The sequence below is a fragment of the Plantibacter sp. H53 genome (assembly GCF_001650455.1).
Classification (GTDB): Bacteria; Actinomycetota; Actinomycetes; order Actinomycetales; family Microbacteriaceae; genus Plantibacter; species Plantibacter flavus_A.
The window spans coordinates 1-55,410 of sequence record NZ_LWCT01000011.1; the positions used below are offsets into that span (position 1 = coordinate 1).

Sequence of the window (55,410 nt, forward strand, 5' to 3'; positions counted from 1 at the left end):
GGTTCTGAGGTGCGAATGTCAGCGAGACAAGTAGACGGAATCCTGACCGACGTAGCGAGGTCCGACGAACGTGAGCAACTACGCGACGACGTCAGGCAATTGCCTCGCTTGCAGAATGCAGATCGTCTGCAGCCAGTACCAGCCGCCCAAAACCGCCGGCACAGAACCAATCGCTCGCGCTCCACGCCCGAAGTGCGGCTACGTTCCAGGGCTCAGACCCTTCAGTTAGCCACGAGCGTTCCAGGTCTACGAGAGACTTCCTCACTGCCACTGCACCACCGACGTCGAACCGTCTTGTCAGCGAGAGACGCAAACCGCCGAGAAATCGAGAGGCTTGTTTGGAGTAGAGCGGCCCAAGATCGTGGCGGCCAAAATGCGCGCACACCCGGGCAGCGAGAGTTGGGCTCCAACGAGCTGGAGGTGCAACCTCGTACGTCAGCGCACCACTCGTTTCGCTCAGAACGGCCACGAGCCAATCAAACCCGCCAAGGTCGTCGAAGTACGGATGGAGCGGTTGCTCATCGGCCGTGCTTGCAACGAACGCCTTCTTCTTCTTGTTACATTTACTACAAATCGGCACAAGGTTCAGCGGCACCACTGCCAAGTACTTAAACTTCGACTTAGGCAAATAGTGATCGAGCTCATCGACCTCGCGCCGAAGGCAATATGGGCAATCGAAGTCGTCGACCAACTCCCTCAACACCTCGTAGTACATACGAGCATTCTTAGTCTTGGGAACAAATCGATTGGAGTAGGTCCACTTGATAGCATCATGCTCTGCGGCACCAATGCTGCTGAGATCGCGCGGGGAGAGGTAAAGTTCTTCTGCATGGCCCCGTGCCTTGTAGGCAGCTTCTGCGATACCTAGTGCAGCAGCATTAGCGACGACAAGCAGCACCTCTGGCGACTCCTCCATAACCGCTACTACCGACTGCACCCCAAACAGTGGTGGGTTCAGGAACCTCATTCAGTGCGCCGCTCATCATACCAATTGAGCAGAATACTTCGAGCCTCAAAACCCAATTCTCCCCCGAAATAGTTCACGACTGCTTCGTAGGATTCATGTCTCTTCGCTGCGTCAATAATCATCTTATGGAACCCGGAATCGGAAACCTCCAATCCAAAGACACTACTGGTGAGAGTGCTCACGTTCTCTCCAAACGTCTCCAAGACCGGACGGCGCCCCTGCACATAATTGCCTGTGCGGCGTATCCTCCACGCGCACTTGCGGGGCACCTCCTGAAGAACTACGGGCGAGTGCGTTGCAACCACGGCAATTCCGCTCTTACTGCGCATCAAATCCGAAAGCGTCCGCGTGAATGCCGCAAGCAGAGGCGGGTGCAAATGACCCTCTGGTTCATCCATTAGAACTAGCGTCTGCTCGGTGACCGTTTCGACGAGTCGTGTCACAGTGAGGAGCACAATCTTATGACCCGAGCTTAATTTTTCGTAGACCGCCATGGCCGAATCGCGGAATTGTTTCTCCGTGGACAACTCACTATAGCTAACCGCGAGATCCCGGACCTCCGCAGCAGAGAATATCGGATCCGATTCTAGATTGACTAGCGCTCTCACCCAAGTTTCGTGCGACTTGGAACTGGCGACGAGCCAGGCACTATCTGCAAAGCTGACTGCCAAGTCCTTCGGGGTCTGCGTTACTATATCGCCGTTCTCGCCCCGGCGCTGAAGACCCAGATAGGCGTAAGGAATATCGTAACTTTCCCGATCATCTGCGACCGGCAATGAGGGATTATCGAATGCACTGAAACCTACGTAGACAAGGTTAGCTGCTTCAAGCGGGGGGCCTTCCTTCGGGACATGGCCATCATTATCCTCGGGCCTCGACGTTCCCAGAACGTATCGCCCAAGCGAGAGTAGCGTACTTGTCTTACCTGCGCCGTTTCGACCGATGAGGACATGGACGTTGGTTGGGGGCCCAGAGTCCCCGATCACCTCGAACTCGAGCTTCAGTGGTGGAGCAATTTGATTGACAGATTCGCGGACGAACGAGAAGTCGAACGACGCTTTTACGTCTCCGAGCTGGAGGAGCCGCGGGTACTGACGGCGAACCGCATAAGCCGTCACGCTTCTCATTAGCGACTTGACGATACGGGGATCTTGACGGACCTGTTCGAACTCATCCTGGTGGACGACCATGTCTCGCAGGCGCGACAGGATTTCAGTAGCCCGCTCCAGCCCAAACTGGTCGTGCAAATTGACATACAAGTCGGTATCTTGACCTACCGAGAACAAGTTTTTCGACAGCGATTCAAAGACTTCGGGAAGGGGCGTTTGCCAGGTCTCGGTGTTATCTGCAACGTAAGCGTGCTCACTGTCAAGAATTTTAAGCGAGCCAAGCCTAAACGGTAGATGCGAAGAATCGAAGTAATACAACGAATACAGTGTACGGAACCGCCACCAGTCATTCCATTCAGCCGGCTGCAACCAGAACGTGCCCTCATCAGGCGCCACTGGCAGCCCATCGCCGACATAAAATTTCAAGTAGCACTCCATATAGTTCTCGAACGCCTGTTATTCGTTACAGTGTGGCATCGAGGGCAGTCGCTTGTCGACCAGAATTTGGCCAGCGCCGTTTTGCCAAACGCTGTCTAGGCGGATCCTCGCACGGCGTGCGACAGCGTGCTGGTCGCTGCGACAGTTGCATTCAATGCCTCATAAACCTGATGCGGCCCAACTTGAACGTTGATCTGTAGGCGTTGAGCAATCTCAAGGAACCGCTGCCGAGACGAACGAGAGTGCTTCCCCAGGGGCCCCGCGCAACGAACGGATCATCACCGCGACTCTCAGCAGAGATGCCCTTTCGATCGAAAGTGCACGCTGGAGGCGTAGTTCGCCTCTCACAAACCAAGCGTCCATCGGGTCATTGGGTGGAGGCTAGTTTGCTGCGAGAGCTGGAGCGTCTTGCGGGGAGGTCTGGCGTGCGCACCACACCCCGTAGGGAGGTCGTGAGGATCCACGCGGAAGGCGTATGGAAACCGTGAGGACCGCCGTCGGAAGTCGCTGACGGGTGTTGGCTCTGAGCTGTCCCGAACGGGACGCAGCACCACGCACCCGCACCACGCACCCACTGGAGTCCTCTTGCTCGACCTCGTCTACGTGCTCGGCGTCATCGCCGTGTTCGCTCTGGTCGGCCTCGTCGCCCGGGGAGTGGAGAGACTGTGATCGTCTTCGAACTCCTCGCCGCCGTCCTGGCCGTCGCCGCCGTCGTGTACCTCGTGTACGCGCTCGTGAAACCCGAGAGGTTCTGATGCAGACCCTCTTCGCGATCCTGCAGGTCTCGACCCTCGTCCTGGTCCTCGTGCTCCTCTACCGTCCACTCGGTGAGTACCTCGCCCGGGTGTACACCTCCGGCAAGGACTTCTCCGTCGAGCGCGGCTTCTACCGCGTGATCGGCGTCGACGCCCGCTCCGAGCAGACCTGGCAGGCCTACCTCCGCGGGGTGCTCGCCTTCTCGCTCGTCGGCGTCCTCCTCATCTACGCCCTCCAGCGCGCCCAGGCCGTCCTGCCCTTCGCGCTCGGCCTCCCGGCCGTCCCCGAGGGCCTGTCGTTCAACACGGCCGTGTCCTTCGTCACGAACACCAACTGGCAGTCGTACTCCCCCGAAGTCACGATGGGCTACACCGTGCAGCTCACGGGCCTCGCGGTGCAGAACTTCGTCTCCGCCGCCGTCGGCATCGCCGTCGCGATCGCCCTCGTCCGCGGGTTCGCGAGTCGCCGCAGCGGCACCATCGGCAACTTCTGGGTCGACCTCACCCGTGGCACCCTCCGCGTGCTGCTGCCGCTCTCCGTCGTCATGGCGGTCGTGCTGATCGCGGGCGGGACCATCCAGAACCTCAACGGCTTCACCGACGTCACGACCATCACGGGCGCGACGCAGACCATCCCCGGCGGACCGGTCGCCTCCCAGGAGGCCATCAAGCTCCTCGGCACGAACGGCGGCGGGTTCTTCAACGCGAACTCCGCGCACCCCTTCGAGAACCCGACCGCGTGGACGAGCCTCGTCCAGAACATCCTCATGCTCGCGATCCCGTTCTCCCTGCCGCGCACCTTCGGCCGCATGGTGGGCGACCACAAGCAGGGCTACACGATCCTCGCGGTCATGGGCGTCATCTTCCTCGCCTCGTTCTCGATCCTCACGGCGCTCGAAGCCCGCGGCCTCGGAGCGGCACCGATGGCCGCCGGCGGCGCGATGGAGGGCAAGGAGCAGCGTTTCGGCGTCTTCGCCTCGACGCTGTTCGGCTCGACCTCGACGCTCACCTCGACGGGTGCCGTCAACTCGATGCACGACTCCTACACGGCCCTCGGCGGCATGATGCCGATGATCAACATGATGCTCGGCGAGATCGCCCCCGGCGGCGTCGGCTCAGGCCTGTACGGCATGCTCGTGCTCGCCGTCATCGCCGTGTTCATCGGTGGGCTGCTCGTCGGCCGGACCCCGGAGTACCTCGGCAAGAAGATCGGCCCACGGGAGATCAAGCTCGCGAGCCTGTACATCCTCGTGACGCCGACCCTCGTGCTCGCCGGCACCGCACTGAGCTTCGCGATCCCCGGCGTCCGTTCGGATGTGGAGACGACGTCGATCTGGAACCCGGGCCTCCACGGCCTGTCCGAGGTCCTCTACGCCTTCACCTCCGCGTCGAACAACAACGGTTCCGCGTTCGCCGGTCTCACGGCGAACACCCCGTGGTTCAACACGGCGCTCGGCGTCGCGATGCTCCTCGGCCGCTTCGTCCCGATCGTGCTCGTCCTCGCGCTCGCCGGTTCGCTGGCCGCGCAGGACAGGGTGCCGTCGACCGCCGGAACGCTCCCGACCAACCGGCCGCAGTTCGTCGGCCTCCTCACCGGTGTCGCCGTGATCATCACCGCACTCACGTACTTCCCCGTACTCGCGCTGGGTCCCCTGGCGGAAGGGCTGTCATGAGCCACGTCCACGACGCACACGCCGTGATCATCACCGCACCCACCTCCTTCCCCGTACTCGCGCCAGGCCCCCTGGCGGAAGGGCTGTCATAACCATGTCCACCACGCACACGCTTCCCGCCCCGGCGGAACCCGAGCAGGAGCAGGACCACCACCACGAGCCCGCGAAGGCCGCCTTCGGTCCGGCACAGCTGCTCGCCGCGACCCCGGGCGCCTTCCGCAAACTCGACCCGCGGCTCATGGTGAAGAACCCGGTCATGTTCATCGTCGAGGTCGGCGCGGCACTGACGACCGTCCTCGCGATCGCCGAACCGTTCCTCGGTGGGGCGCAGGAATCCGGCGGCTCGGCCGTGCCGGCGTCGTTCACCTGGGGCATCGCGATCTGGCTGTGGCTCACGGTCGTCTTCGCGAACCTCGCGGAGTCCGTGGCCGAGGGTCGCGGCAAGGCGCAGGCCGACAGCCTCCGCAAGACGCGCACCTCGACCATGGCGAACCAGGTCACGGCCTACGACGCCTCGGCTGATCCGTCCGCGGAGCACGCCGCCATCGGCCAGGTCTCCTCGGCGGACCTCACCCTCGGCGACGTCGTCGTGGTGACCGCCGGCGAGCTCGTCCCGGGCGACGGCGACATCGTCTGGGGCATCGCCTCGGTCGACGAATCGGCGATCACGGGCGAGTCGGCCCCGGTCGTCCGCGAGTCCGGCGGCGACCGCAGTGCCGTCACGGGCGGAACCCGCGTGCTGTCCGACCGCATCGTCGTCCGCATCACCTCGAAGCCCGGCGAGACCTTCGTCGACCGCATGATCGGCCTCGTCGAGGGCGCGGCGCGGCAGAAGACGCCGAACGAGATCGCGCTCAACATCCTGCTCGCGAGCCTGTCGATCGTGTTCGTGGTCGTCGCGCTCACGCTCAACCCGATCGCCTCCTATGCGGCGGCTCCCGTCAGCGTCCCGGTCCTCATCGCCCTGCTCGTCTGCCTCATCCCGACGACCATCGGCGCCCTGCTCTCGGCCATCGGCATCGCCGGTATGGACCGACTCGTGCAGCGCAACGTGCTCGCGATGTCCGGCCGTGCGGTCGAGGCCGCCGGCGACGTCACGACCCTGCTGCTCGACAAGACCGGCACCATCACCTACGGCAACCGGCAGGCGGTCGAGTTCATCGCCCTCCGCGGCGTCACGCCGGAGGAGCTCGCGCAGGCCGCCGCCCGGTCCTCGCTCAGCGACCCGACGCCCGAGGGCAAGTCGATCGTCGACCTTGCGGCCGAGCGCGGCATCCACCTGGACGGGTCCGGGGCTGGCGAGATCGTCCCGTTCACCGCGCAGACCCGCATGAGCGGCCTCGACCAACCGGACGGCGTGCAGATCCGCAAGGGTGCCGGCTCAGCCGTACTGGCCTGGGTGGAGTCGTTCGGATCCCTCGCCGAGGCGACCCGCGCCGAGCTCCAGGAGCACGTCGAGGCGGTGTCCGCCGGCGGCGGCACCCCGCTCGTCGTCGCACAGACCGACACCACCGGCACCGCGCGGGTGCTCGGCGTCGTCCGCCTGAAGGACGTCGTGAAGGCCGGCATCGCGGAGCGGTTCGCCGAACTGCGCGCCATGGGCATCCGCACGGTCATGATCACGGGTGACAACCCCCTCACCGCCAAGGCGATCGCCGCCGAGGCCGGAATCGACGACTTCCTGGCCGAGGCGACGCCCGAGCAGAAGCTCGAGCTGATCCGCAAGGAACAGGAGGGCGGCAACCTCGTCGCGATGACCGGTGACGGCACGAACGACGCTCCGGCGCTCGCGCAGGCCGACGTCGGTGTCGCGATGAACACGGGCACCTCCGCTGCGAAGGAGGCCGGCAACATGGTCGACCTCGACTCCGACCCGACGAAGCTCATCGACATCGTCCGGATCGGCAAGCAGCTGCTCATCACCCGAGGCGCTCTCACGACGTTCTCGATCGCGAACGACGTCGCCAAGTACTTCGCCATCATCCCCGCCATGTTCGCCGGAGTGTTCCCGGGGCTCGCACTGCTCAACATCATGCAGCTGCACTCCCCCGCGTCGGCGATCCTCTCGGCGATCATCTTCAACGCGATCATCATCGTGATCCTGATCCCGCTGGCCCTCCGCGGCGTGAAGTACCGACCGCTCAGCGCCTCGAAGGTCCTCAGCCGGAACCTCTTGATCTACGGGCTCGGTGGCGTGATCGCGCCGTTCATCGGCATCAAGCTCATCGACCTCGTCGTCACCCTGATCCCCGGCTTCTAGCCCCACCCAGCACACGAAAGCAGACAGATCATCATGAGTGCCTCCCGCAGCGGCATCGCCCAGTACTGGGTCGCCATCAGGGCCATGCTCGCCCTCACCGTCGTCCTCGGCGTCGGCTACCCCCTCATCGTCACCGGCATCGGGCAGGCGACGATGTCCTGGCAGGCGAACGGATCCGCCGTCACCGAGGGTGGCGAGACGGTCGGCTCGGCGCTCATCGGGCAGTCGTTCACCGACCCCGACGGCAAGCCGCTGCCGCAATGGTTCCAGTCGCGTCCGTCGGCGGCCGGCGACGGCTACGACGGTGGCGCGTCGAGCGGCAGCAACCTCGGGCCGGAGAACACCGACCTCGTCGCATCGATCGAGGAGCGCCGCGCGGCCATCGCCGCCTTCGAGGACGTCGATCCGTCGAGCATCCCCGCCGACGCGCTGACGGCCTCCGCGTCCGGCCTCGACCCGCACATCAGCCCGGCCTACGCACTGCTGCAGGTGCCCCGCGTCGCCGCCGAGCGCGGCCTCGACGAGGGTGAGGTCCGTGCCCTCGTCGAGCGCCTGACGCAGGGCCCCGACCTCGGCTACCTTGGGGAGTCCACGGTCAACGTCCTGCAGCTCAACCTCGCCGTGGCCCGACTGAACGGATAACCCATGCAGCGCGGACGACTCCGGGTGCTCCTCGGCGCGGCCCCCGGCGTCGGCAAGACGTACGCGATGCTCGAGGAGGGTCACCGTCTCGCCGCGGAGGGCGTCGACGTGGTCGTCGCGGTCGTCGAGACCCACGGCCGGGCCGCGACCGCCGCCCTGACGGAGGGGCTCGAGACCTTGCCGCGTCGGGGCGTCGAGCACCGGGGCGTGACGCTCGACGAGATGGACCTCGAGGCCGTCCTCGCGCGCCGCCCCGGACTCGCGCTCGTCGACGAACTGGCCCACACGAACGCCCCCGGCTCCACGAACGACAAGCGCTGGCAGGACGTCGAGGCCCTGCTCGCCGCCGGTGTCTCCGTGCTCTCGACGGTGAACATCCAGCACATCGAGTCGCTCAACGACGTCGTCCGGCAGATCACCGGGGTGCCGCAGCGGGAGACGATCCCCGACGCCGTGCTCCGGGCGGCCGACCAGATCGAACTCATCGACCTCGCTCCACAGGCCCTCCGCGACCGCCTCGCCGGCGGCCGGGTCTACCCGGCCGAGCGGATCGACGCCGCCCTGTCCAACTACTTCCGTCTCGGCAACCTCACGGCACTGCGCGAGCTGGCGCTGCTGTGGCTGGCCGACGAGGTCGATTCCGCCCTCCGCGACTACCGCGCCGAACACGGCATCGACAGCACCTGGGAGGCGCGTGAGCGGGTCGTCGTGGCCCTCACCGGCGGACCGGAGGGCGAGACCCTGCTCCGGCGCGGCGCCCGGATCGCAGCCCGCTCCTCCGGTGGTGAGCTCATCGCGGTGCATGTGACGACGCAGGACGGCCTCCGCACCGCGAACCCCGGCGCACTCGCGCAGCAGCGAGCGCTCGTCGACACCCTCGGCGGCACCTTCCACCAGGTCGTCGGCGACGACGTGCCTCGTGCGCTCGTGGACTTCGCGAAGGCGGCGAACGCGACGCAGCTCGTCATCGGCGTCAGCCGGCGCAGTCGCCTGTCCGCCGCCGTGACGGGGCCCGGCATCGGCAACACGGTCATCCGCGAGTCGGGCAACATCGACGTCCACATCGTCAACCACGAGGCGGCGGGCGGCCGGTTCCGGCTGCCGAAGCTCGGCGGCGCTCTGAGCGCACGGCGCCACATCGCGGGCTTCGCGCTCGCGCTCATCGGCGGGCCGCTCGTCACCTGGCTCCTCCACCTCGCCCGCACCGAGGAGTCGATCACGAGCGAGGTGCTGTCCTACCAGCTGCTCGTCGTGCTCGTCGCGCTCGTCGGCGGGTTCTGGCCGGCGGTGTTCGCGGCCGTCCTGTCCGGGGTCACGCTCGACTTCGTCTTCGTCCAACCGCTCTACACCGTGACCATCGACGACCCGGCGCACCTCGTGGCGCTCGTGCTCTACGTCGTCATCGCGGTGATCGTGAGCGGGGTCGTCGACCTCTCGGCCCGGCGGGCTCGCACGGCCAGGCGCGCGGCCGCGGAGTCCGAGCTGCTCGCGACGGTCGCGGGCAGCGTGCTCCGCGGCGAGGGTGCCCTGCAGGCACTCGTCAGCCGGACCCGTGAGTCCTTCTCGCTCGCCGGGGTGCGCCTCGTCGCGGGTGAGCAGGTCCTCGCGGTCGACGGCGAACCGACCCGCGGAGGCGACTTCACGAGCGTCCCGATCGGCACCCGCGCGGTGCTCGAACTGCACGGTGGGGTGCTCGCCGCCTCCGACCGCCGCCTACTCGCCGTCATCGCGGCGCAGCTCGACGCCTCGCTCGAGCACACCGATCTGCGCGCCACCGCCCAGGAGGTCGGCCCGCTGGCCGCGACCGACCGGGTGCGGAGCGCGCTGCTCTCGGCGGTCAGTCACGACCTCCGGCGCCCCCTCGCCGCCGCGACCGCCGCCGTCACCGGACTGCGCGCGACCGACGTCGAACTCACCACGGCGGACCGCCGCGACCTCCTCGAAACCGCGGACGACAGCCTGCGCACGCTCGCGGCCCTCGTCACCAACCTGCTCGACGTCAGTCGCCTCCAGGCCGGTGTCCTCGCCGTGACCGTCGCACCGATCGACGTCGAGGACGCGATCCTGCCGGCCTTCGACGAGCTCGGCATCGGCCCGCACGACGCCGAGCTCGATCTCGCACCCGAGCTGCCACCCGTCCTCGCGGACGCCGGCCTCCTCCAGCGGGTCATCGTGAACCTCCTGACGAACGCGCAGCGTTTCAGTCCCGACGACACCCCCGTCCGGATCGCGACGAGCGGGTTCCGCGACGCCGTCGAGATCCGCATCGTGGATCACGGCCCGGGTATCGCACCCGACCGGCGGGAGGACGTGTTCGTCCCGTTCCAGCGGCTCGGCGACACCGACAACCTCACCGGTCTCGGCCTGGGACTCGCGCTGTCGAAGGGCTTCGTCGAGGGGATGGGTGGCACACTCGAACCGGAGGACACGCCGGGTGGGGGTCTCACCATGGTGGTGTCGCTGCCGGCGGCACGTGACCAGGAGGGGAGCGCTCGATGAAGATCCTCATCGCCGACGACGACCCGCAGATCCTCCGGGCCCTGCGCATCACGCTCACCGCCCGCGGCTACGAGATCATCACGGCCGAGGACGGCACCGCTGCGCTCAACGCGGCGACGACGCACCGCCCCGACCTGTACCTGCTCGACCTCGGCATGCCCGGGCTCGACGGGCGGCAGGTGATCGAGGGCCTCCGCGGCTGGACCGACGCGCCGATCCTCGTGGTGTCCGGTCGTGCCGGCTCGACGGACAAGGTCGAGGCGCTCGACGCCGGAGCCGACGACTATGTGACGAAGCCGTTCGCGATCGACGAACTGCTCGCCAGGGTCCGCGCGCTCACCCGACGGGTCCCCGGTGCCGAGGCGGAACCCACCGTGCGGTTCGGCGACATCGTGGTCGACCTCGCCGCGAAGCAGGTCACCAGGCAGACTCCTGGCGCGTCCCCGGTCACCGTCCGCCTGACGCCTACGGAGTGGCAGGTGCTCGAGCTGCTCATCCGGAACGCCGGCAAGCTCGTGACCCGACAGATGCTGCTCACGGAGATCTGGGGTCCGACGCACGTGACCGACACCGGCTACCTGCGCCTCTACATCGCGCAGCTGCGGAAGAAGCTCGAGCCGGAGCCGGCCACCCCCCGCCATCTGCTCACCGAGGCCGGTATGGGGTACCGCTTCCAACTCTGAGCGAGGGCACGCGTCGCGACGGGCAGGGTAACAGGTTGCAGCGCCTGTGGCCATGCCCCCGGAATCGCAGCTTGCACGCGTACCGTCGCAGTCGCGTCCGGGTTTTCCGGACGAGACCCGTGCAGGTACCGCAGCACCAGAGAGGATGGCGCCCATGACGCAGATCATCGAAACCATCGACGTGGACGTTCCCGTCTCCGTCGCCTACAACCAGTGGACCCGCTTCGAGGACTTCCCGAAGTTCCTCGACGAGGTCGAGTCGATCACGCAGGTCACCGACACCCTCACCGAGTGGACGGTGAGCGTCGCCGGCCAGACCCGCACCTTCGAAGCGGAGATCACCGAGCAGCACCCGGACGAACGCGTCGCCTGGAACAGCACGGGCGGCGAGGCGGACCACGCCGGCGTCGTCACCTTCCACCGCCTGGAGGACTCCAAGACGCGCGTCACCGTGCAGCTGGACTGGGAGCCCAAGGGCCTCCTCGAGCACCTCGGTTCCGCCGTCGGTGTGGCCGGACATGCGGTGAAGAAGGACCTCGGCAACTTCAAGCAGCTCGTCGAGACCGAAGGTCAGACCGGTCAGGGATGGCGTGGCGATGTCGAATAACGGACCCGAGTCGGACGCGCAGCGCGCACACGACGACGACATCGAGCAGGCCGTGACGAAGCCCGAGGAGGTCGATCCCGAGACGGGGACCGACGCCGAAGGCGATCCCGTCGAGAACCCCTCGGGCTGATCCTCTGATACCTGCCAGCCAGCACTCCCACCGCCTCTAGGCTCGGAGCATGAGTGCTCGCGCCGGTCAGGCGAACCCCCGCCCCGCGCTGTCCGCCCCTCTTCGGCGGCGGCGCGGGGCGATCTTCGTCTTCATGCTCACCGTCGGGGTGGGCCTGTCGTCGTTCATCGTCCGCACGCCCGCGGTCCGCGACCTCGTGCACGCGAGCACCGCCGAGATGGGACTCATCCTCTTCGGGATCTCCGTCGGGTCGATGACGGGCATCCTGTCCTCTGCGGCCCTCGTCCGTCGGTTCGGTGCGCGTCGCCCGATCGTCATCGGCGGGGCCGCGTTCGTCATCGGGCTCGCACTGCTCGCCCTCATGGCGGGTGCCGGGCAGGGCGTCGGCGTCTTCATCGGTCTGATCGGCATCGGCCTGGGCTTCGGCCTCGCCGAGATCGCGATCAACATCGAGGGGGCGATGATCGAGCAGCTGTCGGGGCGGTCCATCCTGCCCGTGCTCCACGGCTGCTACAGCCTCGGCTCCGTCATCGGCTCGGTGGCCGGCATCGCGCTCACGGCGATCGCCTTCCCGGTGACGATCCATCTGCTGATCGTCGCGGCCGTCGCGCTGGCGGCGCTGCTCTGGGCGATCCCGAAGATCCCGGCCGAGACCGGACGACAGGCGGACACGGGTGTCGGCTCCCCCGGGATCCGCGCGCAGCTCGCGGTCTGGCGGCAGCAGCGCGTGATCTTCCTCGGACTCATCGTGCTCGCCCTCGCGCTGGCGGAGGGCGCCGCCGGCGACTGGTTGCCGCTGATCATGGTCGACGGACACGGAACCACGGCGGCCGTCGGTTCGATCGTCTTCGCCGGGTTCGCGCTCGCCATGACGATCGGTCGTTTCGCCGGTGAACCGCTCCTCGCCCGCTTCGGCAAGGCCAACGTGCTGCGGGTGAGCGCTCTCGTATCGGCGGTCGGGATCGCGCTCGTCGTCTTCTCCGACAGTGTGCTCGTCGCGGGGCTCGCGGTCCTGCTGTGGGGGCTCGGTGCGGCGCTCGGCTTCCCGGTGACCCTCTCGGCGGCGGGTGAGAGCGACGATCCGACGACGACCGTCGGGGCGGTTGCCTCGGCCGGCTATGTCGCGTTCCTCGTCGGGCCGCCGCTGCTCGGGTTCCTCGGGGAGCACTTCGGTCTGCGCGGCGCGATGATCGTCGTGCTCGCCGTCGTCGTCCTGGCGTCGTTCCTGACGTCCGCGGCGAAGCCCCAGGCCCGGCAGCGGACGGCCTCGCCGACCGGTCCCTGAGCCGAACCCCGGTCCCTGAGCCGCGTCAACCGGTCCCTGAGCAACACCGCCCCGCTCAGCGCGGGTGGCGCTTGGAGCGCCGGATGTACCCGGGCAACAGCACGCGGCCGGAGACACCCGAGCGGCGCGCGAGGATCTCGCCGAAGGTGACGCCCGCGGCGAGCGCGAGGCCGGTGAGCCCCGCCTGCAGGAGCTGCTCGAAGCCCTCCGAACCCTGCTCACCGTTCACGAGGGCGAGCATGCCGCGGTAGATCGCGAGCCCGGGCAGCAGTGGGACGATCCCGCAGATCGTCAGGATGATCGCCGGGATCCGCAGCCGCGGGCCGAGCGCCTCCGCAGCGAACCCGATCACGAGTGCGGCGAGCGCACTGGCCGCCGCCGGGGCGACGCCGCTGCCGGAGACGAACACGAACACCGAGAACGCGATGGCACCGGTCACGCCCGCGAAGAACGCCGCGCGGAGGGCCGCGTACGAGGCCATCGCCCAGGCTGCCGAGGCGACGGCCGCTCCGACGATCTGCACGGCGACCGGCCAGGGGCTCACGGGGAGGTCGAAGAGGACGAGCGAGATGCCGAGTCGTCGGGCGAGGTCGAGCACCCCACCGATACCGACGACGATCCCGATGGTGAGGAGCATCACCTCGACGAGGCGTCCGCTTGCGGTGACCGGGAACCCGTTGATCGCGTCGTCGGCCGCCCCGACGAGTGAAGCGCCGGCGAGGAGGACGACGATGCCGGACGCCACGATGAGGGCTGGGGGCAGCGCGGAGAGGTCCGCCGGGACGTAGGGGCTGAGGATGGAGATGAGGACGGCGACCGTCGTGGCGATGGCCGCTCCGGTGAGTTGGAGGAAGAAGACGGGCAGCTTCCAGACGTTCAGGGCCCGGAACGCGCTGTCGATGAGTGCCGTGGTGGCTGCGGCGAGCAGCATCGAGACCACGCCGCCGCCGAGGAGGACGGCGACGGCCGCGGCCATGGTCGACAGCAGCACGGTGATGAAGCCGCGACGGTAGGTGCGACGGGCGGTGAGGATGCGGTCGAGGTCGCGATGGGCGGTGCCGAGGCGGGCGTGCAGTTCGTCGAGCACCTCCGCCTCCTCGTCGCGGGCGACGTCGGTGACGGTCATGATCGGCTCGGAGCGACGGGTGATCCCTTCGGCGACCACGACGACCTTCGCGAGCCGGTCGAAGTCGGCTGCGGGCGAACGCACGACGCGCAGCACCGTGACCCCAGGTGACCGCTCGGACCCGTCGTGCGCGATGAGGATGGAGGTGAAGGTGAGGTCGACCTGGCATTCGAGGTCGAACGCGCGGCAGACCCGACGGATGGCGTCGGTGACCTCGGCCGCTGCGGCCCCGAGCGCGAGCATCGACTCACCGATCCGGCCGGCCAATTCGAGCACCTCGCGCACGGGCCGTTCGGCGTTGAGGCGGACGACCGCCTGCTCGTCGACACCCTCCGGCGCCGCTCCTCGGACTCCCCCGGCCAGCTGACTCAGCAGCGAACGCATACCCACCCGCTCATCGTACGAGCCACCGGTGACCGCGGTCTCGCCCTGGCGTTCCGCGGTCGCCTGTGCGAGGCCGCGGACTCGTCCTCACGGCCGGGTCGCTCGTGACCATCTCGAATGTCAGTGGTCCATGGTGGACTGGGGTCATGACCGAGACCGCCATGATCCACGGCCCCGAGGCGCGTGAGCGCGAGGGGCACCCGGAGCATCCGAGCGATGCCTTCGCTGCTCGGATGGCGTCGTTCACCGACCGCTTCGTCGATCTCTCCAGGCGCCGCGCGGCACTCGACGCCGAGGAGGCGCAGCTGCTGGCCGAGGCCTTCTCCTCCGCCGACGCCACCGCGTCTGCGCTCGTCTCCACGAGCACCACCTCGACCGACGCCCGCGATCTCGCGAGGCGGTCGATGTGCGCGTCGCTCGCGATCGCCACGAGGATGTCCGAGCCGACGCTCCAGGCGCGGGTCGGCGACGCCGAGGCGCTCGTCCACCACGCACCCGCCGTGCTCGAGGCCCTCGCGCACGGTTCCATCAGCGGCGGTCACGCCCGCGCGATCACCGACCAGCTGCGCGACGTCCCGGTGGAGGGTCGCGCGGTGTTCCTGGAGCAGGTGCTGCCCGTCGCTCTCCGATCGACGACAGCACGCCTCCGGCAGCGCGCCAGGGTCGTTCGGGAACGGCTGCATCCCGAATCGATCACCGCCCGACGCACGCGCTCGATCACCGACCGCCGCGTCGAGCTCGAGGCTGCGGCCGACGGCATGGCCTGGCTGCACCTGTTCACCACGGCCCCGTTGGCGCACGCGATCAGGAACCGCCTCGACGCCGTCGCGGTCCCGGCGCGGATCGCCGGCGACACCCGCACGCTCGCACAGCTGCGCGCCGACACCCTCGCGTCGCTCGCCGTCGCCGGCACGGTGAGCGACGACACAGGTCCCATCCCGGTCGACCCGGAGACGACCGGGACGTTCACGTGGCTCCCCGGTTCCGCACCGCTCGACGACGCCGCCAGGATCGCGGAGGAGGCGGTCGCCGCCGGGGCCGACCCCCTGCTCGCCGAGCCCGTCGGCATCGAGGCCCGCATCCGGGCCACCGTCCAGATGACCGTCCCGGCGCTGTCCACCCTCGGCGTCACCGACGAACCCGGCGTGCTCGACGGCTACGGCCCGATCGACCCCGACACCGCCGCCCGACTCGCGGTCACCGCGCCCTCGATGACCCGCATCCTCACCCAACCGGAAACGGGAGCCGTCGTGTCCGTCGGACGCGAGCAGTACCGGGTCCCGGCCGACCTGGCGCGTGCCGTCCGCCTGCGAGACACCACGTGTCGGGCTCCGGGCTGCGGACGAGCCGCCAGGAACTGCGACCTCGACCACTCGATCGCCTGGCAGGACGGCGGCACGACAGCGGTCGACAACCTGGCCTGTCTCTGCCGACATCATCACCGACTGAAACACCTGCCGGGCTGGAACCTCGAGCACCACCCCGGCGGCATCCTCACCTGGACCACACCCGACGGCCGACGACACGAGACGAGACCCGAGCTCGCCGAGACCGGGTGAGTGCGAGCGCGCCGGACGATCCTCGCGCCCACGGTTACCATGGATACCCGTGACCAACCGCCGACTCCCGCTCCTCGCGCAGCTTCGCCGGCGCATGCCACTCGTCCGACTCGGGACGGATCCCGCCGAGTCGGGGACGTCGCTCCGCCGATCGCTCGGCGTCTGGCAGCTCACGATGATCAGCGTCGGCGCGACGCTCGGCACCGGGATCTTCGTCGTCCTCGGCACCGCCGTCCCGCTCGCCGGACCCGCCGTCTGGATCGCGTTCGCGGTCGCCGGGCTCGCGGCACTCCTGTCGGCCCTGTCCTACGCCGAGATGGCCGGTTCGGTGCCGGTCTCCGGATCCAGCTACTCCTACGCCTACGCGACCATGGGTGAGGGCGTCGCCTGGGTGTGCGGTTGGTGCCTCGTGCTCGAGTACGGGGTCTCCGTCGCCGCGGTCGCCGTCGGTGCCGGGCAGTACGTGAACGAGGCGCTCGCGGTCTTCGGCCTGGGACTGCCGCCGGCACTCGCGAACCCGATCGGCGTCGCCGACGGACTGATCAACCTGCCGGCCGCGGCCCTCGTCCTGCTCGCGATGCTCCTGCTCGTCCGCGGCGCGAAGGACAGTGCCTGGGCGAACACGATCATGGTGTTCGTGAAGCTCGCCGTGCTGCTCGTCTTCGTCGTCATCGCGTTCTCGGCGTTCTCGCTCGGCAACTTCGAACCGCTCGCACCCATGGGGGTCGCCGGTGTCGCGGCAGCCTCCAGCCGGCTGTTCTTCTCCTACATCGGGTTCGATGCGGCATCGACCGCCGGCGATGAGGCGACGAACCCGCGTCGCGACCTGCCGCGCGCGATCATCCTGTCGATGGTGATCGTCACCGCCGTCTACATCCTCGTCGCCATCGCCGCGATCGGCGCCCGGCCGTGGACCGCCTTCGCGGACGACGAGTCGGCGTTCGTCGGCATCCTCACCGAGATCACCGGACAGCCGATCGTCGCGCTCTTCTTCTCCATCGGCGCGGTCATCGCGATCGCGAGCGTGGTGCTCACCGTCTACTACGGGCAGACGCGCATCCTGTACCGGATGGCGCAGGACGGCATGGTGCCACGGGTGTTCTCGCGCGTCGGTCGCCGCAGCGGGACGCCCGTCGCCGGGACCGTCATCGTCGGAGCGGTCGTCGCGGTGGTCGCCGCCCTCATCCCCCTCGGCGAGCTCGCCGACGCCACGAGCATCGGCACGCTGTTCGCGTTCGCCCTCGTGAACCTCTCCGTCATTCTGCTGCGTCGCCTGCGCCCCGACCTCGACCGCAGCTACTCCGTCCCGCTGTTCCCGGTGGTCCCCGCGCTCGGCATCGTCATGTGCCTCGGGCTGATGGTGTCGCTCGGCGGGACGACCTGGATCGTGTTCCTCATCTGGATGCTCGTCGGCGCGGCGCTCTACCTCGGGTACGGACGCCGGCACTCGACGGTCGGCGCCCTCAGCGACGAGGAGTACGCCGAGGCGATCGCGGCGGAGGACACGTCGCAGAGGTGATGTCCGGGGCCTAGATGACGCCCTGTTACGCGAGGGGCCGATTGCCAGGCGACGTCCGGGACTCGTGATGCAGGATCGTGCGTATGACCCGACAGATCCGATTCAACGCCTTCGACATGAACTGCGTCGCCCACCAGGCATCGGGGATGTGGCGTCATCCCGACGACCGCTCGAGCACCTACAAGGACCTCTCCTACTGGACGGACCTGGCGCAGCTGCTCGAGCGCGGCAACTTCGACGGCATCTTCATCGCCGACGTCCTCGGCACCTACGACGTCTACGGCGACAGCAACGAGGCCGCGATCCGCAACGGCGCGCAGGTGCCGGTGAACGACCCGATCCTGCTCGTGTCGGCGATGGCCGCGGTCACGAAGCACCTCGGCTTCGGCGTCACCGCCGGCACCGCGTACGAGCACCCGTACCCATTCGCGCGGCGCATGTCGACGCTCGACCACCTGACCAAGGGGCGGGTCGGCTGGAACGTCGTCACCGGATACCTGCCGAGTGCGGCGCGCAACATGGGGCACGACGACCAGCTCGAACACGACGAGCGGTACGACGTCGCCGACGAGTACCTCGAGGTCCTCTACAAGCTGTGGGAGGGCTCGTGGGAGGACGACGCCGTCGTGCGCGACCGCGAGACGGGCGTGTTCACCGACCCCACGAAGGTCCACGAGATCGGGCACTTCGGCAAGCACTACACGGTGCCCGGCATCCACCTGTCCGAGCCGTCCACGCAGCGGACGCCGGTCATCTACCAGGCCGGTGCGTCGCCGCGCGGCATCCAGTTCGCCGCGGGCAACGCGGAGGCGATCTTCGTCGGTGCGTCGACGAAGGCGGGCTTGAAGGCGACGGTCGGCCGCATCCGCGACGCCCTGGAGGCCGCCGGTCGCGACCGGTACTCGGCGAAGATCTACACGCTGCTCACGATCATCACCGACGAGACGAGCGAGAAGGCTCAGGCGAAGCACGAGGACTACCTGCAGTACGCGTCGCAGGAGGGTGCGCTCGTGTTCATGTCGGGCTGGATGGGCATCGACCTGTCGCAGTACGACCCGGAGGAGCCGATCGGCAACGTGAAGAGCAACGCCATCCAGTCGGCGGTCGCCAACTACCAGGCGGCCAACGAGGAGGGTGGCGAGTTCAAGGTGAAGGACATCGCGCGCATGGGGGCGATCGGAGGGCTCGGTCCGCGGATCGTCGGCAGTGCGTCGGAGATCGCCGACACCCTGCAGGAATGGGTGGAGGAGACCGACGTCGACGGCTTCAACCTCGCCTACGCGATCACGCCCGGCACCTTCGAGGACATCGTCGAGTTCGTCATCCCCGAGCTGCGTCGTCGTGGCGCCTACCCCGAGGAGTACGTCGAGGGCAGCCTCCGCCACAAGCTCCACGGCCGTGGTGACCGTCTCCCCGAGGAGCACACCGGCGCCCGCTACCGCTACACGAGCTGACTCCCCCGGCCTCTGCGCCTCAACCACCCCGGCCCCTGAGCCCCACCTCGGTCCCTGAGCCTGTCGGAGGGCCCACGAGCACACCCCGCCCGTCGACGAGCTCGGGACCGAGCATCACCCGATCAGCGCGCGTCGAGCCACTCCCGCACTGCCGCTTCGAACGCCTCCGGCGCGACGTTCCACTCCAACCCGTGCGGTGCCGCGTCGACCTCGACGAGCTCGAACGAGGGTGAACGCCGAGCGACGGCCCGCGTGAGCTCCACGGGAATCGTCGTGTCGCCGGGCGAGTGGATCGCGAGCGTCGGCAGGCCGTCGACCGGCCCGGCGGAAAGCGCGCGGACCGGAACCGCACCGCGCACCCCGGCGGATCGCCCCAGCACCGGCGCCGAGAGCACGGCGAGCGCCGAGTGCACGAGTATCCGCGGCACGCCGGCGACCTCGGCCGCGTGAAGCACCGTCTCGCTGAGGCCGAGCATCGGCGAGATGAGGATCGCGCCCTGCACCACCTCTGGTCGCTCGCGTGCCGCCGCGAGGCTCAGGGCAGCACCGTAGGACCACCCGCAGACGATGACCCGACGGGCACCGAGCGCCACGGCGTCGTCGATGGCCGCGACGACGCGGTCGACGTCCGTGGCGTCAGCCCCGGAGCGACGCTCGGCGAACGCGGACCCGAGGCAGGTGACGAGCGACGGCAGACCCGCCCGGCGCACGGCCTGCACGGAGCGGAGCGTCGCGAGCGGCGAGGCCCCGAGCCCGTGGGTGTGCACGACCCAGGTGTCGTCGTGAGCGTCGCCGTCGACGACCGCCTCGAATCGCCACGCACCTGACGGCGTCCTCGGCACGCGCGCCTCGTCCACCCCGAGGTCCGCGGGTGTCACAGCCGCCCCGGTGAACCGCGCACGGGTCGCCCCGGCTGGAACCCGACCGGTGATCACTGCTCGCATCACCGACCCGTCCGTCGTCTCGCGACCGATCACCGGGCCCACGATCAGCCGCGACCCGTCCTCGAACTCGAGCCCGTATCGTCCCGGCAGCGCGGTGGCGGCGTTCCGTTCGAGCCGCACGGTCATGGGCGACGAGGTCGGCAACACCTCGCTGTAGTGCACTCGTCCGGCCCCGATGACGCGTCGGGCGACCATCGCGCTCGCGACCCCGAACCCCGCGACCGCAACGGTGGCGAGGCCGACCACGACGACACCTGCACTGCGCTTCACGTCACACCCTCGATCCCGTCCCGCTCGGGGAACGGTGCACCAGCCTAGCTGCGGCCACCCCGGAGCCCCCTGGGCACCCGGACCCGACCCCGACGACCTCACCAGTCCTGGCCCCTGAGCCGGACCCCGGTCCCTGAGCCGAACTTCGGTCCCTGAGCTTGTCGAAGGGCACACAACCACACCCCACCCTTCGACAAACTCAGGGACCAGCAGAACCCAACCTGATCCGCTCCGCGACTCGGTCCCGACCCCCGACCACCCCCGGTCCCTGAGCCTGTCGAAGGCCACACGAGGACACCCCGCCCTTCGACAAGCTCAGGGACCGAACGGGGGCCGCACACTCGAACCGAACGGCGGCCGCGTGGAGGGACCGAACGGCGGTCCGCCGCTTCATGTACGATTACTCAGGACGCTCCGGCGCCACGCGGATGTAGTTCAATGGTAGAACTTCAGCTTCCCAAGCTGATAGCGCGGGTTCGATTCCCGTCATCCGCTCCAATTCCCGTGCGGGAGTTCGACGTAGACCCCTGCTCGGTGATGCGACTGACGGCGACGCCTCCCCCGACGCGCTCAGCTGTGTGTCGTGTTCGCCCGCATCTCTTCAACGGTCATCTCCGGCGCACCGCCGGCGGCCGCCTCCGGGTCCATCCAGACGAAGTCCCAGTGGTGGCCGTCGAGGTCGTCGAAGCTCTTCGAGTACATGAAGCCATGGTCTTGTTCGCCGGCAGGCGTCGCCCCGCTCGCGATGGCCCGCTCGAACATCGAATCGACGTCGGCTCTGCTCTCAGCGCTGAGCGCGAGCTGCACCTCGGTGGAGGTGGTGGCGTCGATGATCGACTTGCTCGTGAACTCCGCGAAGAACTCCCGCGTGAGCAACATCGCCGTGATCGTGTCGCTGATGACCACGCTGATGGCGTTCTCGTCGCTGAACCCCTCATTGATCGAGTAGCCGAGTGCCTCGAAGAACACCCGTGACCGTGGCAGGTCGCTGACGGGAAGATTGACGAAGATCATGGTGGACATCGGGGCCGTCTCTCTCAAGGGTGCCGGCGGTCCGTTACCGTCGATCGTTGTTGAATGATGGCGAGGATGGTCGACATCGTCAAGCGTGATAGGGCGCGAAGCGGCTCGAGCAGCGCACGCCTGTGGTCACGACGACACGTCCGCGCACGGATTCACGCCTCCATGTGGCGGACAGCAGCCACCGACAGCGTCGGCCGACGGTCGTTCCCGGGATGATGACCCGGTCGCATCGAGCTGAATCCGATCACCGGCGGGAGTGTCGACAGTTCGGCCAACGGCACCTCTGCTCCCGCCGACGCGTGTCCGACTGACAACACTGCTCCACGCCCCGCTGACGGCGATCCCGACATCCGGCCGTGGTGGCCCGGAGCGGGCGGGCCACCGCGCCGCTCAGCGAGGCACCGGTCGCAGCTGGTCCTCGGTCACGGGGAAGGACACCTCGTAGTACAGCTGCGTGGCGGTCATGTCGCCCCAATCGTCCTTCTTCACGCGGACCCCGGCGGTCGAGACCTCTGCGATCCGAACCCGCAACCAGGAGCCGTCCTCCAGACGAAGCTCGTGCGGGTCGGCGAGATAGCTCATGCCGATCTCGTCGAGCGCCTCCTCGGCATGGAACCAATCCAGCGCCTCGGTTCGCTGACGCCCCAGGAGATCGATGACGACGAACCCCTCACCGACAGGCTTCATCCACCCCAGCCGCTCTCGGTCCTCCGAGCGCCGATGTTCGATCCAGTCCGGTTCCATGCAGCGAGCGTAACGGCCACCGAAGAACAACGCCTGATGGGTGACCGACCGAACGCCAGCCCGTCAACAGCACGAGGGAGCCGACTCGAAAGCCGACCCCCTCGTGCGTCGTGTGACGACGAGTGCTCAGTGCTCGTCGTAGTGTTCGCCGTGCGCGGCGTGCTGGTGGCCGTCGTGGAGGTAGTCGACGTGACCGTCGTGGTCGACGGCGTCGTGACCGCACGCCGCACCGTGCTCGTGGTCGGCGACGGTGTGCTCGGCGACACTCTCGTGCTCGTCGTAGTGACCGTCGTGCAGAGCGTGGTGGTGCGTGCCGTGCACGTAGTCGGTGTGGTCGTCGTGCTGGACGGCCTCGTGGCCGCAATCCGTTCCGTGCTCGTGCTCGGTGACGGAGTGCTCGGCGTGGATGTCAGTCGTGCTCATGGTTGCCTTTCGAAGGAGGAGATCGGGTGTCGCGATGGACGGCGACGCTTGACCAGTACATCTCACTCATAAGCGAATTGCAATACATGCAGCTAATCGATAGTGGTTCTCGCTATCCCTCGAGCGCGTGCTGCACGGCATCGTCGACGATGTGCGAGACGTGCACGTCAGCGACGTCGTAGTGCGCCTCTCGACCGATCCGCTGCACCGAGACGAGGCCGGCTGAGCGCAGCGTCCGCAGGTGCTGCGAGACCAACGGCTGCGACAACTGGCTCTGTTCGGCGAGTTGACCAACCGTGGATGTGCCGCCGGCCAGGATGCGCAGCAACCGCAACCGCGAGGAGGAGGACAGCGCCTTGAACAACTCGGCAGCAGGTTCGAGATCCTCGTTCATCTGTACATATAAGCAGATGTGAATGCATCGGGATCATATGAACCCTCGAAGACCCCGTTCGATGTCAGCGCTCTGGATCGTCACCCTGACGATTAGGCTGGGCGACTGTGCTCGATGGACCGCTGATCGCCGAATGGCTCCCCGTCTCGGTGGCCGCGCTCGTCCTCCTCCTCGTCGCGGCGGGCGTTGCCGGCTGGGTCGACGCGGTCGTCGGCGGCGGTGGACTGATCCAGCTGCCCGCGCTCGTCATCGCCGTTCCGAGCGACGTCGCGACCCCGTTCATCCTGGGCACGAACAAGCTGTCGTCCTTCTTCGGCACCCTGTCGGCGAGCTGGGTGTACCTGCGCAAGATCAGGGTGCAGCTCGTGCTGCTGGTGCCTCTCGTCGCCGGGGCCTACGCCGGATCGACCGCCGGTGCCGCGTTGTCGCGGTACGTCCCTCGCGACGTCTTGACGCCCGTCGTGCTCGTCGCCGTGATCGCCGTGGCGCTGTACACCCTCTTCAAGCCCACCATGGGCCTGCACCACGAACCCCGCCATGACCGTGCCAGCGCGGTCGCCTGGCGGGCGGCGATGATCGGCCTGCTGGTGGGCTTCTACGACGGCATCCTCGGACCGGGAACGGGTTCATTCTTCGTCATCCTCATCGTCGGCGTGCTCGGCTACGGCTTCCTGCAGGCCAGCGTGAACGCGAAGATCGCCAACCTCACCACGAACCTCGCCGCCCTCGTCGTGTACGGGGTGCACGGCGAGGTCCTGCTCGCGCTCGGTCTCGCCATGGCCGTCATGAACATCACCGGCGGGTTCATCGGCGCCCGCATGGCGACGAAGCGCGGAAGCGGCTTCGTGCGCATCGTGTTCCTGGTGACCCTCTCCATCCTCATCGTGAAGCTCGCCTGGGACACCGTGGCGCAGTTCACGGGTTCATGACGCACCCGGCAGAGCCGAACGCCCTGGGGTAGGTGTTCCGAGCAGCCGCCGGGTCCAGTCGGCCAGGGCTGCGGTGGCGGTCCGCGAGATGCCGGCGGCCGGCATCATGCTCGTGAAGCCGTGGAATGCCCCCGGCCACACGTGCAATTCGGCATCGCCACCCGCAGCCCACATCGCACTGGCGTAGGCGACCGTCTCGTCACGGAACACCTCGGCGCTGCCACAGTCGATGTAGGTGCGCGGAAGACCGGCGAGGTCGGTCGCCCGCGCGGGGGCGGCGTAGATCGACACGTCCTCACCGGCGCGACGGTGTCCGAGATAGGCCTCCCAGCCGAACCGCGTCATCTGCCGATCCGCGACCCCGACCCCGTCGATCTGCATCGTCGACACGGTGGCATCGCGGTCGTCGAGCATCGGCGAGACGAGGATCTGCCCGAACAGGGCCGGCCCACGGCGGTCCCGGGCGAGCAGGGCGGTGCCCGCGGCGAGCCCGGCACCCGCGCTCTGGCCCGCGATCACGATGCGGTCCGGGTCGATACCGAGTTCATCCGCGTGCTCCGCGACCCAGACGAGACCGGCATAGCAGTCCTCCACCGGGTACGGGTCGGGGTACTCGGGGGCGAGGCGGTAGTCGACGCTGACGAGCACGACGTCATGGTCGTCCAGGAGCCAGTCGTCGTAGGACTCGAGGTTGCCGAGGTGATGCCCGAACATCATCCCGCCGCCGTGGATCGTGTAGACCGCCGTCGTCGCGCCCGAGCGCCCGATCCGCTGGATGACAGCGAGCGTGATCGGATCCCCGAGATGGCCGGGCACCGTGAGGGAGCGCCGCTCGAACCCCCGCGAGCGCAGCCGTTCGTCGAGGGCATCCTCGGTCGTGTCGAGGCTGCGCATCCTCGGCAGCATCTCGGTCGTCAGGGTGAACGGCCCGCGCGCCTCGAGCGCGGCGAGGAAGGGGGCGAGTTCGGGGTCGAACGGGGGACGGGGCATGCGGTCAGACATGGGAAGGCTCCTGGGTTGCGGGCTGAGATGGGGAGTGATGTGAACGGAGGACACCGACAGCCACGAGGGCTGCAGCGAGGGCGGTGGTGGTCGATCCCGCAATGAGGACCGCTTGCTGGAACGACGCGACGAGGGCCGGGGTGAAGTGCTCGGTCGCGATGCCGCCGCCGACGAGCGCGGCGAGGATCGTCCCGGTCGCGGCGATCCCGACCGCGGTGGCGATCTCGCTCGCGGTGTCGACCAGGGCCGCACCGATGGACGTGCGGTCAGCCGGGAGCCCGCGGAGGACGTTGTTGCCGGCGACGACTCCGACCACCCGCATCCCGGCGGCGACGAGGACGAGTGCGACGAGCACCCACGGGTAGCCGAACCGGCTCAGCAGCGCGAACACGGCGAGCCCGGAGACGACCGCGGCGGCGCTCATCCAGGCCGCCCGCTCGAGACCGACGCGGTGCACGAACGGACCGACGAAGCGACCGCTCGCCAAGAGCACCACGACCTGCGGGAGCATCGCGACAGCGGCCAAGGCCGGCGGCCACCCCCAGGCGAACTGCAGTTGCAGGGTCGCCAGGTACGACAAGCCGGCCATCGCCAGCCCGGCGGCGGCCTTGTACGCCAAGCCGGAGGCCACGAGCGGCTGAGCCACGAGACGAAGATCCAGCAACGGCTGGCGGGCGGTGCGCTCCCTGACCACGAAGCCGATCGCGGCGGTCACCGTTGCCGCTGCCGTTCCCCAGCCCGCAGCGACGTCGGTGCCGGCGACGAACAGGGTCGGCGTGAGGAGCACACCGACGACGGTCGCAGTCCCGAGCACAGCGCCGAGCACGTCGATCCGGTCACGGTGCAGGTGCGACCGCTCGTCGGCACCGATCCCGGCGCGGATCCCGATCCAGGCGATCACTGCGATCGGGGCGTTGGCGACGATGAGCACCTGCCACGGCGCCACGGCGAGCACGAGTCCACCGATCGTGGGGCCGGCGGCCAGGCCCACCAGTCCGGCGGTCGAGATGACGGTCAGCGCACGCACACGCAGGTCGTCCCGGTCGAACAGACGGAACGCCAGCGCCATGGATCCCGGGGTCGTCATCGCCGCAGCGACACCCATGAGCGCGCGCACGGCGATCAGCTGCTCCACCGAGGCCACGAACACGGTCAGGACGCTGACGACCGCGAGCAGCATCAATCCGACGAGCATGACCCGGCGCCGGCCGAACCGGTCGGCGACCGCGCCGAACAGCAGCATCAGGCCACCGAAGGCGACCGAGTACGCCCCCGACACCCACTGCAGTGACGCGGTGGAAGCGGTGAGGTCACGGCCGATGGTCGGGAGCGCGACGTTCAGGACGGAGTTGTCGAGCATCTCGAACAGGAACACGGCCGAGAGGCCGGCCAGCGCGACCCAGGCGTCGCGGAGGCGTGGCGGCGAGTCTTCGACAGCCGTGGAGGTTGAGGGTTCGAGCATGGGCGCACTCCTTCGATGAAGAAGTGGCGACTCCCACGAGACGCTTGTGCGTTTCCGCCGGCCGAAGCACGACGGGATTTTTCCCTCTGCGACGAGGGTAGCCCATCATCGCCCTGTCGTGGCACCTGCGCATTCGCTGTTCACCGCAGATACGCGTCGACCATGAACGGGCCTCGGACGGCCCTGAGGGTGTCGATCAGCCGGTCGAGTGCCCGGCGGTTCCAGGAGGAGAGCTGGAGATCGTGGGGACCGAGCGGTTCGAGCTTCCCGGTCCGGAGCCGGACGACCTCCCATCCGGCGGACCGCAGCGCGCGGTCCTTCCGTCGGTCGACCTCCTCGCGGCGCCCGACGTGCTCGAGTCCGTGCCGGCCGATGCTGTCGTACTCGATGGCGATGCGCAGTTCCGGGTAGACCAGGTCGGGCCACACCTCCAGGTGTTGGAAGAACGGACGCTGCACCCGCACCGCGTTCAGTCCTTCGGTCAGCGCGAGTCGCTCGTGGACGTCTGCGCGCAGCTGAGCCTCGACGGCGGACGCCGGTTTCGGCGCGCACACGGACGTGAAGGCCTCCCCCACCGGCAGGTCAGGGGTCTTCTCACACAGCGAGGGTTTCGGTCGCGCGCGACGCTCCCGGATGATCCCGGCGACCGCGGGCGCCGGATCGGTCACCGACTCCCGCATCGGCAACGCGACGACCCTCGACGGATCGGCCGCATCGGAACATTCGGGACACCAGGCGCTGCGGCGACGCTCGCGTCCGGGCCGCGAGCGCTGTTCGGCCGGCGTCGCGACGAAGCGGTGTCCCCGGTCGCACTGCCACTGCAGCAGGACATCGGCGGCCGGCGGCACCTGGCTGAGGACGATGCCAGCGTTGAGATCCGCGTGGTACTGACGCCAGAGCGCGGGGAACGACGCCCAGGCCTGCCGGTAGGCGCCCACCGGGTACGGCGTGTCGAGGCCCTTCGACCATTGACGGCGGGCCCACCACGCTTCCACACGTTCCGGCACGGTCCCGAACCTACGACGGGCCGCCGACACCGGCCGCGAGTGAGGACTCAGCGGTCGCCACCCCGCACCCCGCCACCCCGGCTCGACCGTCAGACCGCGAAGTCGCTCGGCCACCCGTGCTCGGCGAGCGACCGACGAACCCGCTCCACGTCCTCGTCACTCGGCAGCTCCGCGGTGACCCGAGCGATCGCCGTGGCGACGTCGACCCGACTGAGCGACGTGTCGCCCTCGGCCGCGAGGCGCGCACCCACCTCGGCCACCTCGGCGTCGCTCAGCCGCCGGCGGAGGAGCGCCACGAGCGGGACGAAGTCCTGGTCGGGGAATCCTGCAGGGTACCCCGCTCGGAGCCAGCGCACGATGCGGGCGACCAGCCCTCCGCGTTCCTCGAGGAGGGTCGCGCGTGCCGCCCGACCGGAGGCGTCATGGTCAGTCGCCACGTGACGGACGTCGTCCGGGCTGCCGAGCGGCCACCCCGCGCTCGCGAGACGGGCGGAGACGCGGACGAGGTCCTCCGGGAGCGCCGGACCGAGGAGGAGCTGCTCGACGCGCGCCCGCAGGCGATCCTGACCGATCGGCTCGCCGGACGTCTCCGCCTGCTCCGCATCGATGAGTAGTCTGCCGACGACCTGGTCCAACTCCTCGGGGGTGAGGCTCCGTCGGAGGATGCCGAGCAGCGGCACGTAGTCGTGTTCGGGCACGCCCGCCGGGTATCCGGCGCGGAGCCAACCGACGACGCGCGCCACCACGCCGGACCCGCTGCCGGTGAGGTCCGTCCCGTTCTCGGAGGACATCCTCAGCCCTTCGGGGTGAAGGTCGGGAAGACGTGGTCGAAGCTGACCTCCTGCCCCAGACCGGTCGCCACGATGATCGTGAGCCCGACCAGCACTGCAGCGACGACGACGGCGAAGCACAGCACGCCGAAGGCTCGGAGGAGCGCCGACGGGATTGTCGGCGTGGCCGACCCGCTCCGGTCGTCGGAACCGGCCCCTCCGGCGACGGCGAACGAGCGGACACCCAGCGCGAAGAGCGTGGGAAGACCCGCTCCGAGCACGAGCGCGATGACGGCCACCTGGCCGGCGGCTTCGAGGAAGAGCATGAACATGTCCGACGTCCTTACGCTGTGGTCTTCTGCGACGAACGGGCGGGGGCGTCCTGCCAGTCGTCGTTCACGTTGTGGGATCCGATGCTGTCGCGGCGCGAGCGGAGGTAGATGGTGAGTGCGACACCCGCGAGGATCGCGACCATGAGGATCCCGCCGATCGCCCCGCCCGCGAGGTGACCGAGCCACCACATCACGGCGCCCACGAGCGCGGCAGCCGGGAGGGTGATGACCCAGGCGACGACCATTCGGAGCGCCACCCGCCAGCGCACCTGCGCCCCCGGCCGTCCGACGCCGGAGCCGAGGATCGATCCGGTCGCGACGTGTGTGGTGCTGAGTGCGAAGCCGAGGTGACTCGAGGCGAGGATGACCGCAGCGGAGGAGCTCTCGGCGGCCATGCCCTGCGGCGTGTTCAACTCCACGATGCCTTTGCCGACGGTGCGGATGATCCGCCACCCGCCGATGTACGTGCCGAGCGAGATCGCGAGGGCGCACGCGAGCTTCACCCAGAGTGGGACCGACTCGGTGTCGTCCCAGCCGCCCGCCGCGATGAGCGCGAGGGTGATGACACCCATCGTCTTCTGTGCGTCGTTCGTGCCGTGGGCGAGCGAGACGAGCGACGCGCTGCCGATCTGCCCGATCCGGAAGCCGCGGTGGAGACGTCCCTGAGCGAGGTTGCCGATGACCCGGAAGACGAGCCAGGTGCCGATCGCTGCCACCGCGCCGGCGAGCACGGGCGACATGAGGGCCGGGAGGATGACCTTGCCGACGACGCCGTCGAGCTTCGAGCCGTCACCGGCCCAGTTCACGCCGTTCAACCCGAGGCCCGCGAGCGTCGAGCCGATGAGACCGCCGAAGAGCGCGTGCGACGAGCTCGACGGCAGACCGAGCAGCCAGGTGAGCAGGTTCCAGATGATGCCACCGATGAGCCCGGCGAGCACGATGAGCAGGAGCGCCGAGCCGCCGCCCTCCAGGAGCGCCGGATCGGGAGCTCCCGACGAGTCCTGGATCTTCACCACCGCGTTCGTCACGGTGAGCGCGACTTCGATGCTCAGGAACGCGCCGACGAGGTTCAGCACCGCCGAGAGCGTGACCGCGACCTTCGGCGGCAGCGCACCGGTGGCGATCGAGGTGGCCATCGCATTCGCCGTGTCGTGGAATCCGTTGGTGAAGTCGAAGGCGAGCGCCGTGATCACGACGAGCGAGAGCAGGATGATGGGGTCCACGGCGAAGATCCTGCTCCTCGATCGCAGGATCGACAACGGGTGAGCGGGCGGATTCACCCGTTGTTCACGTTCCGTGGCGACTCAGAGGGTGACGCGGAAATCGTCGGCCGGATCCGCCTGTGCAGTCCGGCCCGGGTCAGGCGAAGCGGTTGGAGAGCAACGTGCCGATCGAGTGCTGTCGGAGGTCCTGAGCGACGAGGAGCTCGCCGGTGACGAGGGTCTCCGACTGATCGAAGTACTCGATCAGTCGGCGGCACAAGAGCGGCACATCGACCTCACCCGACACGTCGATGCCGTTGATCGTGCTGGCGACCCCGAAGAGGATCTGCGCCTCCGCGGTCATCCTGGTCAGCACCGTCTGGAACCTCCCGGCCAACCGGCGGTCGTCGGCATGCTCACCCGCATCCACCAGGACCACGACCTCGACCGCGCCCGTCTGCACGGCTACGAGTTCCCGCAGGAGTCCCGCCAGTTCGGAGCACTGCTCGGCACCGTGACGTCGCGCTCCCGGCGGGACCTCGACGATCACGACGTGCCACGTACCGTCCGCGATGGCGTGGGTGACCGGGATGTCCGCGTCACCGAGACATCGCTCGAGGACGTCGACGACGGGGTGTGGTCCTCCGACCACGTTCAGGGCGGGACGGGAGGCAGGCTCGGGCGGGGCGTCGACGGCTGGCATGGTGCTCCTCGGACGGCCGACCGGGTTCGGTCGGAGACGAGAGCGGTGTGTTCACCGCCCGCCGACCAGACTTCCCGGCGCACCGCTGTCGAGTGTAGACGCTCGAGCCTGATCCCGCGTCAGCGAACGGTGCGAGCCTCCTGCACGGGCAGGGGGCCGGTCACACTGAGCGCGTCCTGCCAGCATTCGATCCCACTGACCTCGGGCAACCGGTCACGGGTGAAGACCGGGTCGAGGCCGGCGCGCCGCTGCGCGGAGTAGTCCTTCAACAGCTTGAACACGATGCCCGACAGCAATCCGATGGCCACGAGGTTCACGAGAGCCATGAGTCCCATGATGCCGTCGGCGGTGTTCCAGATGACGTCGGCCGAGGCGATCGAACCGAGGAAGATCACGGCGACGACGAGCACCCGGTACCCGGTGAGCACACGGCGGCTCGACGAGATGAATTCGATGTTCGACTCGCCGTAGTAGTAGTTCCCGAGGATGGAGCTGAACGCCAGGAGGAAGATGATGATGCTCAGGAGGACGTTCGACCACTCGCCGAGGTTGCCGACGATGGCGTTCTGGGTGAGTCCGATGCCGCGGGTCGCCCCGGCGAGGTCCGGCGAGGACACGAGGATGATGAACGCCGTGATCGAACACACGAGGAAGGTGTCGAAGTAGACACCGAGGGTCTGGACGAGGCCCTGCTTCACCGGGTGCGTCACCGCCGCGCTCGCACCCGCGTTGGGCGCTGAACCGAGACCGGCCTCGTTCGAGAACATGCCCCGCTTCACGCCCGTCATGATGATGGTGCCCAGCGCTGCGCCGACGACTTCGTTGAACCCGAACGCCTGCGTGTAGATGGACGCGAACACGACCGGCAGCTGGTCGATGTTCATCCCGACGATGACGAGGCCGAGCAGCAAGTAGCCGAGTGCCATGGCGGGCACCACCGCCTGGGTCACGCTCGCGATGCGGCGGATACCACCGAACACCACGAGCGCGGTCAATGCTGCGAGCAGGATACCGATCACCCAGGGGATCCAAGCGATCTCGCCGCCGAAGCTCGAGGACACGGTCGCGCTGATCGTGTTGGCCTGCAGCGAGCTGAACGCGAAGGGGAAGCAGACGATGAGGATGACGGCGAAGACGATCCCCATCCAACGCGCCTTCAGGCCGTGCTGCATGTAGTAGGCAGGACCGCCGCGGAACCCGTCCTTGTCCCGCACCTTGAACAGTTGGCCGAGGGTCGACTCGACGAAGCTCGACGCGCCTCCGATGAACGCCATCGTCCACATCCAGAACACCGCCCCGGGGCCGCCGATCGCGATCGCCGTCCCGACACCCGCGATGTTGCCGACGCCGACCCGCGACGCGGCCGAGATCGTGAACGCTTGGAATGCCGAGACCGACTGCGGTTTGCCGTCGTCACCGAGCGGCGTCTTGTTCGTGAGGGTGCGGAACATCTCGGGGATGAGCCGGAACTGCACCACGCCCGAACGAACGGTGAAGTACAGACCGAGGAGCCCGAGGACGGGCAGCACCGCCCACGTCCACAACAGATCGCCACCGGCCAGGATCACTTCGTTCAGGATGTCCATCCCGAGAGTATGGCGCAGGCCGCGGCCGTCGCGCACGGCCCGTCCGCGACCAGGCCCACTCGATGCGCGGGCCCGGGAACGCTACGCTTCACGCGTGGCCGGATCGAAGAACACCCACGGAGGTCCCGATCGCAGGCCTGACGGCCCGGGGGCTCGCGACCAGGTCGGAATGCTTCGTTCCGTCGGTGCCACCCTGGCCGATTGGTGGCGGCGCGCCCCGTCGCCGCGGCCTCATCATCTGCTCCCCGAACTGACCAAACGATCTCCCGCACAGGTCGCACTGCTGATCTTCCTTGCGGCCGCCGCCGGTTTCACCGCACTGCTGAGCCTGCCGATCGCGGCGGCCGACGGCCGTGCGACGCCGCTTCACGATTCGCTGTTCACGGCGGTCTCCGCGATCACGGTGACCGGGCTCGTCACCGTCGACACCGCGACACACTGGTCCTTCTTCGGCCAGCTCGTGATCCTCGTCGGCATCCAGGTCGGCGGGCTCGGCATCGTGACGATCGCGCTCCTCCTCGCCCGCGTCGTCACGAGACAGCTCGGGGTGCGCAGCAAACTCTTCGCACAACAGAGCATCGGCACGTCCAAGCTCGGCGAGGTGGGTACGCTGCTGCGAATCGTGGTGTTGACCACTCTGACGATCGAGCTCGTCCTCGCGCTGGTCCTGATCCCCCGATTCATCATGGTGGAGGAGTCCTGGTCCGAAGGCCTCTGGCACGGACTCTTCTACGCCATCTCCTCGTTCAACAACGCCGGCTTCGTCCTCAACGAGGGAGGACTGGGCCGCTTCGACGGCGACCCGTTCATCCTCGTCCCCATCATGGTCGGCGTGTTCGTCGGCAGCTTCGGGTTCCCAGTGTTCCTGACCCTCCTCAATCGGCGACTCGACTACAAGCGCTGGACCCTGCACACCAAGCTGACCCTGACCGTCACCACGATCCTGCTCGTGATCGGTGCGGTGCTCTGGGGTGCCCTCGAGTGGTCGAACGACGCGACGATCGGCAAGCTCTCCGTGGGCGACAAGATCTTCCATGCGCTCTTCGCCTCGACGATGATGCGCTCGGGCGGTTTCTCCCTCACCGATGTCGGAGACTCCCACCCCGTCACCCTGCTCGCAACCGACGCGCTCATGTTCGTCGGAGGCGGCTCGGCCTCGACCGCCGGAGGCATCAAGGTCGTCACCCTCGCCGTCCTCCTCCTCGCCATCGTCGCTGAGGCCCGAGGCGACCGGCACGTCACGGTGTTCTCCCGTCGGATCCCCAGCGACACCCTCCGTGTCGCCATCAGCGTCACGTTCCTCGGTGCGACGCTCGTCCTCACGGCCACCGCCCTGCTCATGAGCGTCAGCGACGCCCCGCTCGACCGCATCCTGTTCGAGGCCATCTCCGCCTTCGCGACGTGCGGCCTGTCCGTCGGGCTCAGCGAAGAACTGGAACCGTTCGGCAAGTACGTCCTCGCCGCGCTCATGCTCGCCGGACGTGTCGGTCCGATCGGGCTCGCTGCGGCACTGGCGATCCGGCAACGGAACCTGCTGTTCACCGCTCCCGAGGAGCGCCCCATCGTCGGCTGACGTCGGCGCCCGGGCTCGGTCGAGGGTGCCCGCTGGCGTCTTCGCTCGTTCCGCCGATCAGATGGGCCGGCCGATCCGGCGGTGACGGTGCGACTGCATTCTCCGGCAGGATGGTGTTCCGCCGTCGACCGCAAGGACATCATGAAGACAGGTCTCTCGAGGTTCCTCTTCCTGCTCGGCAAGAAGGTGTGGGCGAGGGCCGCCGTGTTCACGGTGATGGCTGTCGCCTTCGCCCTCGCGGCCGGTTTCATCGGGGGCCTGCTCCCGTTCCGGCTGGTGATCGACCTCGGTCAGGACTCCGTCGGATCGATCCTGCAGATCATCGCGAGTTCGATGCTCGCCGTCACGACGTTCTCGATCACCGCGATGGTGACCGTCTACTCGTCGGCGACCACGATCGCGACGCCGCGAGCGACGCAGCTCATGGTCGAGGACACCACCTCGCAGAACGCGCTGTCGACGTTCGTCGGCGGCTTCACCTTCTCCCTCGTCGGCATCATCGCGTTGTCGACGGGCTACTACGGCGACCAGGGACGCACAATCCTGTTCTTCGGAACGCTGGTGATGATCACGATCGTCGTCGTGACACTCCTGCGCTGGATCGCCCATCTCTCCACCTTCGGCCGCATGTCCGACATCATCGACCGCGTCGAGGCCGCTGCCACGACGTCGCTCAGCGCCTATGCGGAGTCGCCCTCACTCGGCGCGAACCCACTCGCCGGGCCGGACCGCCAGGGAACACCCGTGTTCGCCGACAAGCCCGGGTACGTCGTCTTCGTGGACCTGCGGACGCTGAACCAAGCCGCGGCGAACGCCGACGTCTCCGTCCAGGTGGTCGCGACGGCGGGCCGGGTCGCCGACGCGACGACACCGCTCGCGATCGTCGTGGGCGAGGCGGAGACGGCGCTGCAAGCGTCGATCCGGCAGGCCTTCCGGATCGCGGCCCATCGCACCTACGAGCAGGACCCGCGTCTCGGCGTGATCGCCTTGGCTGAGATCGGCAGCCGGGCCCTCTCACCGGCGACGAACGACCCGGGCACGGCGATCGAGATCATCGGAGCCCTGCAACGGGTCTTCACAGCGACCCTCACCACGACGCGCGACGGCGAGGTCGACCACCCGCAGGTCTGGGTCCGCGGCGTCACCCTCGAGGACCTCGTGATGGATGCGTTCCGTCCGCTCTCCCGCGATGGCGCCGGCATCCTCGAAGTCCAGATGCGGCTGCAGAAGTGCTTCGCGGCTCTGGCCGCGACCGCACCCGACCACGCGGACACGTTCCGCTCCGCCGCGACACTCGCCCTGCAGCGCTCGTCGACCGAGTTGGACGAAGCCGATCTCGCCGTGCTCGACGCACTGCACCGGCGACTGAACGCCTGAGCACGCACCCACCCCGTCGTCGGGCGATGTCGCCGCGCCCGCCGGGTGTGGACGACTTGTACGATGACGGACGAGGACGTCGCGTATCGGACGCAGGTGGAGGTCGGTCAGGTGGCAGAGGTCGAGGACACGGCCGCGGTGGAAGCGACGCTCATCGCCTCGCGAGCACTCCTCGGCGTCGTGGCCCGCTCCCTGACCGGGGTCCTGCAGGAGATCAGTCTGCCGCAGTTCCGCGTGCTCGTGATCCTCTCGACGCAGGAACGATCGCGCATCGGGCTGCTCGCCGCGCAGCTCCACATGAATCGCTCCACCTTCTCCCGGGTGATCGACCGGATGACCTCGAAGGACTGGGTTCGTCGCGTCCCGAGCTCCGACAGCCGCCGGGAGGTCCTCGTGGAGATCACCGACTCCGGGGCGGCGATCGTGTCGGAGGTGACGGAACGCCGACGACAGGAGATCGCACGGATCCTCGAGCGGATGCCGATGTCCGACCAGCGCGCACTCGTGGACGCGCTCAACCGTTTCTCGCTCGCCGCCGGCGAACCCGCCGCGACGGAACTGCTCGACATCGGCCTCTGACCGATCGGGATGCTGCGAGGGCGCTTCCTGCCCCCTACGGCTCCGTGTTGGCACCCACGTGCGCGGGATCGTCGGAGAGTTCGATCCAGACCCCGTCGGGGAACGCATCGACGAGGGGCTGCGGATCCGCCTGGCCGGCCTGGCGTCGAATCGCCTCATCCAGCACCGCCACGAGCATCGCGGTCTGCTTCGCCATCGGCGGCAACGGCGGTATCAGCATCGGCGGGTGGGTCCAGCACTCGAGGGCGAGCGCCGGCAGTCCCGAAGCGACCGCATCGATGAATTCGTCTGCGAACCGGTCATGCAGGCCGGATCGGATGCCCCGGTCATCGACGGCTTCGGCAGGCTCGCAGCATCGACTGACTGCGTACGCCAGCAAGAACGCGTTGCAACGCTCCCACGCGTCCTCGGACTCGTCGCGGAGGTGACTGATGGCGGCCGCACGATCATCATCGGACGTCCCAGCGTCGAGCAGTCGTCGAGCGGTCTGGAGCAGCTCGTTCTGGAGCGGTCGCTGGGCGGCCTCCAGCAGATTCAGGTCGTCCACGGACATCTCCATTCGGTATCGGTACACGGCAACTGTTGCACTCATGCACACATCACCTCAAGCTGAAAGGGAAAGCCGACTCATCACCGGAAGGAACACCATGCTCACGTTGACCCAGAACGCCGTCACGGTCATCCGGACCCTCGCAACCCGAACCGACGACCCACGCACCGGCGGTCTTCGCATCCGATCCGAAGCGGAGCGCGAGTCGCACTTCGCGGTCGACCTCGCCACCGAGCCCGAGATCGGCGACGAGGTCGTCGAGGACCGCGGCGCCAGGGTCTTCCTCGACCCCGTCGCCTGCCCCCGCATGGACAAGAAGGAACTCGACGCCCTGATCGACGGCGGCAGCGTCCGATTCGAGGTTCGCGACCAGGAACGGCCCGCGCTGTTGTAGACCGCCGGCCGAGCAGGCCGTCCGCGTCGAAGCGGCGGGCGTGCTCGATCGAAGCCCGTCCTCGACGACGAGGATGCTCGCCGATCAGGGCGTCGCGTACGCGGGGATCGACGAGTCGATCATCCAGTACGTGTCCTCCACCCGCTGCGCGGTGTCGGTGAAGCCCGAGTCGGGGATCATGAGGTACGCCGAGGGGTCGCCGCCATCGTTCCAGGTGGTGTCGACGGCGAGCCACTGCCCGTCCACGAACACCTTGTTCCACGCGTGCGGCCCACCGGAGAGGACATCCCCGGTCACGACGACCGTCTGCACACCCGCGGCGTTCGCGAGCGCGTTGAAGGCGTAGGAGTAGCTCGCGCACACGCCGAGTCCCTGCAGCAGCGTCCCGGTGGCGTTCCAGGCGTACTCATAGCCGGCCGGGACCCCGTCGAACGCGTCGCCCTGCAGGGTCGCGAAGGCGGCGTCGTCGTACTCGGCGTTCGAGACGAGCCACTCGTTGAGCGCGGTGACCTTCTCCCGATCGCTCAGCCCCTCGGGTGCCACTGCCGCCACGACCTCGTCGACGCGTTGCTTGAGTTGCGCCTGCAGCGCCGCCACCTCGTCGTTCGGCAGCGAATACGTCACGAGCAGGGTGTCTCCCCCGTCGCGGAGTCCGACGTAGCTGACGTTGAAGACGTAGGGGTTCTGGGCCCGCGCCTCGTACACGGCATCGTACGGGTCGGGCGCTCCCGGAGTGTCGACGAAGTCGGAGATGTCGATCGACTTCGTCTGGGCGATCAGGTGCCCGGCGAGGAACCGGGTGAACTCGGTGCTGCCGTAGACCGGGTAGTCGGTGGGTGGCACCTCGGACACCGGTTCGGCGTCGGTGTTCTCGGGTGCCACGAAGGCGTCGAACCGCGGCATGCCGGTCGGCGGGGCAGCCTCCTGCGCTGCGGCGTTGAACTGGGCGATGGCCGCGACCGGGTCGGGGGTCGACCGCTTCGTGATCGGGATCCACTCCCCCAGCTGCGTGTTGCGCCCACGGAGCGGGACGACCCATCGATCGCCGTAGTCGAGCACGGCGCTGTCATCGAGGTACGCGACGGTCGAGCGGGTGCGCCCGTCGACCGAGACGAACGGCAGCACCTTCTGCACGTTCTCGATGCCCTCGATGTAGCCGCTGGCACCCCAGTTCTTCAGCGCCCGCGTGGAGTTCGACGCGACCTCGAGCGGGAGGAAGCCGGCGGAGCGGGTGAAGTCGTACGGCTTGTACGGGGAGAAGGAGGTTCCGTCGGTGGCGATCACGCCGAGGTCGAACCCGATCGTCTCGGCGGCGATCTCCTCCTCGCCGACGTCCTGCTCCTCACCGCCGGCCACGTCGTCCTCGGTCTGCGAGCGGTAGTTGTAGGCCTGCAGCCCGATGTTCTGACGACTGACGAACGGGGCCTCCTTCACCTCGAGGTTCTCGGTGTCGCCAGCGGAGGACCACTCGGTCCCGTCGACCTCGGCCACCAGTTTGAAGACGCCGTCACCCCGCTTGGTGACCTCGTGGTGCACGATCAGGTAGGTGTCGGCGCCCTCCACCGACTCCCAGGACAGCGTGACACCGCCGCTGTCGTCGGCCGCCCCGAAGGTCACCTCGGGTGCCGAGTACTCCGACTCGACCGTGAACTTCGTCACGAGCGGCTTGTCCCGCTCGGTGCCGTCCTTCTCGAGCCGGCTCACGAGGAAGTACTCGTCGTGCAGGCCCCAGCGGCCGCGGGACGCTCCGGCTTCGTCGAGGATGTCCGCCTCGGTCTTCCCGAAGGTCTTCCCGAGTTCGGTTCCGGAGATTGTGACGCCGCCACCGGAGTCGGACTGGTACACCGAGTACTCGGCCTGCTTCGTCAGAGCCGCGTCGTAGAAGACCTGGAACGCCCACGGGGGTGCGTTGCCGCCGCGGTCGAGGTCGTCGGCGTCCGCCCGCTTCTTGTTCTCGGCCTTGACGTCGTAGTCGACGTCGATCTCGAACTCGTGGTCGCGTTCGAGGCCCGCCTGTGGGGCGGTGAAGTCGTAGAGTGCGGACTGGTCGGTGGTGATACGGCCCTCATCGCCGCCGTTGATGGCAGGGACCACGACGAACGCCGCCACGACGGCGAGCGCGGCCGCGATCGCGACGCTCCCGGTGACGATGCCGATCGTGCGGCCCCGCCGTTTGCCAGGACGCTTCGGCTGGTGTGGCGGCTGTGCCTGCTGTGGGGCTGGTGGCTGCTGCACGGGTCGTGGCTGCGATGACGGCTGCGGCTGCTGCGGAACTCCGCCTTGCACCTGCGGGGTCCACTCCGAGCCGTTCCAGTACCGCTGCCCGGTCGGGTTCCACGGGTCCGCATACCAACCGGCCGGCGTACCCCCACGCGAATCCGTCACCCGACATCCCCCTTCAATCCGAACGCATCACTGCGATGACCCCATCAAAGCAACGCAACATACGTTATTCGATTCACGGGAATCGGGAAGCGAATCGGCCCGCCGTCACCGCACGACCTCGAGCGGTCAGATCGTCGCGCCGACGTCCCGGAACCCCTGCGGGGACGTGCCGGTGAGGCGCTGATCGACGGACGAGCCGGCGCATACCGGGAGACGGTCACAGGGCCTGAACGATGAGGGCGACGCCGAATGCGACGATCAGGCCGTTGCCGACGATGGCCGTCCACCTCCGAAAGGACGCGCCCGTCCTCCGCCGCAGTCCGGCTCCGAGCGCGACCAGCAGCGTCTGCCAGCCGAAGGATGCGAGCCCGACACCCACGATGAAGGCGGCCGCCGTCGACCCTGATGCCGTGAACTCGGCGAGCCCGGTCAGGATCGCCGCGAAGTACACCAGCGTGGCCGGGTTGATCGCCGTCAGGCCGAGGAAGAGCAGGTAGCGCTGACGCGAGGTGCCCGAGCGGCCTGCGGGCCGTTCCCCGGCTGACGGCTTCGCACGGAGACCCTGCAGGAGACCGTGCACTCCGAGTGCGACGACGGCGACACCACCGAGGAGCTGCGGCCAGGGAGACCAGCCGTTCACGATGGGCGCGGCGAGCGCACCGGCAGCGACGGCGACCGTGCAGTATGCCACGTCCACCGTCGCAACGGCGGCGGCCGCAGGCAGTCCACGGCGCAGCCCGCGCATGATGCCTTCCTGGAGGAGCAGCATCCCGATCGCCCCGAGCGGTGCGGCCAGGGCGAGCCCGGCGACGGAACCGGCGAGGAGGGCGACGAGAAGGTCCATGCCGACGACTCTGGTGCAGCACACCGGTCGAGACAGTGTGTTCTGGCAGTGAGACGGCATACTGTGTCGCATGGACGACCTCGACAGTGCAATCATCGATGTTCTGCGGACCAATGGGCGCATTTCGTTCAGTGAGCTCGGTCGTCAGATCGGGTTGAGCACGAATGCGACTGCGGCTCGTGTCCACCGCCTGGAGCGCAGTGGTGTCATCACCGGGTACCGCGCGATCCTCGGCTCCGACGCCCCGGTCGCCGAGGACGGGCTGGAGGCGTTCATCGACGTCCGACTCGACCCCGCGCGTCAGTCGGAGGAGTTCCTGGAGTGGACCCGTCGGATCCCCGCGATCAGAGACGCGGTGCACGTCACCGGCGCTTACGACTACCTCGTCCACATCCGCGTCGCGGGCACCGCGGCTCTCGACCGCCTCCTCCGCAGCATGAAGAACGACGGCGGCGCGACCCACACGCAGACGCGATTGGCGCTCCGGTAGGCGGGAATCACACGCACCGTCGCTCCGCGCTACACCGCGATACTGCGGAGCTGCCACTACACCGGCGCGAGGGGTTCCCGGGCTCCGTCCGGAAGTTCCACGGTGATCGGGTCACCGGGCTGCACGACGCCGCCGGCGAGCACGACACACATGACTCCCGCCTTGCGGACGGTGCGACCCTCGGCGTCCGTACCGACGACCTGCTTGAGCAGGCCTGGTTCGAAGCGGTCGATCTGGACGCAAGGATTCCGAAGCCCTGTCACCTCGACGACGGCGTCCGTCCCGAGTCGGAGCACGGCACCCGCGGGGAGGTCGAGGAGCTCCAGCCCCTCGGTGGTGATGTTCTCGCCCAGCTCACCCGGGGCGAGATCGGCGTCCACCTCCGCGAAGAGCTCCCGGTGGATGAGGTGGACCTGTCGGAGGTTGGGCTGCGTCGGATCCCGTCTCACGCGGGACCGATGCTGCACCGTCGCACCGAAATGCGCGTCGCCTTCGACACCGAGACCAGCGATGAGCGTGATCGCGTCCCGTCGCGGCTTGGAGAAGCGGTGCTCATCGTCGCTGCTGACCGAGACGACACGGGCGTTTGTCATCACCCCAGTGTGCACGGGGCCAGCGCGGATGACCACTCGACCCACACGACACGGTCAGTCGTGCAGGATCACCTGGTACAGGTTGTGGTCCTGCCAGGTCCCGGCGATCCGCAGGTACGACGGCGCCATACCGATGTGCTCGAACCCGGCGTTGCGGAGCACCCGTTGCGAACCGCGGTTGTGCAGCAGGGTGCTCGCCTCCACCCGATGCAGGCGGAGGTCGTCGCGTGCCACCCGCAGGATCGCCCGGACGGCGGCCGTCGCGAGGCCCTTGCCCGCGTACTCCGCATCCACCCAGTAGCCCAACCCGGCGTTCTGGAACGGGCCACGGACGATCCCCGACAGATTGAACCGGCCGACGATGGCCGCGCCGTCGAACAGGCCGAGCGAGTGTGCGCTCCCGGCGGCGCTCGACGCGAGCTTGCTGGTGAGGTCCGCCGCTTGCGCCGCCTCGGTGAAGAACTCGTCGGATCGGGCCGGCTCCCACGGGGCCAGATGGTCGCGGTTTCGCACGTATGCGGCGGCGAGTTCCCGCGCGTCGCCGAGTTCCAAGGGCCGCATGTCGATGCCGTCGGTGAGGTTGGTCACGGTGAACACCCGTCAACGGTAGTCGCCGCCGGGTGCACTCGACCAGCCCGATGCGACATGCGGACCGCAGAGCGAGATTCAGCGACTGGCGATGGGGTGGGCCGGGTACTCGCGCAGCACCAGGGCCGTGCTCACAGGACCGAACCGACCGATGGCGTCGATGATCTGCTCGAGGCGTTCCGGCGAGGAGGCGTGCACGTCGAGGACGAAGCAGTCCTCGCCGGTCACGCGGTAGATCCGGTGGATCTCCGGAAGCTCGTCGAACTGGCTCAGCGACGCCTTGATCTGTGCGTGGGTCGTCCGGAGTCGGACGACGGCGTGCGTCGTGAGGCCGAGCTTCTGCGGCGAGACCCGAGCCCCGTAGCCGGTGATGTACCCGGCGAGCTCGAGCTTGCGGACCCGCGCCGACACCGCCGGCTGGGACAGGTGCACGAGCCGGGCGAGGTCGGTCATCGTGGTTCGCCCGTCAACCTGGAGCACGTCGAGGATCGTCTGATCCGTTCGATCGAAGGAAAGCGAAGCATCGTCCGTCATCTGCTTAGTAAACAACGGATGGTGACGCTCCAGCTGCTGAGACGGAGGGTTCGACTGGCACGCTGAGGGCAGATCGCCCGACCACGACGAAGGAATCCCATGTCGATCATCACCATGCCCGGGATCGGTGGATCCGACGACGCCCACTGGCAGTCCCTCTGGGAGCGCGAGACACCCGCGATCCGACGGTTCGCGCCGGCCTCCTGGGACGAGCCGGATCTCGACGACTGGTCCGCCGCGCTCGACCGGGCGGTGGCAGGTGAGCCGGCGATCCTGGTGACTCACAGCCTCTCGTGCCTGCTGGCCGTCCGCTGGGCGGCGGCGAACCCTGCACGAGTCGCCGGGCTGTTCCTCGTCGCCGCACCCGATCCCGAGGGGCCGCGATTCCCGAGGGTCGCCGCCGCGTTCGCCGAAGATCTCGATGTCCGGCCATCCGCACCCGCAGTGCTCGTGACCAGTGACGACGACCCGTACTGTTCAGAGGCACGCGCAGCCGAGTTCGCCGCAATGTGGGGCGTGCCTCGGATCAGCATCGGGCGGCAGGGCCACGTGAACGCCGCCAGTGGACTCGGCGCCTGGCCGGAGGGCCGGCGACTGCTGACCGCGTTCAGCGCGGGCACTGCGAACGCCTCCCCGCCTGGAGGGGGCTGAGCGCCGGGATCGGCGGCAGGAGTGAGCTGCGCGGTGCCGCTAACCGTTGTCGCTCACGCGGACTTCTTGACCGGACCGCCGCGCTCGGGCTGCTCGGGGCGTCACTCGCCGGCCGCCTGGACGTCGGGAAGTCCGGTCGCACCCGATGAACCCTGCGATGGACGGCGTTCGCGCCGTGCGGGCGTCGGGCAGACTGGAACCGTGACCCGAGCCGAAACGACCCGAGCAACCCTCCTCCGCGACCGCATCGTCCAGCAGGTCGCCGAGCTGGGCTTCGACGCGCACGGCCTGCACGTGCTCGCCGGTGACGACGAAGCCGGGCACCGCTGGACCGAGGACGTCCGTGAGGACATCCACTCCGCAGCGAAGGGCGTCTGTGTGCTCGCCGTCGGCATCGCCATCGACGACGGTCTCATCACGATGGACACCACGCTTGGCGCGGTGTTCCCGGAAGTCAACTTCGGCGAGGGTACTGCCGACGTCACCCTCCGCCACCTCCTGAACATGACGAGCGGCGTCGACCTCCCCTGGTCACCGACCCTGCTGTCCGACTGGCCGGACCTCGCCCTCGAGTTCCTGAGCAGGCCGTCCCGCGGTCGTGTGTTCCAATACTCGAACGCCAGCACCTACACGGCGATGCGCGCGCTCGAGACCCGGGTCGGCGACGTCGGCGACTACATCGAGCAACGACTCCTCGCACCGCTCGGCATCCACGACGCGCCCTGGGAGCGGTGTCCCCGCGGATTCATCGCGGCCGGCGGAGGGCTGCACCTCCGCACCACGGAACTCGCGCGCATCGGCCGCCTCATCCGCGACCGCGGCCGGTGGGGAGGCGAACGACTCCTGTCGGCGGAGTGGATCGACGCCATGCACACCGAGTGGGTGCCCTCCGGCACCGGCGATGGCTACGAGCGGTATGCGCTCGCCGGGTGGGATGGTCCTGGCGCGGCCTGGCGACTCCACGGGGCCTACGGGCAGCTCGTCATCTTCGCCGGCGACGCCGTGGTCACCATCACGGCCGAGGACCACGAGGGGGCCGACCACATCGCGGCCTCCGTGTCCTCGCTCCTCACCGACACCGCGGGCTGAGCCCGGCTGCGGGCGCGGGTCAGCTTCCTGCGCGGAGCACTCCCGCCGCCGCTTCGACGGTCGAGACGAACGTGGCGCCGACGCTCCGGTGCCCGGACCGGATCTCCTGTTGAGGAGCATCGGAGACCACGACCACGTCGATGTCGAGGATGCGACAGACACGCGCTTTGTACGCGATGTCGACCCGGTCCCCGACTCGCGGGCACAACACGACCGCACTCGGAGGGAACCGGTCGTCCGTGAGCATCTCGCCCCAGGACGACGCCGCGATCGTCACCTGCAGATCAGGTGCGTGGGAGCCGAGCCACGACACGGCAGACGCACGGGCGCGGTCGTCACTGTCCAGTACGCCGACCGTTCGCATCGATACCTCGTCACTCCTCACCGCATCCGGATTCACACCCCGATGGTGTCGGCGTCATCCGTAAGATACCAGCGCTGGGACCGCCCGCGGAGCACGGAACCCGAACTCCACCGCACGACCCACCCACATCTCACGCGGACCGTCCACCGCGGGCGACTCGCGATGCTTGCACCCCGCAGGCCTGGCGGGCACGATGGACGGGTACCGCGGTGTCGTGGTGATCGTCGAAGCCCAGGCCGACTTGTCTGCCGATCGATCCCCCGCTCCGCCTCGGAGGCATCGTCCATGACGACTGCTCGCTCATTCCCGCCCTCCATCCTCGGCCACTTCCGCTCAGCCGCCCGCCGGTATCGCGGCGTCCTCGGCCACCCCGGCGCGCCCCGGTTCTTCCTCGCTGCAGCCCTCGCCCGGCTCGGCGTCGCCATGACCGGACTCGGGCTGCTGTTCTCGATCCAGCACGCCACGGGGTCGTTCGCGGCCGCAGGGGCGGCGACGGGGGCGTTCGCGCTCGCCGAGGCGGTGATCGGCCCGCAGATCGCCCGACTCACCGACCGGTGGGGACAGACGGCGACCGTGCCGGTGGCCGTGCTCGTGCACGTCAGTGCAGTCGTCGTCGCGATCGCCACTGCAGGACGTGCGCCGTTCGGCATCACCCTGGCGATCGTCGTCGTCGCGGGTGTCGCGATCCCGCAGCCCGGTGCCCTGTCGGCGGCGCGCTGGTCGCGGCTCCTCCCGGAGCCCGATGCGCTGCGGACCGCCTTCGCCCTCGAGGCGAACGTGAACGACGCGGTGTTCCTGTCGGGACCGATCCTCGTGACGCTCATAGGTACCTCGCTCGCGCCGTGGGCGGGATCCGCGGCTGCGGGGATCCTCGTGGCCACCGGCTGTGTCGCACTCTCACTGCAACGCTCCACCGCCCCGAAACCGCGACGTCGACCGGAGCGTGGGGCGGACATCCACCGCTCCACCCTCCTCGCCCCACCGTTCCTCGCGGCGCTCGGGGTGAACCTCGGGCTGGGGTGCTTCTTCGGTGCGGTACCACTCCTCGTCACGGCGGCGGCGACGGCGGAGGGACGACAACCGTTCATCGGACTCGTCCTCGCGCTCTCCAGTGCCGCGAGCATCGTCGCCGGCGCGATGTACGGTGCGCTGCGATCGACTCCGCAGCCCCGGACCGTGCAGCTGATCGCGTCCGTCGTCCTCACGCTCGCCGTCGTCGTCGGTGCCGTCTGGCCCGCCTTGCCTGGGCTGGCGATCATGCTCCTCGTCGGCGGGACCGCGATCGCACCGCTCCTCGCCTCGTCCTCACAGATCGTGCAGGCGACGGTCGTCCCCCAGGAACTGACGCAGGGGTTCACCTGGATCAACTCGGCTTCCGCCGCGGGTATCGCGGCGAGCGCCGCGCTCACCGGTCGGCTCGTCGCACAGGGAGGCGCCGAGGCCGCGATGCCGCCGCTCATGATGCTCGTGCTGATCGCGGTCATGGCTGCAGCGTCGGCGTTCCGGACACGCACGCCCGTCGACTGAACGGCACTCCGAGCGGCGGTCGATGTGACATCGGCGAGATCCACCCACTATGGTATTGATAACCATTATCAATATGGAGGGTGCGGTCATGAAGGTCAGGAACTCGTTGAAGTCGCTGAAGAAGATGCCAGGAGCGCAAGTGGTCCGCCGACGCGGTCGCGTCTTCGTCATCAACAAGCTCAACCCGCGCTTCAAGGCGCGTCAGGGTTGAACGAGGTCGTCGTCGCGTCGATCCGGCGTGGCCGCCGGCATGACGCGGCGATGACCGTCAGTCTTGCCATGCTCGCCGTGGCGACGATCCTCATCGCCGTGGCGATCGGCCCCGTCCCCATCGAACCGCCGACGGTGGTGGCTGTCCTCGCCCGGCACCTCTTCGGAAGCGCACCCGGCCCCTGGCCGGACTCGGTCGATCAGATCGTCTGGATCACGAGAGCGCCGCGGGTGGCGATGGGACTCGTCGCCGGCGCCGTGCTCGCCGTCGCGGGAGTCATGCTGCAGGCCCTCGTCCGCAATGCGCTCGCAGACCCCTACCTGCTCGGACTCAACTCGGGCGCTTCGACGGGTGTGGCCCTCGTCGTGCTCGTCATCGGCGGTGGCGGCGCGCTCCTCGTCGCCGGCGCCGCATTGGCCGGGGCCATCGGTGCGGTGCTGCTGGTCGTCCTGCTCGCCGGGATGGCGAATCGACGCGGGCCCCTGCGCTTGGTCCTCGCCGGGCTCGCCGTCGGGTACGCGCTGAACGCCACCACGAGCTTCCTCGTCTTCTCCAGCGACGCACCGGAAGCGGCACGCTCCGTGCTGTTCTGGCTCCTGGGGTCGCTGGCGTCGGTGCAACCGGCCGCCCTCCTCGCCGCAGCGATCTCCGCGGTGATCGGCCTGAGCGCCCTCATCGTCCTCGCGCCCTGGACCGACGCCCTGGCATCAGGCGACGACTCGGCCAGATCGGTCGGACTCGACCCCGAGCGAGCGCGGATCGGACTGATGGTGGGCGTCTCGGCGATGGTCGGCGTGACGGTGGCGGCCGTCGGGGGCGTCGGCTTCATCGGGCTCGTTATCCCCCACCTCGCGCGCCGGCTCGTCGGCGGACGCCACCGGGCCGTGCTCCCCGTCGCCGCCCTGCTCGGCGGCATCGTCCTCGTCACCGCCGACACCATCGCAAGGACGGCGTTCGCTCCGCAGGAGATCCCGGTCGGTGTGATCACCGGGATCCTCGGCGCGCCATTCCTCCTCGCGCTCCTCCGCCAGGGCCACGGCGCCCGGTCCGAGACATGAGCCCCTCCCCTCCCCCATCAGAACGGAAGACACCCGATGACCACACCTCGACTCCGGCGAGCGCTCCTCGCTGCGACCGTCCCCGTGCTCGCGCTCGGCATCCTGAGCGCCTGCACGGCCACCACCGCAGCTGAGCCCTCTGGCGCTCCGAGCGACGCCGGCTTCCCGGTCACCATCGACAACTGCGGTTCGACGATCACCCTGGACGCGCCGGCCCGACGCATCGTGCTCGTGAACGACGACGAACTGCCCAACCTGGAGGCGCTCGGAGCCGTCGACCGGATCGTCGCCATCACCGCGACCCCACAACCGGGCCTGTACGCGGACGCCACGTACGACGCACTCGACGCCCTGTCGCCGCTCACCACCGAGCAGAACGCGACGGGTGGTTCGGTCGTCTCCCAGGAGAGCATCCTCGGTGCGTCGCCGGATCTGGTCATCGCCCCCGAGAACGCCGTCGACCGTGACGCGTTGGCGGCGAGCGGGATCCCCGTCTACTCCCCCACCGCCTACTGTTCGAACCCCGACCCGGCGCTCAGCAGGACGGCGACCTTCGACCGGGTCTGGGACGAGGTCCGGTCCCTGGGCGGCCTACTCGGAGCGGGCGAACAGGCCGAGCAGGCCATCGCCGCGGCGAAGGCGACCGTGCAGTCACCTGCTCCCGACGCCGGGACCGCCGCTGCCCTCTACGTCTCGTCCGGCGGCGCCGTGCTGTCGCCGTACGGCGGGCCGAGCATGGTCACCCCGGTCTTCGCGGCCGCGGGCCTCACCAACGTGTACGCGGACTCCGATCAGCGGGTCTTCGACGCCAGCGTGGAGGACATCATCTCCCGCGATCCCGGCACGATCGTGCTGCTGTACTCGAGCGGCGACCCGCAGAGTACGATCGACGCCTTCCTGAGCACGCCGGGTGTCTCCGGGCTGAGCGCCGTCCGTGACGACCGGGTCACAGCACTCCGCTTCCCGTACACGGATCCGCCGAGCCTGCTCTCGATCAAGGGCCCTCACGAACTCGCACGGCTCCTGGACGATCTCGGATGATCGAAGCCGCGGCGGTGACCGTCCGCTCCGGTGGCCGCACGCTGCTCGACGCCGTCTCCTTCACCGCACCGACCGGCAGCGTGACCGGGATCGTCGGGCCGAACGGCGGTGGGAAGACGACGCTGCTGCGCGCGATCGTGCGAGCCGTTCCGATCGAGCGTGGTCGGATCGCCGTCGACGGGCAGGACGTCGGCACGCGGCGCCGACGGTGGATCGCCCGCAGGGTCGCCGAGGTCGGCCAGCGAGTCGACCCGGACCCGGGGCTGCGCGTCGTCGACGAGGTGTCGTTGGGCGGTCTCGCCGAACACGGCGTACTCCGCGTCGGTGGCACCACCCACGATCAGGAGGTCGCCGCCGCGATCGACGCGGTCGGGCTGACCCACCGGGCGTTCGACCGCCTGGCCACCCTGTCCGGAGGAGAGCTCCAGCGGGTCGCCCTCGCCCGAGCCCTCGCGCAGCGTGCGCCGCACGTCCTGCTCGACGAACCCACGAACCATCTCGACCTCAGACATCGGCTCGAGGTCGTCGCACTCCTGCGCACGATCGCACCCACCGTCGTGGTCGTGTTGCACGATCTCGACCTCGCGGCTCAGGCCTGCGACCACCTCGTCCTCCTCCACCACGGCCGCGTCGCCGGTGCAGGCCCACCCCGGGACGTCCTGCATCCCGGCCTGATCGACCGGGTCTACGACGTGAGCACCCACCGGCACGAGGACGCGGCCGGCCGGGTGCGCTTCGAATTCTCACTACCACCGGAACGACACCTCCACCCCGACACCAAGGAGTCCCCATGACCGAATCCATCTCCACCGACGACGCGACGACGCTCGCGACCGCTCGGAGCCTCGCATCGCGCTGGGATGCGCAGCAGACCGGCTACATCAGGCATCGAGCAGAGCGGTTCGACACCATCGCGCGGGTCGTCGCGGCGATCTGCGCGGACTCGCCCGCGCCCCGCATCCTCGATCTCGCGGGCGGGACGGGCTCCCTCGCCGAGCACGTCCTCGCGGCCGTCCCGAATGGTCGGGCGGTCGTCGCGGACAAGGACCCCGCGCTCCTCGCCATCGCCGCCGACCTCTCGGCAGCAGACCCGCGGCTCTCGATCGCGGAGGTCGACCTCGCCGACGCCGACTGGGCCGCGCATCCGCTCATCGCGGACGGCCGGTTCGACGCCGTGGTCTCCTCGACGGCACTGCACTGGCTCCGACCCGCCGACCTCGTCGACGTCTACCGCGCACTGCCCGCCCTCATCCGGCCGGGCGGCATCGTCGTGAACGGCGATCACCTCTCGTACAGCGCACACCACGAGTCGACGCTGGCCGACATCGCCCGCACCGACGACGAGGCGATGCAGCAGGAGACCTTCTCTGGCGACACCGACACGTGGGACGGCTGGTGGGACGCGGTCGCGGCCACGCCGCGCTACGCCGACGCGCTCCGCCGTCGTGACGAGGTCTGGGGTGCATCGCTCCACGAAGCGCCGCCGAAGGTCACCCTCGGCTTCCACCTCGAGACACTCCGCAGCGCGGGATTCGCCGAGACCGGGACCGTCTGGCAATACCTCGACGACTACGTGCTCTACGGCGTCATGGCGAGCTGACCGCCTGAGGACCCCGGAGACCGACTTCCGTCCTGCTCGACGGTGCGGCGTTGCAGAGCCGGCGGCACTCGTCAAGCGGGCTCGACAGGTCGGTGCGCGGAGGTACCGTCACAGGCATGGGTTCCTCTCGTACGTCCGCCGGTTCCGTCGATCGCATCGCTCGCGATGACTTCGGATGGGAGACGTTCCTGCCGGGACAGCGGGAGGCGATCCAGTCGGCCGTCGCGGGGCGCGACACGCTCCTCGTCCTCGCCACGGGCGGCGGGAAGTCGGCGGTCTACCAGGTCGCCGGCGCCCAGCGCGGTGGCGTGACCCTCGTCATCTCACCGCTGGTCGCGCTGCAGGCCGATCAACTCGCCTCGATCGAGGCGGCGCCGGCCGCCCCTCCGGCCGTCGCACTCAACGGCTCGCTCGGGCCGCATGCGATCGCGGAGGCCTGGGAGCGCATCGACGAGCGCGGGCCCGTCTACGTGCTGCTGGCTCCGGAACAGCTCGCGAACGAGGAGACCGTCGCCCGGCTCGGCGCGGCCGGTGTCTCACTCATGGTCGTCGACGAGGCGCACTGCGTCTCCTCATGGGGAACCGACTTCCGACCCGACTACCTGCGCCTCGCAGACGTCCGCCGCGAACTCGGCGATCCGCCGGTGCTCGCCATGACGGCCACCGCATCCGGCCCCGTCCGCGCCGAGATCATCGAACGCCTGCGCATGCACGATCCGGACGTCCAGGTGCACGGCGTCGACCGCCCGGAGATCCGCCTCGTCGTGCACCGGCACGAGAGCGAAGCGGAGAAACGAGCCGCGGTCGTCGACGAGGCCCGCGCCTGGACGGCGCCCGGACTGGTCTATGTGGCGACGCGCCGCGACACCGAGCGATACGCCGAGGAGATCGCGGCCGAAGGACGACGGGTGGCCGCGTACCACGCCGGCCTGAAGACCTCGGAACGTCGCGCCGTCCACGATCGCTGGCGAGCCGGCGAACTCGACGTCGTCGTCGCGACCTCGGCGTTCGGGATGGGGATCGACCGCGCCGACGTGCGCTTCGTCCTCCACGCCACGACGACCGAGTCACTCGACGCCTACTACCAGGAGGTAGGACGGGCCGGACGGGATGGTGAACCTGCCACCACCGCGCTCCACTACCGCGCAGAGGATCTCGGTCTCCGTCGTTTCTTCACCAAGCGTTCGGTGTCGGAAAACGCACTGCGCGCCGTCTGGCGGGCCGTCCGCGCTGCTCCGGGTTCGAGCGTCGGCGATCTGACCAAGCAGCTCGATCGGCCGCGCCGCACGGTCGCCCGCCTCGTCAACGACCTCGCGGACGCCGGCCTCGTCGACACCGCCGACGGCGTCCGGGCGATCGACGAGATCGGTCCGAAGCGCGCGATCGGCGCTGTGCGCCAGACGCTCGAGTCACGCGAGCGGATCGCTGAATCGCGGCTCGCCATGATGCGTGCCTACGCCGAGACGTCGCACTGCCGCCGGCGGGTGCTGCTCGAGTACTTCGGTGTCGAGGCAGCGGAATGGTGCGGAAACTGCGACGGCTGCGAACGGCATGAGGCACACCAGGAGGAGGAGCGCGCCGGGTCCGGAGATGCCGTCGCCGGTTCGCCGCTGCATGTCGACCAGGCGGTGCACCACGAGGAGTTCGGTCCCGGCATCGTGATGGGTGTCGAGCCGGATCGCGTCACCATCTTCTTCGATTCCGAGGGCTACAAGGTCGTGGCGCTCTCAGCGCTCGAGACCGGCGTCCTCACCACCCGCGAGCTCGCCTCGGCCTGAGCGCTCGGGCGCCTGCGCACCGCGAACCGGTACGCCTGCGTCGCGCAGGCGACCCCGAAGGTCGTCGACCGTCGTGAACCGACGCGTGGACATCGACAGCCGCGCTGCTCCGACGAGTTTCGACGCAGAGTCGTCGGTGAAGAGCACCTCCGCGCCCCTCACTCCCAGCACGTCGAGCACGTGCTGGAACGCTCGGACGTCGGGTTTCGCGAAGCCGATGTCCGCCGAGTTGAAGATCGCGTCGAAGTGGTCGGCGATGCCCGACGCTGCGAGTTCAGCAGCGATCGTGTCCGTGCCGTTCGTGAGCACCGCCGTCGTCAAGCCCGCGGTTCGGATCTCGTCGGACAGCTCCAGGAGCGCGTGGTCGACCGACCACGTCTGAGCACCCCATTCCTCAGCTGCCGCCCGGTCACCGACGAGGTGTCCGATCCGGCTGACCCATTCGGCTCTCGTGATCCGGCCGGTGGTGACCTCGTCGATGAGCGGAGCCGCGAAGGCGATCCCGGCGAGCACCCCGGGCTTGAGCCCGTTCCTGACCTCGATGTCGACCACCAGGGCTGGATCGAAGTGTCGGATCACGCCGTCGAGGTCGAACAGGACGACGCGGATCACGACGTGGCTCGTATCTCGCCGCCCGCCGGCTCGCGCCCCGGGGCGTCGTCGATGACGCGATCGATCCAGTCGCGCCGCGGCAGCGTCGGGATCTCGTCACGGGCGAACCAACCGAGTTCGAGCAGCTCCTCGGGGTCCGCGGTCGCCTCACTGAGGAGCTCGCAGTCGTAGGCGGTGGTGACGTAGCCGACGTGGTCGCCGTTCGGGTAGCGCACCATCATCGGTTCACCGCCGTACACCCCGACGATCCCGCGGATGTGGACCCGGGCGCCGGTCTCTTCGAGGACCTCGCGGAGCAGGGCGTCGGCGGGCTCCTCAGCCGGCTCGACGCCGCCGCCGATCAGACTCCAGAGGCCGGAGTGGTGATGGCGGCCGAGGAGGAACCGGTCCCCGTCGCGGATCACCGCGGTGACCCCGGGGAGCATGAGGAACCCGGTCCCGATGTGGGAGCGGATCGAGGCGACGTAGTCGGACATCGGCATGCGGGGAGTCTACGGAACCGGCCTGACCGGAACGTGTCCGTCGGCGTGCTCCGGCGGCCACACCACGGCGAAGTGTTCGAAGACGATCTCTTCGGACTCCGACCACACCGCACCCCGGGCCGCAGTGGTCCGCTCCCAGTAGCGTCGATGTTCGCGCTGCCAGCTCTCGAGCGTGCGGTCGTCCTCGCCTTCGGCGAACGCGAAGGCGGCGTCGGCACTCCCGAACGGACCGATGCGCAGTGCGACGCTCCGGATGATGATCCGCGGAGCACCGGTGCTGTCGCACGCGATCCAGTGCGATCCGATCCGCGGAAGCGGGTCCCCGCGATGCGCGAACTCGGAGACGAGTTCGGCGGTGGCCCGCTTCCGTCCGCTCAGGACGATGTCGAGCAGTTCGTCCGCCAGCTCGGCCGTGTCGCCGAAGTGCTCGACCGTGTAGTCGGCGTCGTCCAGTCCCGCGCCGCCGCGATGCTCGGCGTACGCCTGCCACATCGTCCTCGCGGCATCGACGTCGGGGGCGGCGACCGGGCTGGCGGCGTGTGCGGAGTCCATACATCCGATCGTGCCAGACCATCCGACAGACCCGTCGACCACGGCTCAGCGCAGACGGCCGCCGGTGAACGCGTTCGTCGCGGCGAGGACGGTGTCGACGGGTGTGTCGATCGCCACCTCGCCGACCTGGAACCCGAGCTTGCCGAGCGCTGCGAAGGACCGTGGCGGGAGGGTCATCGAGACGCCCGGAGACTGCGCGGTCAGGCCGGGCACGAGGTGAAAGGTCAGGATCCGCCACTTGCCGCGTGAGCGGACCGAGATGCGCTCGATCGCGCCCCACGGGAGGAAGACCTCGCCCTGCGGGATGCTGCCGCGGAGGCCGTTCGTGTCGAGCGTCAGCACCGTGCGAGCCACCGACTGCGCTCCGCGGACCGTCGCGAACTGCACCACGGCGAACAGCATGAGCCAGGAGATGACACTGAAGGACAGCCCGGCCAGCATGCCGAGGGCGAACCCTCCGGTGGTCGTGGTCAGCACGGCGAGGAGCATCCCGAGCACCGGGACCAACGCCGCTCCGATCAGCGTGAGCACGAACGCCGGGCGGGTCGCCCGCTCCGTCCGGGCCGGGGCGGATCCGACGACCAGCGGGGGGAATGACGGTGACGCAGCGTTCATGACGACAGTATGCCGTTCGCTCGGAGTGTCCCGGGGCTTCACCGCGCGGTGAGGCCCGAACCGTCCGCGTCAGCGACGAACGAGGTCGTGCCGTAGTCGTCGCCGACACTGAACATGATCTCCGGCGGCCCGGCCGGGCGACCGAAGGCGGGACTGTGGACGTCGTCGTCGGTCGCGCGGACCACGTAGGCGAGGGCGTCGCCGACGGGCCGGTCGACCTGCTCGGCACCGTCATGCATCAGCATCCAGACGCGGTCGAGCGCGACATCCGTCCAGGAGAACTGCTCGGCCGTCGACTCGGGCTGCGAGGTCGCCGCGCCGTCGTTGGTGACGGTTCCGTCCCGGTAGGTCCAGCGGTCGGTCTTCGTGTCACCAGCGGACAGTGGGGCCTCGACGATGATGAAGTCGGCCGCCACCGTGATGGAGACCACCCGGTCGTGACCGATCGCCTCCTCGAGCGCCCGCTGAGCGTCGGCGAGCGCCTCCGGTCGGCGCAGATCCGGTCGGAGCCGTCCATCCTGGATGGCGGCGAACGACTGCCCGACCGCCTGGTGGAACGGCGCGACGACGACCGTCGCCGCCGCGATCGCCACGACGGCGAAGAGGGCGAACCGAGCGGGCCGGCCCGCGCGACCGATGCCGAGCAACGGCCCCCGTCGGACGCCGTCGACGATGCGGCGGTGCGGCTCGACCGGGATGAACGGGACGGACCCACGCCCAGGCACACGCAGACGCGCCCGTTCCGCCGGTGAGAGCTCACCTTCGTCGATGAACGCGACCTCCGGTCCACCGTCGAGCAGGATGGCGACATCACGCTCCGTGCCGGGCTGGAACATCGGGATGGCGGTCAGCGGGACGACGGTGCGCATGGTGCTCGCGAAGGCCGATCCCTGCAGTGGTTGGACGGTCAGGTCGAGCTCGCACAGTGGCTGATCGTTGATCTGTGTGCCGGTCTGACGGAGCGCGTCGATGCGTGCGACCCCGAGCCGGCGGGCGTCTTTGGCCTGCTGCACGGCCTCCGGAGAAGCCCCGATGGCGTTCCCCACCGACCGGGCGATGAGCGTGAGCACGGTGGAGATGATGAAGACGGGGAGTGCGATGCCGGCCACCGTGTACCCGACGGTGGATGGACCGACGGCGATCACGATCACACCACCGACAAGAGCACCGAGAGCCGCGAAGGCGATCAGACGAAGCATGCCTTCGAGCCTATCGCCAGGCTCGATCCCGATGCTGTCGTGGCTCAGCCCGGCCCATCGCTCGCCGCGGCGAGCAACGGCACGACGATGTCGCTGATCGGCGTGGGGATGCCGTGCGCGCTCCCCCGCCGCTGGATCACCGCGTTGCGGACGTCCCATTCGAGCGGTCGCCCCTGTTCGCGGTCGGCGAGGATCGACGTCCCGCGGTCGACCGGAGCGGCACGGAACTGGTCGAGGAGCCGCCGTGGTTCGTCGTCGGTCAACCGCGCACCCTCCGCGCGCGCGACGGCGGCGCATTCCTCGAGGTAGCCGAGCATCAAGCGGCCGATGTCGTCGCGCCGGTACATGCCGGATCGGCGTCCGGTCAACGCCATGAGTCCGGCGGCGGCGTTCTGCAGCAGCTTCCGCCAGGCGAGGGTCGTGAAGTCGGTCGAGACCTCGACGGCGCAGCGGGAGCCTCGCAACGCGTCCTCGACCACGAGGGCACCGGGTGCCTCCGGTAGGGACAGGCGCGGCGGGCTCAACAGGGTGACCGGTCCGCCGGCCTCACGGGTGGCAGGGAACCACACGACCGCGGGGACGACCGCTCCCTCCCGGACGAGTGACTCCACCATCTCGCGTTGCTCGACGCCGTTCTGCAGGACGCACACGACCGTGTCCGGGCCGCACAACGCGGCGAGCCAGTCCGCAGCGGCAGCCGTCTGGGTCGCCTTGACCGCCAGGAAGACGAGGTCCGCGGTGCCCGGAGGCTCCGCCGGATCGGTGTGGACCGGGCCGGGGACCGTCACCGTCTCATCGTCGACCTGGAGCTGGAGTTCCGGCCGCTTCGACCGCCCCGCGATG

At 68.8% G+C, this 55,410-nt stretch carries 56 protein-coding genes, 1 tRNA gene and 1 pseudogene (1 of these 58 only partly in view); 28 read left to right on the forward strand and 30 right to left on the reverse strand.

What is annotated here, in order from left to right; all coding sequences use genetic code 11:
* Positions 1-91: 91 nt before the first annotated feature.
* Together A4X17_RS19190 and A4X17_RS18885 are read right to left on the reverse strand one after the other, a co-directional pair.
* Positions 92-967, reverse strand: coding sequence for an HNH endonuclease (locus A4X17_RS19190; protein ID WP_157583383.1), 876 nt, complete (start codon positions 965-967; stop codon positions 92-94).
* On the reverse strand, positions 964-2,502 hold the full coding sequence (locus A4X17_RS18885; RefSeq protein WP_197479035.1) for an AAA family ATPase: 1,539 nt from the start codon (positions 2,500-2,502) through the stop codon (positions 964-966). The genes A4X17_RS19190 and A4X17_RS18885 overlap by 4 nt, the downstream gene beginning before the upstream one ends.
* 677 nt (positions 2,503-3,179) lie before the next feature.
* On the opposite strand from A4X17_RS18885, the gene kdpF reads away from it, so the two are divergent.
* The 9 genes from kdpF to A4X17_RS07395 all read left to right on the forward strand — a co-directional run bounded on the left by kdpF (position 3,180) and on the right by A4X17_RS07395 (position 13,048).
* Complete coding sequence (gene kdpF, locus A4X17_RS07360; protein WP_056009336.1) at positions 3,180-3,269, forward strand: K(+)-transporting ATPase subunit F; 90 nt, start codon at positions 3,180-3,182, stop codon at positions 3,267-3,269.
* Positions 3,269-4,942 carry a potassium-transporting ATPase subunit KdpA gene (kdpA, locus tag A4X17_RS07365; RefSeq protein WP_064295027.1) on the forward strand — a complete coding sequence of 558 codons (1,674 nt, stop codon included), beginning with the start codon at positions 3,269-3,271 and terminating at the stop codon, positions 4,940-4,942. The genes kdpF and kdpA overlap by 1 nt, the downstream gene beginning before the upstream one ends.
* Before the next feature lie 94 nt (positions 4,943-5,036).
* Entirely contained in the window at positions 5,037-7,202 is a 2,166-nt protein-coding gene (gene kdpB, locus A4X17_RS07370; RefSeq protein WP_064295028.1) for a potassium-transporting ATPase subunit KdpB, read from the forward strand.
* A gap of 33 nt (positions 7,203-7,235) precedes the next feature.
* Complete coding sequence (kdpC, locus tag A4X17_RS07375; protein ID WP_064295029.1) at positions 7,236-7,844, forward strand: potassium-transporting ATPase subunit KdpC; 609 nt, start codon at positions 7,236-7,238, stop codon at positions 7,842-7,844.
* Positions 7,845-7,847: 3 nt separating this feature from the next.
* On the forward strand, positions 7,848-10,343 hold the full coding sequence (locus A4X17_RS07380) for a DUF4118 domain-containing protein (RefSeq protein ID WP_064295030.1): 2,496 nt from the start codon (positions 7,848-7,850) through the stop codon (positions 10,341-10,343).
* A complete protein-coding gene (locus A4X17_RS07385) occupies positions 10,340-11,026 on the forward strand; it encodes a response regulator (protein WP_064295031.1) in 687 nt (228 codons plus the stop codon). Before A4X17_RS07380 ends, A4X17_RS07385 begins: the two co-directional genes overlap by 4 nt.
* Before the next feature lie 154 nt (positions 11,027-11,180).
* Positions 11,181-11,633: an SRPBCC family protein gene (locus A4X17_RS07390; RefSeq protein WP_064295032.1), complete on the forward strand. Its 453-nt coding sequence runs from the start codon at positions 11,181-11,183 to the stop codon at positions 11,631-11,633.
* Positions 11,623-11,763 (forward strand): hypothetical protein, encoded by a 141-nt coding sequence (locus A4X17_RS19195; protein ID WP_153303361.1) that lies wholly within the window; start codon positions 11,623-11,625, stop codon positions 11,761-11,763. Before A4X17_RS07390 ends, A4X17_RS19195 begins: the two co-directional genes overlap by 11 nt.
* A gap of 49 nt (positions 11,764-11,812) precedes the next feature.
* A complete protein-coding gene (locus tag A4X17_RS07395; protein WP_064295033.1) occupies positions 11,813-13,048 on the forward strand; it encodes an MFS transporter in 1,236 nt (411 codons plus the stop codon).
* 55 nt (positions 13,049-13,103) lie between these two features.
* On the opposite strand, the gene A4X17_RS07400 is transcribed toward A4X17_RS07395, so the two are convergent.
* Positions 13,104-14,558 (reverse strand): threonine/serine exporter ThrE family protein, encoded by a 1,455-nt coding sequence (locus A4X17_RS07400; protein ID WP_082915996.1) that lies wholly within the window; start codon positions 14,556-14,558, stop codon positions 13,104-13,106.
* A 146-nt stretch (positions 14,559-14,704) separates the two neighbouring features.
* On the opposite strand from A4X17_RS07400, the gene A4X17_RS19640 reads away from it, so the two are divergent.
* The 3 genes from A4X17_RS19640 (at position 14,705) to A4X17_RS07415 (ending at position 19,090) form a co-directional block, all read left to right on the forward strand.
* A complete protein-coding gene (locus A4X17_RS19640; protein WP_064295034.1) occupies positions 14,705-16,117 on the forward strand; it encodes an HNH endonuclease signature motif containing protein in 1,413 nt (470 codons plus the stop codon).
* 94 nt (positions 16,118-16,211) lie between these two features.
* Positions 16,212-17,636 carry an APC family permease gene (locus A4X17_RS07410; protein WP_079003811.1) on the forward strand — a complete coding sequence of 475 codons (1,425 nt, stop codon included), beginning with the start codon at positions 16,212-16,214 and terminating at the stop codon, positions 17,634-17,636.
* Between the two features lie 83 nt (positions 17,637-17,719).
* Positions 17,720-19,090, forward strand: coding sequence for an LLM class flavin-dependent oxidoreductase (locus tag A4X17_RS07415; protein ID WP_064295036.1), 1,371 nt, complete (start codon positions 17,720-17,722; stop codon positions 19,088-19,090).
* A gap of 122 nt (positions 19,091-19,212) precedes the next feature.
* Here the strand turns inward: A4X17_RS07415 and A4X17_RS07420 are convergent, their stop codons facing one another.
* A complete protein-coding gene (locus A4X17_RS07420) occupies positions 19,213-20,304 on the reverse strand; it encodes an alpha/beta fold hydrolase (RefSeq protein ID WP_064295037.1) in 1,092 nt (363 codons plus the stop codon).
* A gap of 424 nt (positions 20,305-20,728) precedes the next feature.
* On the opposite strand from A4X17_RS07420, the gene A4X17_RS07425 reads away from it, so the two are divergent.
* Positions 20,729-20,802: transfer RNA gene (locus A4X17_RS07425), tRNA-Gly, on the forward strand.
* A gap of 72 nt (positions 20,803-20,874) precedes the next feature.
* Here A4X17_RS07425 and A4X17_RS07430 read toward each other — a convergent pair.
* The 4 genes from A4X17_RS07430 to A4X17_RS07445 form a co-directional block, all read right to left on the reverse strand.
* Positions 20,875-21,327 (reverse strand): VOC family protein, encoded by a 453-nt coding sequence (locus A4X17_RS07430; RefSeq protein WP_064295038.1) that lies wholly within the window; start codon positions 21,325-21,327, stop codon positions 20,875-20,877.
* Positions 21,328-21,717: 390 nt separating this feature from the next.
* Positions 21,718-22,071, reverse strand: coding sequence for a hypothetical protein (locus tag A4X17_RS07435; protein WP_064295039.1), 354 nt, complete (start codon positions 22,069-22,071; stop codon positions 21,718-21,720).
* A gap of 126 nt (positions 22,072-22,197) precedes the next feature.
* Positions 22,198-22,494 carry a hypothetical protein gene (locus tag A4X17_RS19645; protein ID WP_064295040.1) on the reverse strand — a complete coding sequence of 99 codons (297 nt, stop codon included), beginning with the start codon at positions 22,492-22,494 and terminating at the stop codon, positions 22,198-22,200.
* Positions 22,495-22,606: 112 nt separating this feature from the next.
* The gene (locus A4X17_RS07445) at positions 22,607-22,888 is read right to left on the reverse strand and encodes a helix-turn-helix transcriptional regulator (RefSeq protein ID WP_064295041.1); all 282 of its coding nucleotides are present in this window, start codon (positions 22,886-22,888) and stop codon (positions 22,607-22,609) included.
* Between the two features lie 107 nt (positions 22,889-22,995).
* Here A4X17_RS07445 and A4X17_RS07450 point away from each other — a divergent pair, with 107 nt between their 5' ends.
* Positions 22,996-23,817 (forward strand): TSUP family transporter, encoded by an 822-nt coding sequence (locus A4X17_RS07450; RefSeq protein WP_064295042.1) that lies wholly within the window; start codon positions 22,996-22,998, stop codon positions 23,815-23,817.
* Here the strand turns inward: A4X17_RS07450 and A4X17_RS07455 are convergent.
* The 8 genes from A4X17_RS07455 to A4X17_RS07490 form a co-directional block, all read right to left on the reverse strand.
* Positions 23,812-24,819, reverse strand: a complete 1,008-nt coding sequence (locus A4X17_RS07455; RefSeq protein WP_064295043.1) for an alpha/beta hydrolase — start codon at positions 24,817-24,819, stop codon at positions 23,812-23,814. The two genes, A4X17_RS07450 and A4X17_RS07455, sit on opposite strands and share 6 nt — an antisense overlap.
* A complete protein-coding gene (locus A4X17_RS07460; protein WP_064295044.1) occupies positions 24,812-26,281 on the reverse strand; it encodes an MFS transporter in 1,470 nt (489 codons plus the stop codon). Before A4X17_RS07460 ends, A4X17_RS07455 begins: the two co-directional genes overlap by 8 nt.
* Before the next feature lie 140 nt (positions 26,282-26,421).
* Positions 26,422-27,288, reverse strand: a complete 867-nt coding sequence (locus A4X17_RS07465; protein ID WP_064295045.1) for a hypothetical protein — start codon at positions 27,286-27,288, stop codon at positions 26,422-26,424.
* Between the two features lie 89 nt (positions 27,289-27,377).
* Positions 27,378-28,079 carry a DUF3349 domain-containing protein gene (locus tag A4X17_RS18890; protein ID WP_082915998.1) on the reverse strand — a complete coding sequence of 234 codons (702 nt, stop codon included), beginning with the start codon at positions 28,077-28,079 and terminating at the stop codon, positions 27,378-27,380.
* A 2-nt stretch (positions 28,080-28,081) separates the two neighbouring features.
* Complete coding sequence (locus A4X17_RS07475; protein ID WP_064295046.1) at positions 28,082-28,390, reverse strand: hypothetical protein; 309 nt, start codon at positions 28,388-28,390, stop codon at positions 28,082-28,084.
* Positions 28,391-28,401: 11 nt separating this feature from the next.
* Positions 28,402-29,613, reverse strand: coding sequence for an inorganic phosphate transporter (locus tag A4X17_RS07480; RefSeq protein ID WP_064295047.1), 1,212 nt, complete (start codon positions 29,611-29,613; stop codon positions 28,402-28,404).
* Between the two features lie 136 nt (positions 29,614-29,749).
* Positions 29,750-30,295 (reverse strand): hypothetical protein, encoded by a 546-nt coding sequence (locus A4X17_RS07485; RefSeq protein ID WP_064295048.1) that lies wholly within the window; start codon positions 30,293-30,295, stop codon positions 29,750-29,752.
* A gap of 119 nt (positions 30,296-30,414) precedes the next feature.
* Positions 30,415-31,881 carry a sodium:alanine symporter family protein gene (locus A4X17_RS07490; RefSeq protein WP_064295049.1) on the reverse strand — a complete coding sequence of 489 codons (1,467 nt, stop codon included), beginning with the start codon at positions 31,879-31,881 and terminating at the stop codon, positions 30,415-30,417.
* A gap of 169 nt (positions 31,882-32,050) precedes the next feature.
* Here A4X17_RS07490 and A4X17_RS07495 point away from each other — a divergent pair, with 169 nt between their 5' ends.
* The 3 genes from A4X17_RS07495 (at position 32,051) to A4X17_RS07505 (ending at position 35,410) form a co-directional block, all read left to right on the forward strand.
* Complete coding sequence (locus A4X17_RS07495; RefSeq protein WP_082915999.1) at positions 32,051-33,454, forward strand: TrkH family potassium uptake protein; 1,404 nt, start codon at positions 32,051-32,053, stop codon at positions 33,452-33,454.
* Between the two features lie 141 nt (positions 33,455-33,595).
* Entirely contained in the window at positions 33,596-34,831 is a 1,236-nt protein-coding gene (locus A4X17_RS07500) for a DUF2254 domain-containing protein (RefSeq protein WP_064295050.1), read from the forward strand.
* A gap of 63 nt (positions 34,832-34,894) precedes the next feature.
* Positions 34,895-35,410 carry a MarR family winged helix-turn-helix transcriptional regulator gene (locus tag A4X17_RS07505; RefSeq protein ID WP_064295051.1) on the forward strand — a complete coding sequence of 172 codons (516 nt, stop codon included), beginning with the start codon at positions 34,895-34,897 and terminating at the stop codon, positions 35,408-35,410.
* A 34-nt stretch (positions 35,411-35,444) separates the two neighbouring features.
* Here the strand turns inward: A4X17_RS07505 and A4X17_RS07510 are convergent, their stop codons facing one another.
* Positions 35,445-35,957 (reverse strand): hypothetical protein, encoded by a 513-nt coding sequence (locus A4X17_RS07510; protein WP_157583387.1) that lies wholly within the window; start codon positions 35,955-35,957, stop codon positions 35,445-35,447.
* 100 nt (positions 35,958-36,057) lie between these two features.
* Here A4X17_RS07510 and A4X17_RS07515 point away from each other — a divergent pair, with 100 nt between their 5' ends.
* The gene (locus A4X17_RS07515) at positions 36,058-36,354 is read left to right on the forward strand and encodes a hypothetical protein (protein WP_064295053.1); all 297 of its coding nucleotides are present in this window, start codon (positions 36,058-36,060) and stop codon (positions 36,352-36,354) included.
* An 84-nt stretch (positions 36,355-36,438) separates the two neighbouring features.
* On the opposite strand, the gene A4X17_RS07520 is transcribed toward A4X17_RS07515, so the two are convergent.
* From A4X17_RS07520 to A4X17_RS07525, 3 genes and pseudogenes are all read right to left on the reverse strand, one after another.
* Positions 36,439-38,589, reverse strand: a complete 2,151-nt coding sequence (locus A4X17_RS07520; protein ID WP_064295054.1) for a transglutaminase domain-containing protein — start codon at positions 38,587-38,589, stop codon at positions 36,439-36,441.
* 36 nt (positions 38,590-38,625) lie between these two features.
* Positions 38,626-38,739 (reverse strand): annotated as a pseudogene (locus tag A4X17_RS19650) (DUF2510 domain-containing protein); the annotation flags it as partial.
* A gap of 217 nt (positions 38,740-38,956) precedes the next feature.
* Positions 38,957-39,583 carry a LysE family transporter gene (locus tag A4X17_RS07525; RefSeq protein ID WP_064295055.1) on the reverse strand — a complete coding sequence of 209 codons (627 nt, stop codon included), beginning with the start codon at positions 39,581-39,583 and terminating at the stop codon, positions 38,957-38,959.
* A 70-nt stretch (positions 39,584-39,653) separates the two neighbouring features.
* Here A4X17_RS07525 and A4X17_RS07530 point away from each other — a divergent pair, with 70 nt between their 5' ends.
* Positions 39,654-40,073, forward strand: coding sequence for an Lrp/AsnC family transcriptional regulator (locus A4X17_RS07530; RefSeq protein WP_064295056.1), 420 nt, complete (start codon positions 39,654-39,656; stop codon positions 40,071-40,073).
* A gap of 56 nt (positions 40,074-40,129) precedes the next feature.
* On the opposite strand, the gene A4X17_RS07535 is transcribed toward A4X17_RS07530, so the two are convergent.
* From A4X17_RS07535 to A4X17_RS07545, 3 genes are all read right to left on the reverse strand, one after another.
* Complete coding sequence (locus tag A4X17_RS07535) at positions 40,130-40,666, reverse strand: MOSC domain-containing protein (RefSeq protein WP_064295093.1); 537 nt, start codon at positions 40,664-40,666, stop codon at positions 40,130-40,132.
* 54 nt (positions 40,667-40,720) lie between these two features.
* On the reverse strand, positions 40,721-41,227 hold the full coding sequence (locus tag A4X17_RS07540; protein WP_064295094.1) for a GNAT family N-acetyltransferase: 507 nt from the start codon (positions 41,225-41,227) through the stop codon (positions 40,721-40,723).
* A 105-nt stretch (positions 41,228-41,332) separates the two neighbouring features.
* Positions 41,333-41,788, reverse strand: coding sequence for an Lrp/AsnC family transcriptional regulator (locus A4X17_RS07545; RefSeq protein WP_064295057.1), 456 nt, complete (start codon positions 41,786-41,788; stop codon positions 41,333-41,335).
* A gap of 99 nt (positions 41,789-41,887) precedes the next feature.
* Here A4X17_RS07545 and A4X17_RS07550 point away from each other — a divergent pair, with 99 nt between their 5' ends.
* Entirely contained in the window at positions 41,888-42,439 is a 552-nt protein-coding gene (locus A4X17_RS07550) for an alpha/beta hydrolase (RefSeq protein ID WP_079001029.1), read from the forward strand.
* 201 nt (positions 42,440-42,640) lie between these two features.
* Positions 42,641-43,528, forward strand: coding sequence for a serine hydrolase (locus A4X17_RS07555; RefSeq protein WP_064295058.1), 888 nt, complete (start codon positions 42,641-42,643; stop codon positions 43,526-43,528).
* A 19-nt stretch (positions 43,529-43,547) separates the two neighbouring features.
* Here A4X17_RS07555 and A4X17_RS07560 read toward each other — a convergent pair whose 3' ends face one another.
* A complete protein-coding gene (locus A4X17_RS07560) occupies positions 43,548-43,892 on the reverse strand; it encodes a hypothetical protein (protein ID WP_064295059.1) in 345 nt (114 codons plus the stop codon).
* A gap of 285 nt (positions 43,893-44,177) precedes the next feature.
* Here A4X17_RS07560 and A4X17_RS07565 point away from each other — a divergent pair, with 285 nt between their 5' ends.
* From A4X17_RS07565 to A4X17_RS07595, 7 genes are all read left to right on the forward strand, one after another.
* Positions 44,178-45,419: a hypothetical protein gene (locus A4X17_RS07565; RefSeq protein WP_082916002.1), complete on the forward strand. Its 1,242-nt coding sequence runs from the start codon at positions 44,178-44,180 to the stop codon at positions 45,417-45,419.
* A gap of 88 nt (positions 45,420-45,507) precedes the next feature.
* Positions 45,508-45,630: a type B 50S ribosomal protein L36 gene (gene ykgO, locus A4X17_RS07570; protein WP_064295097.1), complete on the forward strand. Its 123-nt coding sequence runs from the start codon at positions 45,508-45,510 to the stop codon at positions 45,628-45,630.
* Between the two features lie 50 nt (positions 45,631-45,680).
* Complete coding sequence (locus tag A4X17_RS07575; RefSeq protein WP_082916003.1) at positions 45,681-46,688, forward strand: iron ABC transporter permease; 1,008 nt, start codon at positions 45,681-45,683, stop codon at positions 46,686-46,688.
* 36 nt (positions 46,689-46,724) lie between these two features.
* Positions 46,725-47,729, forward strand: a complete 1,005-nt coding sequence (locus A4X17_RS07580; protein WP_064295061.1) for an ABC transporter substrate-binding protein — start codon at positions 46,725-46,727, stop codon at positions 47,727-47,729.
* Positions 47,726-48,523 carry an ABC transporter ATP-binding protein gene (locus tag A4X17_RS07585; RefSeq protein WP_064295062.1) on the forward strand — a complete coding sequence of 266 codons (798 nt, stop codon included), beginning with the start codon at positions 47,726-47,728 and terminating at the stop codon, positions 48,521-48,523. The genes A4X17_RS07580 and A4X17_RS07585 overlap by 4 nt, the downstream gene beginning before the upstream one ends.
* The gene (locus A4X17_RS07590; RefSeq protein WP_082916004.1) at positions 48,520-49,329 is read left to right on the forward strand and encodes a trans-aconitate 2-methyltransferase; all 810 of its coding nucleotides are present in this window, start codon (positions 48,520-48,522) and stop codon (positions 49,327-49,329) included. The genes A4X17_RS07585 and A4X17_RS07590 overlap by 4 nt, the downstream gene beginning before the upstream one ends.
* Positions 49,330-49,445: 116 nt before the next feature.
* Positions 49,446-51,107, forward strand: a complete 1,662-nt coding sequence (locus tag A4X17_RS07595; RefSeq protein ID WP_064295063.1) for a RecQ family ATP-dependent DNA helicase — start codon at positions 49,446-49,448, stop codon at positions 51,105-51,107.
* Here the strand turns inward: A4X17_RS07595 and A4X17_RS07600 are convergent.
* The 6 genes in view from A4X17_RS07600 to A4X17_RS07625 are tightly spaced (at most 45 nt apart) and all read right to left on the reverse strand, a layout consistent with a single transcriptional unit that may run on beyond the window.
* Positions 51,057-51,719 (reverse strand): HAD-IA family hydrolase, encoded by a 663-nt coding sequence (locus A4X17_RS07600; protein WP_064295064.1) that lies wholly within the window; start codon positions 51,717-51,719, stop codon positions 51,057-51,059. The genes A4X17_RS07595 and A4X17_RS07600 overlap by 51 nt on opposite strands.
* Positions 51,716-52,201, reverse strand: coding sequence for an NUDIX domain-containing protein (locus A4X17_RS07605; RefSeq protein ID WP_064295065.1), 486 nt, complete (start codon positions 52,199-52,201; stop codon positions 51,716-51,718). Before A4X17_RS07605 ends, A4X17_RS07600 begins: the two co-directional genes overlap by 4 nt.
* A gap of 9 nt (positions 52,202-52,210) precedes the next feature.
* A complete protein-coding gene (locus A4X17_RS07610; protein WP_064295066.1) occupies positions 52,211-52,753 on the reverse strand; it encodes an ASCH domain-containing protein in 543 nt (180 codons plus the stop codon).
* A gap of 45 nt (positions 52,754-52,798) precedes the next feature.
* Complete coding sequence (locus A4X17_RS07615) at positions 52,799-53,368, reverse strand: hypothetical protein (RefSeq protein WP_064295067.1); 570 nt, start codon at positions 53,366-53,368, stop codon at positions 52,799-52,801.
* 38 nt (positions 53,369-53,406) lie between these two features.
* On the reverse strand, positions 53,407-54,567 hold the full coding sequence (locus A4X17_RS07620; protein ID WP_064295068.1) for a hypothetical protein: 1,161 nt from the start codon (positions 54,565-54,567) through the stop codon (positions 53,407-53,409).
* Positions 54,568-54,611: 44 nt separating this feature from the next.
* A protein-coding gene (locus A4X17_RS07625) for an oxidoreductase (RefSeq protein ID WP_064295069.1) crosses the window boundary here: on the reverse strand, positions 54,612-55,410 show its 3' portion. Its footprint extends 98 nt past the window's final position; 799 of the gene's 897 nt are visible here — the last part of the coding sequence; the start codon falls outside the window, past its right edge; it ends in the stop codon at positions 54,612-54,614.

Excerpts from the sequence above, each read along its gene's own strand:
- A4X17_RS19190 (WP_157583383.1), bottom strand. The coding sequence starts at position 967 with ATGAGGTTCCTGAACCCACCACTGTTTGGGGTGCAGTCGGTAGTAGCG.
- kdpA (WP_064295027.1), top strand. The coding sequence starts at position 3,269 with ATGCAGACCCTCTTCGCGATCCTGCAGGTCTCGACCCTCGTCCTGGTC.
- kdpB (WP_064295028.1), top strand. The coding sequence starts at position 5,037 with ATGTCCACCACGCACACGCTTCCCGCCCCGGCGGAACCCGAGCAGGAG.
- kdpC (WP_064295029.1), top strand. The coding sequence starts at position 7,236 with ATGAGTGCCTCCCGCAGCGGCATCGCCCAGTACTGGGTCGCCATCAGG.
- A4X17_RS07380 (WP_064295030.1), top strand. The coding sequence starts at position 7,848 with ATGCAGCGCGGACGACTCCGGGTGCTCCTCGGCGCGGCCCCCGGCGTC.
- A4X17_RS07385 (WP_064295031.1), top strand. The coding sequence starts at position 10,340 with ATGAAGATCCTCATCGCCGACGACGACCCGCAGATCCTCCGGGCCCTG.
- A4X17_RS07390 (WP_064295032.1), top strand. The coding sequence starts at position 11,181 with ATGACGCAGATCATCGAAACCATCGACGTGGACGTTCCCGTCTCCGTC.
- A4X17_RS19195 (WP_153303361.1), top strand. The coding sequence starts at position 11,623 with ATGTCGAATAACGGACCCGAGTCGGACGCGCAGCGCGCACACGACGAC.
- A4X17_RS07395 (WP_064295033.1), top strand. The coding sequence starts at position 11,813 with ATGAGTGCTCGCGCCGGTCAGGCGAACCCCCGCCCCGCGCTGTCCGCC.
- A4X17_RS07400 (WP_082915996.1), bottom strand. The coding sequence starts at position 14,558 with ATGCGTTCGCTGCTGAGTCAGCTGGCCGGGGGAGTCCGAGGAGCGGCG.
- A4X17_RS19640 (WP_064295034.1), top strand. The coding sequence starts at position 14,705 with ATGACCGAGACCGCCATGATCCACGGCCCCGAGGCGCGTGAGCGCGAG.
- A4X17_RS07410 (WP_079003811.1), top strand. The coding sequence starts at position 16,212 with ATGCCACTCGTCCGACTCGGGACGGATCCCGCCGAGTCGGGGACGTCG.
- A4X17_RS07415 (WP_064295036.1), top strand. The coding sequence starts at position 17,720 with ATGACCCGACAGATCCGATTCAACGCCTTCGACATGAACTGCGTCGCC.
- A4X17_RS07430 (WP_064295038.1), bottom strand. The coding sequence starts at position 21,327 with ATGTCCACCATGATCTTCGTCAATCTTCCCGTCAGCGACCTGCCACGG.
- A4X17_RS07435 (WP_064295039.1), bottom strand. The coding sequence starts at position 22,071 with ATGGAACCGGACTGGATCGAACATCGGCGCTCGGAGGACCGAGAGCGG.
- A4X17_RS19645 (WP_064295040.1), bottom strand. The coding sequence starts at position 22,494 with ATGAGCACGACTGACATCCACGCCGAGCACTCCGTCACCGAGCACGAG.
- A4X17_RS07445 (WP_064295041.1), bottom strand. The coding sequence starts at position 22,888 with ATGAACGAGGATCTCGAACCTGCTGCCGAGTTGTTCAAGGCGCTGTCC.
- A4X17_RS07455 (WP_064295043.1), bottom strand. The coding sequence starts at position 24,819 with ATGTCTGACCGCATGCCCCGTCCCCCGTTCGACCCCGAACTCGCCCCC.
- A4X17_RS07460 (WP_064295044.1), bottom strand. The coding sequence starts at position 26,281 with ATGCTCGAACCCTCAACCTCCACGGCTGTCGAAGACTCGCCGCCACGC.
- A4X17_RS18890 (WP_082915998.1), bottom strand. The coding sequence starts at position 28,079 with ATGTCCTCCGAGAACGGGACGGACCTCACCGGCAGCGGGTCCGGCGTG.
- A4X17_RS07475 (WP_064295046.1), bottom strand. The coding sequence starts at position 28,390 with ATGTTCATGCTCTTCCTCGAAGCCGCCGGCCAGGTGGCCGTCATCGCG.
- A4X17_RS07485 (WP_064295048.1), bottom strand. The coding sequence starts at position 30,295 with ATGCCAGCCGTCGACGCCCCGCCCGAGCCTGCCTCCCGTCCCGCCCTG.
- A4X17_RS07490 (WP_064295049.1), bottom strand. The coding sequence starts at position 31,881 with ATGGACATCCTGAACGAAGTGATCCTGGCCGGTGGCGATCTGTTGTGG.
- A4X17_RS07495 (WP_082915999.1), top strand. The coding sequence starts at position 32,051 with ATGCTTCGTTCCGTCGGTGCCACCCTGGCCGATTGGTGGCGGCGCGCC.
- A4X17_RS07500 (WP_064295050.1), top strand. The coding sequence starts at position 33,596 with ATGAAGACAGGTCTCTCGAGGTTCCTCTTCCTGCTCGGCAAGAAGGTG.
- A4X17_RS07505 (WP_064295051.1), top strand. The coding sequence starts at position 34,895 with ATGACGGACGAGGACGTCGCGTATCGGACGCAGGTGGAGGTCGGTCAG.
- A4X17_RS07515 (WP_064295053.1), top strand. The coding sequence starts at position 36,058 with ATGCTCACGTTGACCCAGAACGCCGTCACGGTCATCCGGACCCTCGCA.
- A4X17_RS07525 (WP_064295055.1), bottom strand. The coding sequence starts at position 39,583 with ATGGACCTTCTCGTCGCCCTCCTCGCCGGTTCCGTCGCCGGGCTCGCC.
- A4X17_RS07530 (WP_064295056.1), top strand. The coding sequence starts at position 39,654 with ATGGACGACCTCGACAGTGCAATCATCGATGTTCTGCGGACCAATGGG.
- A4X17_RS07535 (WP_064295093.1), bottom strand. The coding sequence starts at position 40,666 with ATGACAAACGCCCGTGTCGTCTCGGTCAGCAGCGACGATGAGCACCGC.
- A4X17_RS07540 (WP_064295094.1), bottom strand. The coding sequence starts at position 41,227 with ATGCGGCCCTTGGAACTCGGCGACGCGCGGGAACTCGCCGCCGCATAC.
- A4X17_RS07545 (WP_064295057.1), bottom strand. The coding sequence starts at position 41,788 with ATGACGGACGATGCTTCGCTTTCCTTCGATCGAACGGATCAGACGATC.
- A4X17_RS07550 (WP_079001029.1), top strand. The coding sequence starts at position 41,888 with ATGTCGATCATCACCATGCCCGGGATCGGTGGATCCGACGACGCCCAC.
- A4X17_RS07560 (WP_064295059.1), bottom strand. The coding sequence starts at position 43,892 with ATGCGAACGGTCGGCGTACTGGACAGTGACGACCGCGCCCGTGCGTCT.
- A4X17_RS07565 (WP_082916002.1), top strand. The coding sequence starts at position 44,178 with ATGACGACTGCTCGCTCATTCCCGCCCTCCATCCTCGGCCACTTCCGC.
- ykgO (WP_064295097.1), top strand. The coding sequence starts at position 45,508 with ATGAAGGTCAGGAACTCGTTGAAGTCGCTGAAGAAGATGCCAGGAGCG.
- A4X17_RS07575 (WP_082916003.1), top strand. The coding sequence starts at position 45,681 with ATGACCGTCAGTCTTGCCATGCTCGCCGTGGCGACGATCCTCATCGCC.
- A4X17_RS07580 (WP_064295061.1), top strand. The coding sequence starts at position 46,725 with ATGACCACACCTCGACTCCGGCGAGCGCTCCTCGCTGCGACCGTCCCC.
- A4X17_RS07585 (WP_064295062.1), top strand. The coding sequence starts at position 47,726 with ATGATCGAAGCCGCGGCGGTGACCGTCCGCTCCGGTGGCCGCACGCTG.
- A4X17_RS07590 (WP_082916004.1), top strand. The coding sequence starts at position 48,520 with ATGACCGAATCCATCTCCACCGACGACGCGACGACGCTCGCGACCGCT.
- A4X17_RS07595 (WP_064295063.1), top strand. The coding sequence starts at position 49,446 with ATGGGTTCCTCTCGTACGTCCGCCGGTTCCGTCGATCGCATCGCTCGC.
- A4X17_RS07605 (WP_064295065.1), bottom strand. The coding sequence starts at position 52,201 with ATGCCGATGTCCGACTACGTCGCCTCGATCCGCTCCCACATCGGGACC.
- A4X17_RS07610 (WP_064295066.1), bottom strand. The coding sequence starts at position 52,753 with ATGGACTCCGCACACGCCGCCAGCCCGGTCGCCGCCCCCGACGTCGAT.
- A4X17_RS07615 (WP_064295067.1), bottom strand. The coding sequence starts at position 53,368 with ATGAACGCTGCGTCACCGTCATTCCCCCCGCTGGTCGTCGGATCCGCC.
- A4X17_RS07620 (WP_064295068.1), bottom strand. The coding sequence starts at position 54,567 with ATGCTTCGTCTGATCGCCTTCGCGGCTCTCGGTGCTCTTGTCGGTGGT.